The organism is Caballeronia sp. DA-9 (assembly GCF_051615025.1).
Taxonomy (GTDB): domain Bacteria; phylum Pseudomonadota; class Gammaproteobacteria; order Burkholderiales; family Burkholderiaceae; genus Caballeronia; species Caballeronia sordidicola.
Window position 1 is genome coordinate 173,015 of the sequence record NZ_CP195131.1, and the last position, 56,306, is coordinate 229,320.

Genomic DNA, 56,306 nt, shown 5'->3' on the forward strand with positions numbered 1-56,306 from the left:
TATGGAATGTCACGTGGTGACAGGTGAATTCGACTACTTCATGCTGATCCGCACGCGGGACAGCGAGAGCTTCAACAAGCTGCATGCCGAACAATTGCTTTATCTGCCGGGAGTACGGCAAGTGCGCAGTTTCATGGTGCTCAAGGAAATCTTGTCCACTACCAGCTTTCCCGTTTGAATTTGTTTGGTCTTAAGGCCAAGCTAAATGACATGGCCTCGCGGCACGATTAAAATGCCCTCGGCACATCAACCGCAAAAAGGATGCTTACGCATGACATCGGACACGACAAACACGCAATTCGACAACGCCTCGGTCATCAAGCGCGCGAATATTTACTTCGATGGGAAATGCGTATCGCATACCGTTCTGCTTGGCGACGGCACGCGCAAGACGCTAGGCGTTATTTTCCCCGCATCGCTGACATTCTCGACGCAAGCCGCCGAGCAGATCGATGTCAACGCCGGACGCTGCCGCGTGCGCAATCCGGGCGAGGACCAATGGCGCGACTACGGTCCGGGCGAATCGATCGCGGTGCCGGCAAATACGAGTTTCGATATCGAGGTGATCGAGACGCTGGATTACGTCTGCCATTATTTTTGAGTTTTTGGCGGAACGTGACCGTGGTTGGACGCGTCCGATCGTCAGGTAAAGGGATGCCTCTTACCCTAATCCACCAGCGCCCCGTCGTCATCGAAAAACGGATACGGTCCATCAAACCGCTCCACATACGCGTGATGTGAAACCAGCCCGACATCGGCGTTCCAGTAATGCAGTGCGAACGCGCCGGGCTCGAGCACGAACCGCGAGGGCGCGTCGGCGTGAAGGTCCAGCACGACCTGATGCGCGGTCGATGGCGCTATGGATGCAATCGTTGCGCCAAAACGCCGATGCACCGGCCGATGCACATGTCCGCACAGCACGCGCTCCACGTTCGGATGTCGTGATATCAACGTCGCAAGCTTCGCTGCGGCTTCGGCATCGAGCGCCATGTCGTCCATATGTCCAATACCGGTCGCAAACGGCGGATGATGCAGCGCCACGATAACCGGCCGGCCACGCGCCTTGTCCAACTGCCGTTCGAGCCATTGCAAGCGTGCGTCGCACAAGGTTCCCGGGCTTGCACGGGGAATCTGCGAATCGAGCGCGATGACCCGCAACTCGCCCAAGTCGAACGCGAATTGCACGAAGTCGGTACCTGTAGCCTCTTTCTGCAAATAATCGGTGTCGAAAACCTCGCGCAGCGCAGCCCGATCGTCGTGATTGCCGACCATCAAATACACCGGCATCGTCAGCGGCTTCAAACAGTCGGCCACATGCCGATACTCGTCCACCGTCCCGAAGTCGGTCAGGTCCCCGGTCACCAGAACTGCGTCGGGCCGCGGACTCATTGTGTTGAGACGCTCGACGCACTTGCGCAGGCAGGCAGCGGTATCGACCTTGCGATACGCCAGCGCGCCCGGAATCTTGATATGCAGATCGGAAATTTGAGCTAACAGCATGACAACATTCTCCTGATGTTTTAGTGCAGTGCGACCCAGCCCTCGTCGCGTACCGATATCCCCACCATGGTCCCCTGCGCCAGTTCCACTCGGCCGGGGACATCGACGATCAAGGCATCGGCGGCGGCATCCCTGATTTTCAGGCGCGTGCGTTCGCCCAGGAACACCGCCGACTCAACCGTGCCGCGTAATTGCGCGGACTCGGGATTGACGAGCTCAGCGTCTTCCGGCCTGAAGAAAACTTCTGCGCGCGCGCCATTCGGGACACGTAACTGCGCGACAAGTCCCTTTACGTCGATCGTGCCCCCGGGCGCGATCAACGCATCATCGCGGCATTCTGCCGCCACGCGATTCAACGTGCCGATAAACTGCGCGACCGCGCGCGTCGCCGGCCGATAATAAATTTCGCGCGGTGTACCGCATTGTTCGATCCGTCCCGCGCTCATCACCACGATACGATCAGCAAGCGCCATCGCCTCGGACTGATCGTGCGTGACATAAATGCTCGTCACGCGCAGCTCGCGCAACAGCGCGTTCATCTCGGCGCGCAAGGTTTCGCGCAGGCGTGCATCGAGCGCGGTCAAGGGTTCATCGAGCAACAATACGCGCGGTCTCGGCGCCAACGCGCGCGCGAGCGCAACGCGCTGACGTTGTCCGCCCGACAACTCGGTAATCGGCTTGTCGGCGTGCGCGGTGAGTTCTGTCATCGCCAGCAATTCGTCGACCCGGCTACGCGCCGCCGATGCATCCACCTTCTGAATCCGCAGACCATAACCCACGTTGCCGCGCACCGTGAGGTTGGGGAACAACGCGTAGTTCTGGAACACCATGCCAACCTGACGGCGTTCAATGGGCAGCGCGGTGACATCGTCCGCGCCAAAGCGGACGTGGCCGCCCGCATCGGGTTTTTCGAGCCCGGCGATCAGGCGCAAGGTAGTCGTCTTGCCACAACCGGATGGCCCGAGCAGAACGAGCGTTTCGCCGGGTTCTATCGACAGATCGACGGGTTCGAGCACGCGTTGTCCGCGGAATGTTTTCGCGCATCGGCTGAGGGTGACGGGAACGGCTTCGAGTCTCATCGCGCAGTCTTGACGGTTGGGGTTTGAACAGGCTCGGCTTCGGCAAGCGCGGGCGCACGCCGCAACGCACGCTTGCGCTTCGCCGCCGCGCGAGCACTTTGCGCACCGGCGGGATCGACGCCGAGCCACTGCATCGCGATCAGCAACGGCAGGGTCATCAACAGGAAAAGTATCGTGTACGCGCTGCCGATTTCAAGCCGCATGGACGCATATGCATCGGCGAGTCCCACGGGCAGAGTCTTCGTATCGGGCGTATGAAGCATCCACGTAAGATTGAATTCGCCGATAGACAACGTCAGCACAGCAAGCGCGCCGGCAACAATGCCGGGCCGCGCATTGGGCAACACAATGGTGAGAAAACGCTGCATGAAAGATGCGCCAAGACTCGCCGCGCCTTCTTCCATTGTGCGCAAATCCGTTCCGGCGCACACGGCTGCGACCGAGCGCACCATGAACGGCAGCGTGAATACAACATGTCCCGCCACAATGAACCACATGCTCGACCGGAAGGCGCTCCATCCGCCATACACGGACAGCAGCGCGAGCGCCGTGGCAAGTCCGGGCAACGCGATCGGCAAGACGAGCAGTTCTTCAATCCATCTCGCCGAGCGGCTGTTGCTGCGCGCAAGCGCATACGCAGCGGGCACGCCTGTCGCAAGCGTGATAGCGAGCGTGGCAAGCGCGATCTCTATGGATAACCACACAGAGCCCTGGTACATCGCCCATACCTGTCCGAGCCACTTGAGCGTGAGTCCGCTCGATACCCCGCGAAAGTAATTCACGGTCAGACCGGCCATGACCGACATCACAACCGGCACGACCATGAACGCAACGAGCGCGAGCGTGACAATGACTTGCCCGGCCACGAGCAAGCCGCGCGGCTTCATGAATTCAGGCATCGCGCGACCTCACGCCGTGGCCGCGACAGTCGCGCCCGTCAGGCTGCGCGCGACCGCGAGCACGGCCCACGTCACAAGGCCGAGCACGATGGACAAAGCCGCCGCCGTCGCCAGATTCGCGTTGAGGGTGAACTCGGTGTAGATGGTCATAGGCAAGACGTCGAGGTCGGTGGCGAGCGTGAACGCGGTGCCGAATGCGCCCATCGCGGTCGCGAAACATACGGCGCCCGCCGCGATCAACGCGGGCGTCAGCGCGGGCAGGACGACATCGGCGAAGATCCGCCAGGGCGACGCACCCAGCGAGCGCGCCGCCTCTTCCAGCGACGCGTCGAGCTTGGTTGCAGCCGCCATGACGGTCACGATCACGCGCGGTATCGAGAAATACAGGTAGCCGAGAAACAGGCCGCTGAGCGAATACGCGAACACCCAGCGGTCGCCCGTCAGCCGTGTCGAGATAGCGCCAATCAAACCCTGGCGCCCCGCGAGCATGATCACCATGAATCCCACCACCACGCCCGGGAACGCCAGCGGAAACGTCAGCAGCGCGACCAGCAAGCGCTTTGCCGGTACATCGCGGCGCGCGAGAAACAACCCCGCCACCGTCGATAATGCCAGCGTCACCGCTGTCACCGCCACCGACAACGCAATCGTCGCGGCGAGGCTATGCAGATATCGCGCATTGGTCAGGACCTCGCGATACGCGGTGAACGCATTCGGCACGGCGCTTGCCTGCAGCAGCGCCACCAGCGGCAGCAGCCAGAACGCGATGAATACTGCGAGCGCAGGTGCGAGCATTGCAATGCGCGCGCGCGTGGAGAAGGTGGAATCCTGCATGGCTGAAATGTCAGTGCATCACGCGAAGATATTCTTCGCCAAATGCGCTTTGCTTCGCGGCCATCTTCGCGAAATCCACGTCTTTCGCACGCGCATAGTCGGTAGCCGGCAGGAACTTCGCGGCAACGTCGGGAGGCAACGCGGCGCCGCGCACCGGACGCAGGAACGCGTTGGCCCAAAGACGTTGCCCTTCGTCGGACAGCACGAAATCAAGCACTTTCTCGCCATTCGCCTGATGCGGCGCGCCTTTCACAAGGCTCATCACATACGGCACGACAATCGTGCCCTCCTTCGGAATCACGAATTCCACGTTGGCGTGATCCTTGTATTTCGCACGATAAGCATCGAAGTCATAGTCGAGCAGGATCGGAATTTCGCCGGACATCACGCGTGCGTAGGCGGTCTGCTTCGGCACGATCGGCGCGTTCGCCTTCATCTTTGCGAACCAGTCGAGGCCGGGCTTGAAGTTGTCGAGCGTGCCGCCGAGCGCCTGGTTCACCGCGACCGCGCCCGCATAGCCCACGAACGCCGACGACGGATCGAGATAACCCACCATGCCCTTGTATTCGGGCTTCAGCAGATCGGCCCACGAACGCGGCACGGGCTTGCCATCAAGCGCGTCCTTGTTGACGAAAAAGCCCAGCGTGCCCGAGTGGATCGCGAACCAGTAACCGTTCGGATCCTTCATGCCTGCAGGGATATCGTTCCAGTGCGCGGGCTTGTACGGCTGCACGAGATCCTTGTCCTTCGCCTGGAACGCCGACGAAACGCCGAGATACACCACGTCTGCAATCGGGCTCTTCTGCTCGGCCATCATCTGCGCGATCGCCTGGCCCGAATTCTTGTTATCGAAGGGTACGCGAATGCCCGTTTGCTTCTGGATCGCTTCAATCTGGCTCGCCCAGTCCGCCCATTCCGGCGGGCAGTTGTAGCAGATCGCGGTGCCTTCGGCATGGGCCGCGCCGGCCGCGCAGAAGGTGGCCGTCGCTGCGAGCAGCGTGGCTAAGACTTGACGGATTTTCATGCAGGGTTCTCCGGTTCGAGAGCGGCCATCCGGGCCGCGGGTTCGATATATGACGCGATAGTCGCGCCGATTCGCACGCTATGAGGCAACTTGAAGGCAATGGGATCGAGCGCGTCATCCGGGTCGCCGGGCAAGCCCAGTTGCTTCGCAAGACGAAGCCATGCATGCCGGCCAATCTCCCGATTGGGCGTGGCGACGCTGGAAAGCGCGGTCGATAACCACTCGCCAAGCGGAATGCCGTCGAAGCCAAGCACGGAGATATCGCCAGGCACGGACAAGCCCGCGTGACGCAGACCGCGAATCACGATCATCGCGAGGCGGTCGTTGCTGCAAAAGAGCGCGGTCGGACGGCGCAACGGGTCGGAGAGATGCGCGAGCAGGCTCGGCGGCAACTCCTCGGCGTTGAAATCCATTTCGAGCGGCGCGTAGGGCGTGAGGCCGGCGTCGAGCATCGCGTTCTCATAACCGCGATACCGCAAGCGCGCGCGGTCGGATTCAGCAAACGATCCCGCCAGCATCAGCACGCGCTTGTGGCCGCGCTGCAGCAGCGCGAACACGCCATCGCGAGCAGCCCGCCGGTTATCCACCGATACCGCCGCGCGGCGCACCGTGTCGTTATGCGCGAGCACATACGGCAAGTGGATGCGGTCGAGTTCGTCGAGCAGCGGATTGGATTCCGCATCGGCCACGGTCGCGATCAGGCCGTCCACGCGTTGCTCGCGCAAGGTCTCGATGGCGCGGCGTTCACGCGCGCTGTCATAAGCGGTCGTCATCAGCATCAGCCGGTAATCGCTCGCGGACGCGGCTTCGTCGATACCTTGCAGCGACTCCGCGAACACCGGATTGGCGAGCGTGGGCACGATCACGCCAACGAGCCGCGTGCGCACGCCGCGAAGCTGCCGGCCGCGTGCGCTCGGCATGAAGTCGAGCGCTTCAATGGACTCGCGCACCTTCGCGAGCGTCTCGGCATTGAGCAGCTCCGGCGTGTTTAGCGCACGCGATACGGTGGCAATGGACACGCCGGAATGCGCGGCGACGTCCCTGATGGTTGCGTGCATGACCCGGTTGTCCGAAAAAATGAAAACGGTTACAGCGCCACGAATTATCGGAGCGCTGTGTGACGCCGCCATGACCATGCACTGCCAGCATGTCATCTTTTTGGAACCCGCCCTTACCAACTCTTTCTGCTTGTTATGTGGAAGTAACCATGACGAAAGCGGAGCGCCTTTTGGGGTTCATGTGCAGGTGTTCCAATGCGGACGGATCGAAAAATGGTCTTCAAGTCCGGACTCGTCCCCAAAGGCCACACGGCCACACGCTTTACACACAACAAACGACATCGGAGCTTCACACATGTTTCGTCGAGCCCTATTGGTTGGCGTACCCACTGCAGCAATGGCCATTGGCCTGTATGCGTGCGGTGGCGGCAACGACAGCAACCCCGACTCGTCACAGTCGATCCAGAACCGTCTCGCGACGGCCACACCGATCAAGCACGTCGTGGTGATCTACAACGAGAACGTTTCGTTCGATCATTACTTCGCGACCTACCCGAACGCAGCGAACCCGGCCGGCGAGCCGGCGTTCACGGCCGCGGCAGGCACGCCGGCGGTGAATGGCCTGAGCGGAGCGCTGCTGACGGCGAACCTTAACTTCACGAACACGGCGAACGGCACGGCTGCTGCGAACCCGTTCCGCCTCGACCGCACGCAAGCCGCGTCGGCCGACCAGAACCACGCTTATCGTGCAGAACAACAGGCCTATGACAACGGCGCAGCCGACCTCTTCCCGAAGTTCACGGGTAAGGGCACGGCAGGCGGCGCTGGCTCGTTCGGTACGGCTGGCCAGGTCATGGGTTACTACGACGGCAACACGGTCGGCGCCCTGTGGAACTATGCGCAGCACTTCGCGATGAGCGACAACGCCTACACGGACACGTACGGTCCGTCGACGCCGGGCGCGCTCGAAGTGGTGTCGGGCCAGACCAACGGCATGCAGATCGTCAAGGCGAGCCAGGGTCCGGTCAGCGCGACGAACACGGGCGGCTACTACGTCAACGACGGCCAGGGCGGCTTCACGATGATCAACGACGTCGACCCGGCGAACGACGTGTGTTCGAGCACGACCGACACGGCGTTGATGGCAGGCAAGAACATTGGCGACCTGCTGAACGCGGCGAACATCTCGTGGGGCGGTTTCATGGGCGGCTTCAACCTGGCCACCGTGAACAGCAACGGCACGACGTCCTGCAAGCGCAGCACGTTGTCGCCGGTAGTGGGTCAGGCAACGGCCGACTACGTGCCGCATCACAACTGGTTCCAGTACTACACGTCGACGGCCAACCCGACGCATGCGCGTCCGAGCTCCACGGCAGTTATCGGCTTGTCGCTCGAAGCCGATGGCAAGACGCCGGAACCGGCTAATCACCAGTACGACACCGACGACTTCTTTGCATCGGTCAAGGCTGGCAACTATCCGTCGGTGAGCTTCATCAAGGCTCCGGCGTTCCAGGACGGCCATGCCGGCTACTCGGATCCGCTCGACGAACAGGCGTTCACCTCGAAGGTCGTCAACTTCCTGCAGCAGCAGCCGGATTGGGCGAGCACCGCTGTGATCGTGGCGTGGGATGACTCGGACGGCTGGTACGACCATGCCTTCGCAACGCCGACGGCCGCTTCGTTCGACGCAAATGCAGACCAGGTGAACGGCGCCGGCAAGTGCGGCACGGGCACGGCTCCGCTGGGTGTGAAGGGCGCGCCGGTCAATGGCCGTTGCGGTCCGGGCACGCGTACGCCGTTCGTCGTGATCTCGCCGTGGGCGAAGGTGAACTACGTGGACCACACGCAGATCAGCCAGGCATCTGTCACGCGCTTCATCGAAGACAACTGGCTCAATGGCAATCGCCTGGGCGGCGGTTCGTTCGATGCAACGTCCGGCAGCATCATGGGCCTGTTCAACTTCAGCGGCGCGGGTAACAACCCGAAGGTGTTCATCGATCAGAACCTGGGTACGCCGGTGGCATCGGTTCCCACCATCTGATTTTTGCTTTCTTGCTTGGCGCCCGCGTCGCAGCCTGACGCGGGCTGATGTTTGAAGTCCGCTTTGTGCCTCGTCGCCGTCCCTTCAAGGGCGGCGACTTTTTCACTACTGCTTCCCGTATCCCCAGGTCCCATGTCGCATACCGCCACACCTTCCATGTCGCCGAATGCCGGGCAGAAACCACGCCTGCCGCGTCCGAAAATCGTCCTGCTCTGGTGCATCGCCACGGCGCTCGCCGCCGCGATCGCGTTTTGCGTTTGGGCCGTGCTATATCCGGCGACCGTGCCTGCGCGCGTGGGCGACATTGTGGAAGACCTGACGGGCGCGAACCCGAATCCCGTCCTGCTGAGCCGTCCGCCGGTCGCGCCGCTGAGCGCGGTGGCGTTGCTTGGCCAAAAGATTTTCTTCGATAAATCCCTGTCCGCATCGGGCACGCAATCATGCGCCTCGTGCCACAGTCCGGACCGCGCGTTCGGACCGCCCAACAACCTGTCGGTGCAACTGGGCGGACCGCATATGACGTTGCAGGGTTATCGTCCGCCGCCTTCGCTGATGTACCTGTATTTGCAGCCTAATTTCAGCATCGGGCCGGATGCCGGCGAAGCGGAAGCGCCGCCCGACTTTGCCGCCCTCGCCTCCCAAGCTGCCGGCACCGCCCGGGCGCAAAAGAACGCGGGCGTTGCGCCTGCCGCGCCCGCAATGGTCCCGCAAGGTGGTTTCTTCTGGGACGGCCGCGCCGACACGCTTCAGGCCCAAGCCTCGGGCCCGATGCTCAATCCTGTTGAAATGGCGAACACGAGTCTCGACGATGTCTCCGCCAAACTGCAGCGCACCGCTTACATGGGCGACTTCAAGCAGTTGTTCGGCCCGAACATTTTCAAGAGCACGGAGCTTGCGACCGCCGAAGCCATGTTCGCCGTCGCGCGCTATCAGATCGAGGAACAGGCGTTCCATCCGTATTCGAGCAAGTACGATTACTGGCTCGAGGGCAAGGCGCGCCTGACGCAAGCCGAGTTGCACGGCCTGCGTCTTTTCAACGATCCCGACAAGGCCAACTGCGCCGGCTGCCATTTGTCGAAACCGAGTTCCGACGGCACGCCGCCGATGTTCACGGACTACCAGTACGAAGCGCTGGGCGTACCCCGCAATACCAAACTCACGATCAACCAGGATCCCAAGTTCTTCGACATGGGTGTGTGCGGCCCCTTCCGCAGCGACATCAAGGACCAGACGCAATATTGCGGCATGTTCCTCACGCCTACGCTGCGCAACGCCGCCACGCGCCAGGTCTTCTTCCACAACGGCGTCTATCATTCGCTCGACGAAGTCATGTCGTTCTACAACGAGCGCAATACCGCGCCCGAAAAGTTCTATCCAAAGGGCGCCGACGGCAAGGTCAACAAATACGACGACCTGCCTGCGCAGTTCCACGCGAACGTCGACGTGGCCGACGCGCCCTTCGACCGCAAGCCTGGCGACAAGCCCGCGATGACGGACCAGGAAATGAAGGACATCATCGCGTTCCTGAAGACTCTGAATGACGGCTATCGCAAAGGCTCCTAGCCTGGGCGCTTGCCGAGCCTGATGCTGGTCGTGTCGGCGGTGAGGTAACCCACGGTGGCCCCGAAGCGGTCCTTGTAGTTGGCCCGCACGAGCGGGTCCAGCGTGGCCTTCACCTTGTCGTGGACCGGGCTTTCCCAGTCGCCGGCGTGCTGGAAGTTGGTCATGATGTAGGTCCATCCGTTGATTTCATCCACAGCATGAAGGCCGGTGGATTCCGCGCCGGCCGGACACGACAACACCCGCGACAAGGTCTTCGTATCCACGTTGTAGGCCCACAGGAAGTTGTTCACGTGCATGCTCGAATCTTCGCCAATGAAGAGCGTGCGCAGCTTTTCCGAGAACTTCAGGTTGTCCGGATTCGCGATCTTTGCGGCGCTCGCCGTGTTGCCGAGCGCATCGGGCGCGGCGAGGTCTTCGCCCACGAGCGCGGCAGGCGCTGCCATGTCGACCGGCACCCATTCGCTGTCGATAGCCGCGCCGCTCGTGTCCTTTTGCCCTGACTTCAGATTGAGCGCGTAGACCGCGCCCGCGTTGATTGCCGCATCCACGGCGACATCGGTCGATGCCGCATTGCCCTTCACCATCGACTTCTCGACGCGCGACATCGCCGTGTAGACGATCTTGTCGGCTGCGTTGACGGTCGTGCCTTCCAGTTTCGTGAAGCCAAGGCTTCCACCAATCAAGGCGGCATAACGATGCGTTTCCAGGTACGCGGCTGCCTTTTCCATGCCCGGCTTGATGCGGATCCAGTTGAACGTGCCGTTGTAGTTGATCTTGCTGAAGCTCGTATCGAGCGGATCCTTGGTCGCGACATCCATGATGTCCGACGCCTTCAGGCTCGAAGCCAGTGCCTGGATTTCGGCGCTGGCCGCGTGGCCAATCCTGATCCATGTCAGGTTCGCCGAACCCGCTCCCGCCGATGACGTCTGCGCCCACTTCGCCACATACAGCGTGCCGGACGCCAAATCCTCCGCCCGATCCGCAATGAACATGAACAAGCCGCCGTTGGTGGCGTCGTCGCCCATCATGACCGTGCGCTTGTCCGGCATGACCTGAACCAGTTCATGCGAGATGCGCCCGAGGCAATAGTGCTTCTTGATCGTGCCGGTGCCGTCGGGGTTCACCGTCACTTCCGGCAGGTGGCCGTAGTTGTACGGATTGGCCCGCGCCGCGTCGCCGTAAAGGCTCGTGCTGTAGGCCTTGAACTGCGCGTTGCTCGAAATGGTCGTTGCGTCCGGCTCGTACTCCTCGCTCGACAAATGCGTGTTCCATGGCGAAAGGCTCGCGCCGCACGTGATCCACAGTCCATTCACTTTCGACGTATCCACGTTGTGATACTTGACGAGCGTGAGCTTGCCCGTGGTCTGGTCCTGATCGAGCGTCAATACCGCGATTGGCGAGGGCAACTGTCCATACGCCGAGACCATGTTTTGATCGCGCGTTGCATATTCGAACTGGACGACCGCGAACACTGCCCGGCCCTTGATGCCGGCGACCGTCGGTTTATCCAGTGACAGCAGTGAGCTGCCGTCCGGGCAATCCGAATAGAACTGGCGCTCCTTGCCCGGCACCGACCGGTCGATGATCGGCTGATTGTTGATGTCGTAATAACCGCCGCTCACGATCGTGCCGCCGTTGCCGTTCGGGACCATGTCGCCGGTCACGAAGAATGGCTGGTACGCGAGCTTGTAGTCCTGCGTGCTGCCGTCGCTCATGGACACGGTGAGCGTGGACGCCACGGTGGTCGTCGCCATGGCGGCGGCGTTGGCAAGAGAAGGCGCGGCCATCGATGAAAACGCCGCCGATTTGAACGATGCAGGCGTGCCGGCGACGGCGTCGTCGCTGCCGCCGCATCCGGACAGCAGTGTCGACAGGGAGAAGGCGCCCAAGGGCAGCATGGGCGCGCCCGCCAGCAGCTTCAATGCTTTACGGCGCGACGGGTTGGCTTCGTTGGCTTGCTTGGGCTGCTCTTGCATTTCGTCTTCGTGTCCTGTTTTGTGGGTGGGCCGCGCCCGGTTTTTGAATTCACCGATACGCGATGAAGGCGAAGTGTAAGTTTCATTAATGAAAGCAATATGACAGCTAACAGCATCCAATTTGGAAGCGAATATATGAGGCGGCATCGGGTTTGCTAAATGCTTTAGGGAAAGGCAGACCGTTTCCTCCACCACCGCAGGCATCCCGTGACGACCGAGACAAAGCTGGATAAACCCCTCAGCGAACTCCTTCAAGGCACGCTGAAAAAACGCTTGAACGCTTCGTTGCGAGATGTCTTTGGTCTCGATGCACTGCGACCCGGCCAGGAGCAGGTCATACGCAGCGTCATGGACGGCCGCGACACGCTCGCCGTCATGCCAACGGGGGCCGGCAAGTCGCTGTGCTACCAGCTTCCGGCGTTGCAGCTTGGCGGCTTGACGCTCGTGGTGTCGCCGCTCATATCGCTGATGAAGGATCAATCGGACAAGCTGCGCGAATCCGGCATTGCGGCCGTTGCGCTGCACAGCGGGCTTTCGGCTGAGGAGGAACGGCAGGCGATTCGCGATATCGATTCAGGCGACAGCCGCTTCTTGTTCCTGACGCCCGAGCGGCTGGCGAAGGCCGATTTCGTCGAGATGCTCAACGAGCGCGACAAGGACGGCAAGCCCGAAGTCCAGTTGATCGTGATCGACGAGGCGCATTGCATATCGCAATGGGGCCATGACTTCCGTCCGGCTTTCGTGGAAATGCTGCAATCCATCAAGGCGCTCGGCAGGCCGCCCGTTCTGGCGCTTACGGCAACCGCCACGCCCGCGGTCGTCGCGGACATTCTGCGCGAACTCGATATGAAAGACGCGCAGGTCATCAACACCGGGGTGTATCGCGACAACCTGCGGTTCGCGGTCGAACAGTTGACCAATCCGCGAGAGAAACGAACGCGCTTGCTCGAACGGATCGCGGCGCTGGATGGCACGGGCATTGTCTATTGCTCGACGGTTGCGGAATGCAACGCGGTTCATGTGGAACTCGTGGAAGCGGGGATAGAAGCCGAGCGGTACAACGGCAGGATGTCCGCTTCGGAGCGCACGGCCGCGCAAGATGCGTTCATGGAAAACCGCTGCCGTGTGATGGTGGCGACCAATGCATTCGGCATGGGTATCGACAAGCCTGACATTCGTTTTGTCATTCATCATCAGATGCCGGGCAGCCTCGAAGCCTACTATCAGGAGGCGGGGCGAGCGGGACGCGACGGCGGCGAGGCGCACTGCATTCTGTTGTTCGAATTGAAGGACAAGCAGGTGCAGCAGTTCTTTCTGAGCGGCCGGTATCCGGGCGCCGAGACACTCGCGCGTTGTGCCGACGCCTTGCGCCGGCTCGCGCGTGAGAGCGAACGCAAGACCATCCATGCACCTGTGGACGCATTGCACGAAGCACTGCCGGACATTGGCGTGAACAAGCTGCGAACGATATTGTCGGTGCTGCAGGACATGCGGATACTGCGACGCACGAGCAAGGGCGCCGTGACCGTTCTGAGTGACGGCGTGCCGCATGACATGGAGGAGGCCGCTCAACGCTTTACCGCGATGGCGGCGCATGATCGCGAAGTGCTGGAGCGAATGATCGGTTACGCGCAAAGCGGCCAATGCAGATGGCGCATCCTGCTCGATTATTTTCACGCCCATCTCGATGCGGCGCGTTTGCATGGCTCGACATCCAGCATGCCCGATGAACTCGATGGCGGCGTCTGCTGCAAATGCGACAACTGTGTTTCACCGCCTACGGTCATGCCAAGCCCGCGCGAACTGCAGCAGCCTGCGTCAACACCCGGGCGCGCCGTCAAAACGTGGCATCCCGGCGATGCGGTTCAGGTGCGCAAGTACGGCGCCGGCAAAGTGGAACTCGTGAGCGGCGACCGCGTTGCCGTTTCATTTCCAGACGGCGAAACCAGGACATTCATTGCACGCTATGTAAAGGCCGCGCGTTCGTGAATGCGTTGTCTTTACCGACCCTCGAATCAAGGAGTTTTCATGAAACACGATCGTGAATCGACGCTTCATCCGGCAGACGTTTCGTATGAGGCGCTCAGGCTCGCGCCGCGTGAATGGGTGCCGAACAACAGCCGCTTGCCGGTGCTGATCTACCGGCGTGCGCTCGATCCATCGACGAAAGATCTCGGCAAGACCTTCGAGGCGCTGTTCACGCGCAACGAATGGCCGCCGCAGTGGCGCGACAGCATTTTCGATTACCACCATTTTCATTCCACGGCGCATGAAGCGCTCGCGGTGATATCGGGGAAAGGGAACGTGATTATCGGCGGTCCGGGCGGCGACGTGATCTCGTTCGAAGCCGGCGACGTGGTGCTGCTTCCAGCCGGAACGGGCCATTGTCTTCAATCGACGGAAGGACGCTTTCAAGTTGTCGGCGCGTACCCGGAAGGGCAGCAATGGGACATCCGGCGCGACGCTTTGTCGAAGGAAGAAATCGCTGCAATGGAAGCGTTGCCGTTTCCACGCAGCGACCCCGTATCGGGAAGCGAAGGTCCGTTACTCGTTCAATGGAAGTGACGCCTACTCCATGACGATCTGAACCTTGACGTCGGACGGATTGCCGCTCGCCGCTTCTTCGAAGGCCTTGATGCCGTCCGCGAATGCGAACGAGCGCGAGATGAACGGCTTCACATCAAGCCGGCCCGACGCGATCAACTGGATGGCGCGCGGGAACATGTTGGCGTAGCGGAACACCGATTCCAAACGCGCTTCCTTGATCTGCACGGCGACTATATCGATAGGAACCGGATGCTGCGGCATGCCTACCAGAACGATGCAGCCGCCCGGGCACAGCAGGTCGACAATGCCATCGAACGCCTTTTCGTTGCCGCTTGCTTCGAAGACAATGTTAGCGCCCCAGCCGCCGGTGAGTTCGGCGACGACGTCCTTGACCTTGCGATCGCGAATATTCACGGCGGTCACGCCCTGCACGCCGCCTATCAATTCAAGTTTCTCCGGCACGAGGTCGCACACGATCGCGCGGCTGCAACCGCCGGCAAGAGCCGCCAGCGCACACATCATTCCAATTGTGCCCGCGCCGAGAATAACGGCTACATCCCCCGGTTTTATCTTCGCCTTGGTCGCGGCCTGCATGCCGATAGCCAGGGGTTCGACGATGGCGCCCTCGCCAAAGCTCACGTTGTCGGGCAACTTGAACGTGAACGCCGCGGGATGCACCACGAACGGCGTGAGGCATCCATGAACCGGCGGCGTTGCCCAGAAGCGCACGCTCGGGTCGAGGTTATACATGCCCTCGCGCGAGGCGCGTGATTCCATATCGGGTACGCCCGGCTCCATGCAGACGCGATCACCCGCTTTCAGATGCGTGACTTCGTCGCCGATCTGGATCACCGTGCCCGCCGCTTCGTGCCCGAGCACCATGGGTTCGTTCACGACAAACGGTCCAATGCGGCCATGCTGATAATAGTGAATGTCGCTGCCGCAAATGCCGACCGTATTGATCTGGATGCGCACGTCGCGCGGCCCCACGGCTTGCGGCAACGTGAACGGACGCAAGCTGATGCGCCGCGCTTCTTCAAGAACCAGTGCTTCCATGATTGAAGCCCTCTGCAAAGGGGTAACGTGGATAAAAAACTTCAGCCGGCTTGAAAACCGCCGTCCAGTGCAAGGCTTACGCCATTGACCATGCTTGAATCGTCGCTGAGCAAATACGCGATCGTGCGCGCCGCTTCTTCGGGCTGTACGAATCGACGCAATGGAATACGGGCCAGCATGGAATTCGACCTGGCGGGTTCGCTCCAGACTTTTTCCGCCATAGGCGTGAGCGTGACAACCGGATTGACCGTGTTCACGCGGATGCCGTGCACGCCGAGTTCGACCGCCATCACGCGGCTCAGTGCATCGAGCGCGGCCTTCGATGCGCAATACGAAGCGTGCAAGGGTGTTCCGACTTGCGCCGCGATGCTCGACACATTCACAATCGCGCCGCCCTTCCCTCTGGCGATCATGCTGCGTGCGCATTCCTGGGCGACGACCATTGCGGCGCGAACGTTGACGGCCATGGTGCGATCGAACGATTCCGTGGTCGCGTCGAGGAAGGGCTCGAGATCGACAATGCCCGCGCAGTTCACGAGCAAATCCACCGGCTGCGCTTCGCGTGCCGCTTTCAATGCCACTGCCGCGTCTTCCAGATCGACTGCAACCGTCTTGCAATCGATCAGCGCGCTCAACGCATCCAGATCGGCTTGCGACCGGCTCAGCGCGACCACGTACGCGCCGCGCTCCGCCATCAGACGCGCGCTCGCGTAGCCAATGCCTTTGCCCGCGCCGGTGATCAGCACCGTCCTGCCTTCAAACTCGCGATTACGATCCACGTTCATGATCTTCTCAAGGTTCATCGCAGAGACGGCGCGCGGTCTCTTCGTCTGTCACCAGCACCGACGGATAACGCCCGCGCAACGCGGCGCGCGTGACCGCAAATTTTTTCGCGCCGCCGCTTACCAGCACCACGCGGCGGATCTTGCGCAGGTCTTCAAGCGTGATTGCAACCGTGCGGCGGTTCAGCGGATGATCGATAGCCTCGCCATCCGCGTCCATGAAGTGCCCGAGCATGTCGCCCACCGCGCCCGCTTTTTCAAGCGCGCGCACCTGTTCGGGATCGTTGACGCCATAGGTCACCACGAGCGATTCCGTCAGATCGCCGCAGGTCAGCAATGCCAGATCCGACTGGCGCGCGCGCTCATAGGTCTCGCGTACCGCGTCTTCCTGCAACAGCATGTCGCGCACTTTCTGGCTGCTCACGTAAATAGGCGCCGCGAACAGGAAACCGTCCGCCTGGCACAGGTTCGCGAAGTCCGAGACAATATCGAACGTGTTGATGCTCGGGCAATGCGACAGCCCGCCTTGCAGCGACACCGCCGATACCGGCCCGTAGGCGCGTTGCGGCAACGCGCGCAACACAGCGCGGATCGTGCGTCCCCAGCCAAGGCCGATGGCCTGCCCGGCCGCGATCTGACGCGCGAGATAGTTCGCGCCACCAATCCCGATCGCAGCCATGTTCGCTTCGTTATTGGCGCCGGTCGGAACCACGACCGCGGCTTCCAGGCCGAAGCGTTTGGTGAGCGCTTCTTCGAGCGCGACACACGGCGCGAGCCGGCTGTTGATGGTGATCTGCACCATGCCGGATTCGCGGCTCGCGGCGAGCAGCCGGTTCACGCGCACGCGATTGCTGCCAATGCGCTGCGCAATCTCCTGTTGCGTGAGGTTGCCGACGTAGTAGTGCCACGCCACGCGCGCCTGCAACTCCTCTTCGGTATCCACAGAGGGTTCGGCGAGCGCGGTGACGGCGGGCGGTGCGGACTTGTTCATGTGCGTGATGGGTTTCGATAAGGACGGCGCGATGGTAATCCACCCATGCTTGCACCGCCCTGCACGGCACCTTTCATTTCACCGCGCCCATGGTCAGCCCCTGCACGAGCCGGCCCGATACCGCCAGCGCGAAGACGACCATCGGCAGCACGATCAGCGTGCCGGTCGCCATGATTTCGCCCCACGGCAATTCGTATCCGCTCATGTAGCTCGTCGCTGCAACGGGAGAGGTGATGGCGTCGGTACGCGTGAGCACCAGCGCATACAGCAAGTCGTTCCATGAAAAGATGAATGCGAAGATCGCGGAGACCACAATGCCGGGCATGGCCAGCGGCAAGTTGATGCGCCAGAAAATGCGCCACGGCGAAGCACCGTCGAGACGCGCGGCTTCGTCGAGTTCGACCGGGATATTGCGGAACTGATCCGTGCAGATCCATACGACAATCGGCAGCGAGAATGTGAGGTAAAGCAGGATCAGCACGAGATGCGTATCGACAAGATCGAGCTTCGTTGCGATCAGGAAGAACGGCACCGCCAGCACGACAGGACTCACCATGCGGTTCGATATGAACCAGAACCAGAGGTCTTCCTTGCCGCGAAATTCGAAGCGAGCAAGCGCATACGCCGCGGGCGTGCCGAGCAGGATGGAGAGGAACGTCGCGCTGCTTGCGACAATCAACGAGTTCAGCAGACTCGCCGCGACATCATGCTCGAAGAGCGCGTCAGTGTAATGCGCGAGCGTCGGCGTGAAGACCCACACCGGCGGCACCGCGAGTGCGTCGGCCTGGCTCTTGAGGCTCGTCGTGACCATCCAGTAGAACGGAAACACGGACGTGAGGAACACGATCAGCAAGCCGATCACATGCCATACCGTTGCACGACGCCGTGCATTCCTGGCGCGTCGGGCGCGCGACGAAAGCGGCGCGATGGCTGCGGTGTCCGCCGTCGATGATGTGGATGTGCTCACACGGCCTCCCGATAAACAAAACGAATGTAGAGCCGCGACAACACGATCGTGAGGATCAGCAGCAGCACCGCCTGGGCGGACGCCATGCCTTGATCGAAGAGACGGAACGCGACGCGCTGGATATAGATGCTGATGAACTCGGTCGCGGTGCCGGGGCCGCCGCGTGTCATGGTGAACACTGCATCGAACATCTTGAGCATGTCGGCGGAACGCAGGATCAGGATGGCGGTGAGTCCCGGCAACAGATACGGCCGCTGCAAATGCCACAGGATCTTGCTCCACTTCGGCGTTTCCAGGCGCGCGGCTTCTTCCGCTTCTGTCGGCACCATGGCGAGACCGGCCAACAGGATCAGCGCGCAGAACGGCGTCCATTGCCAGATGTCCATGATCATCACGGAGACGAATGCGAGCGTTGGGTCAGCCAGCCAGTCGAGCGGCGCAATGCCGAAGAAGCTCAGCAAATAGTTGACCACGCCGAACTGCCGGTTGAAGATCAGGCGGCCGATCAGTCCAACGACCGCATACGTGGTCGCCATTGGAATCACGAGGCCGACGCGCGCCGCAACACGCAGCCACGGCAATGCCGTGCGATGCAGCATCAATGCAGCAAACAGGCCGAACGCAATCTCGATGGGCAAGGTCAGGCAGAGGAATAACACAGTGCGCCCGAGCGCGCCCCAGAACGATGGATCAGTAAGCGTGGCGACGTAGTTGCCCAGACCGACAAACGGTGTGCCGGAAGCCAGGTCCGCGAGCTTGTACTGATGAAACGAGTTGTAGACCGCGAGCAGCAGCGGATAGATGCCGATGATCGCCAGCGCAGCGACGGCAGGAAACAAGAACCAGAACGCGGGCGAACGCGGCACGAAGCGAAAACGCGCGCGCGGGGGCGGACGCGAGGATGGACGCGTTACGCCTGTCGCTGGTGGAACCGTGGTCTTGAGCATGAAGCGTCTCCGCGGGGTGGCCGGGTACAGCTTTAGTGAAGCAAGGCATCGCACCTGCGATACCTCGCTCGGTGCTTACTTGAGCAAAGGCTTCTTGCCGTCGTAGTAACCCGCCTTCTTCAATATGTCTTCCGTCTTCGTGCCAATGGTCTGCGCACCGTCCTTCACCGACACCTGGCCAAGCATGATCTTGCTGCCCCACTCGCCGATCACTTCGGACACAGCAGGCCATTCCGGGAAACGCGGCCGGTAGTCAGGCACCCCGCCTTGCCACGACTCCACCATGGGCTTAACGAACGGATACTTGCTCTGCACGTCCGCTTCCTTGTAGACCGCGGTGCGGCCGCTGACACCGCCCGCATCCAGATACGGTCTGGCCATTTCTTCGGACGTGATCCACTGGATGAACAACCACGAGGCCGCCTGCTTCTTCGCATTCGACTTCGCATTCACCGCGAGCGAAAATCCGCCAAGCGCGGGCTTGAGTCCGGCCGGACCTTTTGGCTCGGTTGTGATCGCAAGACAATTGCCGATCTTGGATTTGCTGGGATCGGTGAGGGTCGGGTAGAACGCGGACCATTCCGTGATCATTGCAACCTGCCCTTGCGCAAGCGCGTTCACGGCCTCCGCATGGTCATAGTCCACAATGCCCGGCGGCATGTACTTCATCAGCTTTTGCCGATACTCGAGGCCCGCCTGCGATTGCTGCGACATCAGGTTCGACTTGAACTTCGCATCGAGCAACGAGCCGCCGTTGGGCCACAGCATGCGCATGAAACTGTCTGCGGATTGCGTTTCGCCGCGCCGCGATTGCAGCGCGTACGCGAACTGGTTCTTGTCGGGCTTGGTCAGCTTCGGCGCGTAGACGTTGAGCAATTCGTCCCATGTCTTCGGCGGTTCGCTGAAACCCGCGTCCTTCAACATGCATTTGTTGTAGAACATCAGGCCCGAGTAGTTATCGAACGGAAGACCGTAAGTGGTCTTGTCCCACGTTCCGAACGAATCCAGAAGAATGGGAAAGAAGCCCGGCAGGTTCAGCTTGGGGTCCGCGAGCTTGGGGTTGTCCGTGAACGTCTTGATGGGCACGAGCCACTTGTTGCTCGCAAATTCGCCGATCCAGACCACGTCGACCAGCACCACGTCCTGGTCGCCGCCGCCCACGAAATTGAGCACCTGCTTTTCACGGGTGTTCTCGTAAGGGATAACCTCAGTGCGCACCTTGATGCCGGTTTCTTTCTCGAACTGGGGAATCAATTTCGATGCCGCCTTGTAACCTGGCCGGTCAAGAAAGATAGCCTTGATGGTCGTGCCGGAATAAGGCTCGGCAGCTTCCTTCAGCGTCCACGCCGACGCATTCGATACCGTTAGCAAGGATGCCGTAACGCCCAGCAGCGCGAACGCCGCCACCTGTGTGCATTGCTTCTTCATGCCTGTCTCCTGGGTAGTTCTTTTTAAAATGCCCAAAGCGCTCAAGGCCGGTTGAGCCGTTCAAGCGTGCTGAAGGTCCGACTTGTGCTGCGTTCCTGCCTACGGTCTTCACGCGGTTTCACCACCGTCGTTTCACTTGTAATTTCAGTTTTACAATTGTATATTTGGACGCGAACAGGTTGTCAAGAACAAATTCGACAAGCACCGCTTGCTGCGTTGCAAGGCAGGACCGCTGCAACGCGCGTAACATTGCTCGAGTCCAATCCTCGGTATCGGGCATCTGCAGGAGACACGCATGAGTGCAGTTCAATTGCATCAGATCCGCAAGGCGTTTGCCGGCATGGAGGTGCTGAAGAGCGTCGACATTGAAGTGACCGACCGCGAATTCATGGTGTTCGTCGGCCCTTCCGGGTGCGGCAAGTCCACATTGCTGCGCACCATTGCCGGCCTTGAACGCAGCGACTCGGGGCAAGTACTGATTGGCGGGGAAGACGTCACGGAGCTCGAACCGTCGCAACGCGGCGTGGCGATGGTGTTTCAGTCATACGCGTTGTATCCGCATATGTCGGTGTACGAAAACATTGCGTTCGGACTGCGGATGATCAAGCTGCCCGAAGCGCAGATCAAGGAGCGTGTGCAGCGCGCCGCGCAAATTCTTCAGATCGAGCAATTGCTCGACCGCAAGCCGCGCGCATTGTCGGGTGGCCAGCGCCAGCGGGTTGCAATCGGACGATCGATCGTGCGCGAACCCAAGGTGTTTCTTTTCGACGAACCCTTGTCCAATCTCGACGCCGCATTGCGCGTGCAGATGCGGCTTGAGTTGATCAAGCTGCATAAGCAGCTCAATGCAACCATGATCTACGTGACGCACGACCAGACCGAAGCCATGACCATGGCTGACCGGATTGTGGTGTTGAATCACGGTAAGGTCGAACAGGTCGGCTCACCGCTCGAGCTTTATAGATCGCCGGTGAACCGCTTCGTTGCCGGGTTTATCGGATCGCCGAAGATGAATTTCCTGCCCGCGAAGGTTCAGCGCGCCGACGCCATGGGGGTAACGATCGGGTTGCCCGGAGGCGCGTCTATTGCGTTGCCGTTCGCAGCAGATGGTGTAAAAGCCGACGACACGCTGAGCTTCGGGATTCGCCCGGAGCATCTGATGGAGACGCCCGCAAGCGGCGCGGAAGGGAAGCTGACGGGTACGGTAATGGTGGTCGAGCACCTTGGCGGGGAAACCTTGCTGCATGTGAACCTGGATGGAGACGTTCTGATCCAGGTGAAAGGCTCAGGAGAATCGACAGCGGCTGACGGGCACTCCATCGACGCAGGTTTCAACCTGCGCCACACGCATCTGTTCCGGGAAAATGGCGAAGCGCTGAAGCGGCTGCGGACGGTGACAGCAAACACGGCAACGGTTTGAGCAAGCGCTTGCGGGAATAAAAAAACGCGAGGCTCCGACCTGCCGGAAGCCTCGCGTTATGCCCTGCCTATATGCCGCTATCTATCGATCAGTTCCTGATCAAACTCAGATAGTTACCGCTCGGATACGCCGTGTTCAACCACGTCGACAGACGGTTCACCTGCGTCTTGTCGATGCCTTCGCCCAGCATCTGCGGAATCTGGTTCCACGTCCACGTCGGGAAGTTCTCCGTCGTGCCGCCCGATACCGTCCCGTGAACATAGCCAATCGCGCACAGGCTGCGCATGCTCCAGCCGCACGTCGTCTCGCCCGCCACCGCATTGGCCGCCCCCTCGCGCTGCCACGTGGTGATGTTGAAGCTCGTCGTGGTGTCCATCCAGTTCGACAGGAACGCGTTGACCACCGCCTGCTCCGTGGCCGGGCTCGTGCCCTTCCAGACGCCGTTCTGACCGCCGTTCCAGACATCGAGCGGGCTGCTGTCGCGAATGGTCCAGCCGCGCGTGACATCGGTTACGCCCACGCCGTTATCCATTTCCTGTGCGCCCTTGAGCACGTAGAGGAAGTTGCGGATCGGCTCCGGCCGCCCGCTGCTTTGCAGCAGGTTGTTGAGCAGGCCGTACGCGTATTGCCAGTCGGTCGGCAGGTGCACGTTGTGTGCGCCCGAACCCGGATTGAGCAGGATCTGCAGGTAGTACCACTGGTTGGCCTTCACGTAATGCGCCACCGCGCTGCCGAACATGCTGTTGTCGGCCGGAAAACCCTGGATGTGCGGCGACACGTTGAAGACGAAGCGCCAGTATCCGCACCAGCCGCGCTTTTCCGCCTTGGGCGCATTCTCCTTGGTGACCCACGCGGTCGGGCAGTTCGTTTCCAGCGAGAAATCCTGCGCAAGCTCCCACGACTTCATCAACTGCCACTGCGCGGTCCCGTACAGGTTCTTCTGCTGCGCAATCGTATAGCTGCCGCTCACGCCTTCGTTCGGTGGCGTGAACCGCTCGCCCAGTTCGCTGCCCCAGTAATAGAGGTCGTTGAAGATGTCGCCGGTCTTGCCTTGCGCGTAGCTCGTGCCGCCGTTGGCAAGCTGGGTGCGCATGTTGTAGGTGGATGAACCCGTGCCCTCGCCCGCGTAATCCTTGTTCAGGTTGCTGTTCGTGAAGTAATCGCCCCAGGCGTCTTTCGGGTGAATGCGCGGCACCCAGTGATTCCAGTCGGGTAACTGGAAGCCAATGGGAATTTCGCGCAGATTGATTTGCCCCTTGGTCGATATCGCCGCTTTATTGACGCCACTTGGGAATATCGTGGCGAGTGTATCGAGGTCATTTTCCGATACCGCATCAATACCCGCGCCACAGGTCCAGTCGCTCACCGGCGCGCTATCCAGGCCCGGGCCCGGCTGATAGGGCGGATTCCACGGACGGCATTTCGGTCCGGGCGTGGGATTGGTGCTCGCCAGGCTCCGGATATAGCTCGCGATCTGCAAGCCCTGATTCTGCGACAGGCCGTGATATTCGCTTCGAACGACAATCGAGTTATTCGAGTAATTGAACTTGAACAAGTCGTTTCCGCTCGCGCTGTGGCAGTCCATGCAATGCGCCTTGAGTTGCTTGCCCGAATTGATGGGCGAATCGATCAGCGTGGCGCTTTGCCATAACTTCTGACCGGCGGCAATATCGGCGGTGTTTGGAAGCGGCGCGCTCCATTTGGTCGGATCGTCTTGCGTGAAATTGCTGTCGGCAATCAGCGCATTGCCCGCTGCATCGAGCAGGTTGAATGACAGCACGCGATAACCCGAACTCACGCCATCGGTGGTATTGAAACGGAAATTGATGACATTGCTGCCGTTGATCGCGCCCGATATAGGCACGTTCAGCTTGATGGTGTCGTAGCCGCCGCCAATGCCGCCGTACAGTTTTGCGTTGCCCAGTACGGTCACGTTTGCGTTCGTGAGGTCGATCCATTTGCCGCCGTTGATCTGGATGGAGCCCTTGGCGTCGTAGGAGAGGTTGTTCACGCGCAGGGTCAGCGTGGTTGCCGACGCGCCGGCGGGGACCGGTAGCGTGGTGGTGACCACCACGCCGCTGCCCGCGCCCATGACTTCGAGCGGCATGACGATGGCGCCCGCGGTCGAAGTAGCCGGTGCTGTAGCGGCTGGCGGGGTAGTGGCCGGCGTCGTGGGCGTAGTCGTCGCCGGAGGGGTGGTCGATGCTGGAGGCGTGGTCGTTGCCGGAGGCCTGCGCCTGCGCGCAGCCGCCATCACGCTGCTGTCGTTGGCGGTCACCTCGCTGGCCGAATCAGGGGTTGCACTGGCTACCGCTGCTGCTGTGCTGCTCGTTCCTGCTGCGGTACTGGAACTGTCACCTCCGCCGCATGCGCTCAACACTGCGCCGGACGTGAGACAAATTAGGAATGTCTTATTGAGTTTTATCATTATTTATGATTAGCGGAAAAGATTGGAAACCTCACGAAAAAGTCGGTGAGGCTTGACGTCTTCAGAAGAAGCATGATTTCCGCGGAAACGAACACTTACATGCTACGAACAGCGGTGAGCGGGATTAACGTATACAAAACCACCGTTAATCAACCGCTCGACTCATTCATCAGATTAATTAGTACTGAAGGGCGCGACTTACTGACGTGGCCGTCTTAAGGCCAGCGAGTTTCGACATAGGCTCAATCTCCACATTCGAAGTGGTCGGGATTCAAATCGGACGTGATGCGAGACGCGCGGCAATCCACTGAACGAGCGACTCGAAATGGATATAACCTTGATACGCCGCTACACTATAAGTATTTGTTCAAACGATGAAAATATAATTCGATATTCGGTAAGAATCACTCGATCAAATTAATTCAAAAATCGTTGCATCTCATGCATGGATCAGACCGATCATTGCGCGCGATATCAAAATCCATGCAATTCGGCAACTTATATATGAACCATTGATGACGACAGGGATTTCTAATGCACAGTATCGCGTCTCAAATTCGGCGGATCTATATAAGCCTTTGCGGCGGAATTCTAAACGTATCGAAATGATTACTCGAACGCAAGAGTGTGACATTTTGTGAGATTTTCATTACGATCTCATTCTTCTGATTTAATAAAATTTAGGGTCATTACTAAATCGAACAAGAGGAAATTAGTATGGAGATTGGCGGAAAAGCCAGCTTCATGACTACTGAAGCCGTGCCAGAGCGACGTGCGACATTGATCTCCACTAGCTGCACGCCCCCATTAAAAACTCAAAACAAATACCTCAGACAATTCAGGCACACAAATTCCGCCCCGGCTTCAACGCATTCCCGATGTTTCCCTATGTTGTGCATTGCAAGCACTTTGCCGGTGCCTGAAAGCTTTTCGGATCCCACTTCGGTGCACATGCGCTGCATCGAAACGCGGCACAACACGCGACTTCCCATGGCATACTTCATGCATAGTGAATTAAATTCAAGTAACTTGAATATAATTCACTAACCCATCATGGCGGCGAGACCGCACGGGAGCATCATGCATAAGCCATTTCGTACGTTTGTCTTGTCGATGACCGGCGCGCTTGCGCTGTTTGCGTCGATTCCCGGGTTCGCGCAAGGCAATGACCTGCTTGCGCGCGTAAAGGCAAACAAGGAGATAACGGTCGGCACCGAGGCGCGTTATGCGCCGTTCGAATCCATCGAAAACGGCAAGATCGTGGGGTACGACGCGGACCTGCTGCAGTACGTATTGAAGTCGCTGCCTGACGTAAAGCTGAAGCAACTCGATCTCCCCTTCCAGGGTTTGCTGCCCGGCCTCGACGCCAAGCGCTTCGACATGGTGATCACCGCCGTCACCGTGAACAAGGATCGTGCGAGCCATTTCGCTTTCACGCTGCCAATCGCCGACGCCACCGCGGGCGTGCTCGTGCGTTCGAACGAAGCATCGATCAAATCGCCGAATGACCTGAACGGCAAGATCGTCGGCTCGCAGACGGGTTCGGCTCAATTGCAGGCACTCATGGCGCTCGATAAAAGCCTCAAGGCCGCGGGCGGTCCGGGCATCAAGCAGATCAAGCAATACGTCGCCTTCGACGAAGCGTATGCCGACCTTGCGGTCGGTCGTCTGGATGCGGTCGCGCAGTCGGTCGCAAACCTTGGACCTTTGCTGAAATCGCGTCCGGGTGTGTTCACCGTGCTGCCGCAGAGCATTGGACCCAAGAGCTACTTTGCATGGGTGGCGCGCAAGGACGCTGACAGCGCGGCATTGCTGAAGCTCGTTAGCGAGAGCATCGCTCGTGCGAACCAGGACGGCACCATGAAGACGCTGCAAATGAAGTGGTTCGGCACGACCATGGACGTACCGTCGGACGCGGTTCCCGAACCATCGATGTAATCAGTCTTCGCCGACATGAACCCACCCGATCTCCTCGCGCGCGGCGCAAGCTACTTGCCGCAACTGCTGGATGGCGCGATCACCACGCTGTGGCTTTCCGCTGTCGCGGTGGCGTGCGGTTTTTTCGCGGGCATCTTTATCTACATGATGTCGGCGAGCCAGAGCCGGACGCTTTCCGCAGCCGCGCGTGCTTACGTGAGCCTGTTTCGCGGCACGCCGGTGCTCGCGCAACTGCTCGTGTTCTATTACGTGCCGTCCGGTCTCGGCTGGGCAATTCCCGGCGTGGTCGCGGCGGCGATCGGGTTATCGATGAACACGGCCGCCTATCAGTCGCAGATTCTCGGCACAGGTTTCGCCGCCATTGCACGCGGGCAAATCGAGGCGGCGCAGACCTTCAATCTCACGCGGCGCCAGACGTTATGGCACATCGAGATTCCCCAGGTCGTCACGTTGACGCTGCCGGCGCTGGTCTCGGAGATGATCGATATCGTCAAGGCGTCGGCGGTGGTCTCGGTGATTTCGGTGACCGACCTGATGCGTGTCGGGCAGCAACTGTCCTCGGTCAGCTATCGGCCGCTCGAAGTCTATACGCTCGCGGCGTGCTTTTACCTGGCGATCACGTCATTGCTTTCCCTGGCCGGACGCGGGATCGAACGGCGCATGGCGCGGCGGGCATGAAACCATCATGAACAGCTTCCTCGCGCTCACTCCACGCTTTGCGGACGCCATCCTCGTCACGCTCGAAGTCAGCTTGCTGGCGGCCCTCATTGGCGCGCTGGGCGGCTTCGCCCTGAACGCGTTGCGCATACGGTATGCGCGCTGGCTCGGCCTGCCTTATCGCGTGTATGTGTGGCTCGTTCGCGGAACGCCCTATCTTTCGCAACTGGTGATCGTCTACTTCGGCTTGCCCGTCATCGGCATCACGATGACCGCCGTGCAGGCGACCATTGTGTCGCTCGCGGTGTATTCCGCCGCGTATTTCGCGGAGATTTTCCGCGCGGGCTGGGCCAGCATTCCGCGCGGCCACATGGAAGCGGCGCGCGCGTTCGGGATTGGCCGATGGCCGGCGTTTCGAAGCATCGAATTGCCTCAGGCCGTGGCCTTCGCCTTACCCTTGCTTGCGAACCAGACCATTCTCGTCATCAAGGAAAGCGCGGTTGCATCCATCATCACGGTGCCCGAACTGACAATGACCGCAAGCGATATTGTTTCGTCTACCTACACGTATATCGGCCCGTATGCGATGTTGATCATCTGCTACTGGCTCCTTACGCAATGTGTCGCCGTCAGTTTCAAGTGGGCGGCGGTGTTCATCGCATCTGCGCGAAAGACCTCATGAGCTCACTTCCCATTCTCGAACTTCGCGCCGTGGGTAAATCGTACGGCGCCAATCGTGTGCTCAAGGGCATCGACCTTAAAGTGCAGCGCGGCGAAATTGTCTCGCTGATTGGTCCCTCGGGTTCCGGCAAGACCACAGCGCTGCGCTGCATGAACTTCCTCGAAGCCTACGATGAAGGCGAGGTGTGGATCAAAGGCCAGTTGCTGGGTTATAGATCAGCGGGGCGCGCCGAACGTGACCGCGATAGTGAAAAGAGCATCGCGGAAGTGCGCCGGCCTGTCTCCATGGTCTTTCAGCAATTCAACCTGTGGCCGCACATGACGGTGCTCGGCAATGTGGCGGCGCCGCTGGTGTTGTCGAAGAAAGCGGGCAAGGCCGATGCCCGCAAACAGGCGCATGCGGCGCTCGAGCGCGTAGGCTTGGTGGAAAAGGCGAACGCGTATCCCGCGTCATTGAGCGGCGGACAGCAGCAGCGCGTGGGCATTGCCCGCGCGCTCGCGATAGAACCGGAAGTCATGCTGCTCGACGAACCTACCTCCGCGCTCGATCCCGAACTCGTGGAAGAAGTGCTTAGCGTGATCCGCTCGCTTGCGCACGACGGCATGACCATGGTGATGGTCACGCACGAGATGAGTTTTGCCGCCAAGATCTCGGATCACGTCGTGTTCATGGAAGCCGGAAAGATCGTTGAAGCAGGGCCGCCCGCGCAAATCTTCGGCAACACGCGCACGCCGCGCTTGCAACAGTTTCTCAAGCCATGGTTCGATCGCAGCCTGACACCAGTCGTGGGAGCCGAGTGATGCAGGACGACGCACTCAGCACAGCATCCAGCGTCAATGCAGCGCGTCTGCTTGATTCCATCCAGACGCTTGCGCGTTTCGGCGCGCGTGAGGACGGCGGCGTGGATCGGCCTGCGCTTTCTTCGATGGATATTGACGCGCGCCGCCACTTGATTGACCGTGCCCTTGCGCTTGGCTGCAGCGTGCGTACGGACGCGTGCGCGAACCTCTTCTTCCGTCGGGAGGGGCTGGAGAATCTGCCGCCGGTCATGACCGGCAGCCATATAGATACGCAACCCACCGGCGGAAAACTCGACGGCTGCTATGGCGTGCTCGCAGGCTTCGAATGCCTAGCCGCTTTGAACGATGCCAACATACGGACGCGCCGCCCGCTTGAAGTGGTTGCGTGGACCAACGAAGAAGGCACGCGTTTTCAACCCGGCGCGATGGGATCGAGTGCATTCACCGATCCCGTATTGATCGAACGCTACATGCAAGCAATGGACAGCGAAGGCACCACGCTTGCGGCTGCGCTCGCCGCGCATCGTGACGCGTTTCCTTCTCTTGCAACACGGCCCGTACAAGCGCAGGCGCATGCGTTTATGGAACTGCATATCGAGCAAGGACCGTTGCTCGAACTCGCCGATGTTCCTCTCGGCGTGGTCACGGGCATTCAGGGCGTGCGCTGGTACGCGGTGCACTGCAAGGGCGCGGCGGCGCATGCCGGCACCACGCCCATGCATGCCCGCCACGACGCCATGACGCTTGCGCTTGCGGTGCGCGCGGAGTTGTCGGCGCTTGCTCACGAGCTTGGGCGCGATGACACCCGCATCACGTTCGGCCGATGGACCGTGCTCCCGAACTCCATCAACACGATTGCATCGGACGTGACGTTCACCGTGGACTTCCGTCATCCGGACGCCTCTGTTCTTCATGCGTTCGACAAACAGCTGGACGCATGCGTAGAACGTCATGCGGTCTCGCGTGAAGTGCTGTTCGCCCATGCGCCGGTCGAATTCGCGCCCTCGATCATCCGGCGCGTGAAGGACGCATGCAACGCGCTAACAGCGCCTTCAATGAACATCACCTCTGGCGCGTTCCACGACGCCATGTATCTCGCGAAGCATTGTCCGAGCGCAATGCTCTTCGTCCCAAGTCGCGGCGGCATCAGCCATAACCCGGCGGAATCCACCGGCGACGATCACCTCGTTCTGGGTACGCGCGCGCTCGCGCACTGCCTGGTCCATCTCTGCAACGAAGCACCTTGAAACTTATACGACTGAAGGAGTCACCATGAGCACGCCGCACGTTGAACATCATCATGACAACAGCCACGAACTCGGCGAGAACGCCACGCTGCGCGAACCCATTTCCGCCGACGGCACGCCGGAGATCGGCAAGACCTATACGGTGCCAGCGCGCAACGGCCGCGCCGTTCGCGTGAAGGCGGGGCAGACGATCCGCATCATCAACACCCATGGCACGCAGGTCTGCGACACGTGGATCTTCAACGCGAATCACCTCGACGAATTCCTTTCGTTCGAGCACGCTCGCGCGTCGCTGGACAAGGTGATTCCGCAAGCCGGCGATCCGCTGATGACCAACCATCGGCGGCCGATTGCCGAACTCGTTGCCGATACGTCTCCAGGCGTTCACGATACGTTGATGGCGGCTTGCGATTTGTATCGATACAAGAATCTCGGCGTGCATGGGTATCACGACAACTGTGCCGACAACATGCGCATGGGGTTAAAAGCCATTGGCTTGCGCGCACGCGAAGTGCCGCAACCGTTCAACCTGTGGATGAACATTCCCATTAAGCCGGACTATTCCATCGAGTGGCTCGCGCCGGTATCGAAGGCAGGCGATCATGTGGACATCAAGGCGCTGATGGATTGTGTGGTGGTGATGTCGGCGTGTCCGCAGGATATTATTCCCATCAATGCGCTCAATCCGCTTGAAGTCGAATTCACGGTGCTGGCGTAGACCCTCCAACTTTTAGAAGAGCCTTCCGGTGGCCACGAAAATTCCCGCAGCACGCAAATCGGCCAACGCGCGCCAGAGCGCCGGCAAACCGGCAGAGGTGCAGCCCGATCCGGCTGCGGCGCTGGGCGTGCGTCTCAAGCACGCGCGCATGGTGAAGCAACTGACCCTGAAGGCGCTCGCGGAGCAGGCCGGCTGCTCGGAGAGCATGTTGTCCAAACTGGAAGGTGGTCATGCGCAGCCGTCGCTCGCAACGCTGCACAAGATTGCGCTGGCGTTGTCCACCAACGTGGGCGCGCTCGTGTCCGGGCCGGACATCAACACCTCGCCGGTGCAGCGTGCGAGCGAGCGCCCGACGACCGAGTTTCCATCGGCGGGAAAGCGGCTTTCTATCATGCTCGAGCGCGTGATCGTGCCGGCTGCCGGACAGTTGCTGCAAAGCGATATTCACGTGATCGAGCCGCTTGCAAGCAGCGACGAACAGATCAGCCACGCGGGCGAGGAACTTGGCTATGTGATCGAAGGCGAGTTCGAGCTGACACTTGGCGACGAATGTTATCTGCTGCATCCGGGCGACACATTCTATTTCCCCAGCACCGTGCCGCACAGTTACCGCAATCCGGGCGAGACGGTGACACGCGTGCTGTGGACCAATACACCGCCTACTTTCTGACGAGACCATCATGCCCGGCACTGATAGAAGCCAGATGGCGCTGCCGCGTTTCAGCGGCATTCCAACATTCATGCGTGTGCCGTATTGCACGAGTATCGATGAGCTCGATATCGTGCTGGCGGGCGTGCCCTTCGATGGCGGTGTCACGGCGCGTCCTGGTGCGCGCTTTGGTCCGCGCGAGATCCGCAACATGTCGAGCATGACGCGCGCCATCCATCATGTGACGCGTTTCAATCCCTTCGATGCATGCCGCGTCGGCGATATTGGCGATGTGCCTTTTACCGATCTCTTTCATCTCGAGCGTTCGCACGAAGACATCCGGCGCTTCTTCGAGCCCATTTTTGCGGCCGGCAAGATTGCGTTGAGTGCGGGCGGCGATCATTCGATTACTTATCCGATTTTCCAGGCGATGGCGCCGAAGGCGCCTATTGGCATGGTGCATATCGATGCTCATACCGATACGTGGGACAGTTTCAAGGGATCCAGATTCACGCATGGCGCGCCGTTTCGACGGGCGGTTGAAGCCGGTCTGCTTGACCCGAAGCGCACGATCCAGATTGGCATTCGCGGTGCGCAAAATTCGGATGAAGGATGGCGTTATTCGCTGGAAAGCGGCATGCGGGTGGTGTTTATTGAAGAGTTCGAGGCGCGCGGCGTGAGTGCGATCATTGAGGAAGCGCGCAAGGTCGTGGGGGATGGTCAAGCGTATCTTTCGCTTGATGTAGATGGGCTTGATCCGGTTTATACACCGGGGACGGGGACGCCGGAGATTGGTGGGCTGACAACGCGCGAGACGCAGGCGCTGCTGCGTGGGTTGGACGGTTTGAATTGGGTCGGAGGGGATGTGGTGGAAGTTTCACCACCGTACGATCCTAGCGGGAATACCGCACTTGTCGCCGCTACGCTTATGTATGAGATTCTTTGTTTGCTGGCGCGGCGGTTTGTTTGAGAGGGGTTTTCGTTTGCACTTGGGGGGCGGTGCGGACGGGGTCCTGCTTTTTAGCTCGTCGCGCGTTTTTTGTTCGTTGATATTTTTAGCGCTATTGGCCGCAGTGCTAAAAAGGACCAACGAACAGGGAACGCGCGAAGCCCTAAAAAGCAGGACCCCGCCCACGCCACCCCAGCCATATCAACCTGGCAAATCCTGCCCCTTCGTTTCAGGCGCAAACGGAATCACTGCCAAACCAATCAAAAACGCGACAGCAGTCAGTGCAATCGGCACGCCGAGCGTCTTCATGTGCAGTACCATCGCGCCGATGCCAAAATTCACAATAGCCCCAAAAAACCGTCCAATCGATGTACAGAACGCGAACGCCGTCGCTCTCACGCGGGTTTCAAACTGCTCCGGCAGCCACAAACTGAAAAGAGCAAAATTCCCGCCAAAAAACCCCAACACCACCAGCAAGGCAATAAACGGCACGAGCCCGTTCTCAAGATAAAAGGCCCAACCAAACGCCAGCACAATCGACACTGCCATCCCGATGAAATACACCGCAAGCGTAAGCCTACGCCCGATCTTCTCCGCCATCGGCGGCAACGCAAGACATCCAACAATCGTACCGATGGACAATAACCCCGTCGCAATCGACGCCATGCGCGCAGCTTCCGGCTTCGTCATGCCGGCCTTCGTCGCAAGCTGAATTACCGCCGAAGGCTCATACACCGCCCCTGCCCATAACCCAATAATCGCCACGGTCAGCAACACGGTCGCAACAATCGTCCGCTGCCGGTATTGCGCGGAAAAAATCGAACGCAACGAACTGGCCTGCTTGACTACCGTCGCCTCGACCTTCTGCCACTTGTCGGTTTCCTTCACGCGCAGCAACACGATGATCGACACAACGACCGGCACCACGCCGACCAGGAACATCGCGCGCCAGCCAAAGGTCGCGCCAATGGTGTAGTTCAGCGCCGCAGCAATAAAGAAGCCGGCGTAATAACCCGTCTGCAGATATCCGGCGCCCATCTTGCGCCGGTCTTCAGGCCAGGCCTCCGCCACATACGTACCCGCGAGCGCCCACTCTCCACCAATGCCCACGCCCGCCAGAAACCGGTAGATCCCCAGTTCCCAAACGCTATGCGAAGTCGCGGCAAGCCCGGTAAAAATCGCAAACGTGAAGATGGTCGCGGCCAGCACCTTGGTGCGCCCAAACCGGTCAGCGAGCGGCCCCCAAATGAACGACAAGCCCCATCCCACCAGAAACAGCGCAAACAGGATCGATCCAGCAAGGCCGACATTCGCAGGCGTGGCGGCATAGCCGGAACGAGGCAACAGTTCTGTCAGGGCCGGCGCCAACACCAGCGCGTAGATGAACGAGTCCATTCCGTCGAGCGTCCAGCCCGCCCACGCGCCCCAGAAACCCACGATCTGGGTCCGGTTCAGCGGCGTTCGCGTGCGCCGGGCGGCAGCGATCGATGGTTCCAGTGTGCGTGGCATGAATGTCTTCCTGGTTGAAAGCGACGCGCTCTAGTGCGTGGATCGGGCGTCTGCGGGTAAGCACCGGGTCTTGCATGAAGGCTTAAGGTGCGATTTCATATATAATATTTGAAATCGCGCGGATGACCACTCCGCACTTGTACCTAGCTTCGGTGAATAACGCGCATGAAAAATGAGTTGAGTCCGGCATTTCGCGAGGCGCAGTTCGAACCCCGTCAAAGCACGTCCCGTTACATTGCGGACGCGTTGCGTTCGGCGATCGTGGAAGGTACGTTGTTGCCGGGCGAGCCGCTGCGGCAGGACGCCATTGCCAGGCAGTTTTCAGTGAGCGCCATTCCCGTGCGCGAAGCGTTCCGGCAACTGGACAGCGAAGGCTGGGTCACCATCGAACAGAATCGGGGCGCATCGGTCAGCCTTCAATCGCCTGACGAGGCGCGCGAAATCTACGAGATTCGTGCATCGCTGGAAAGTCTGGCGATAGGCATCGCAATCGAGCGCCATACTGATGCAACGCTTGCCGAGGCGCGCGAACTGCTCGAAGCTGCTGCGAACGAACCTGATCCCGCGCTATATGTTGTGCGCAACGAGCAGTTTCATATGAGTCTGTATGCGCCCGCCGAACGCCCGCACCTGATGGAACTGATTGGCACCATGCACCGGAGGGGCGAGCGGTATCTGCGTCTCAAGTTCGGCATGCCCACGTTCAAGGGCCAGTCCGACGCCGAACACGAAGCCATTCTCCAGGCACTGCACGCTCGCGATACCGAAGCAGCACAGACACTGGTTGCACGTCATCTGCTCGCGACCGGCGAACTGGTTTATCGTTTCCTTCATGACGCGCAAAAGCAGGCACACGCCTCGCAGCCAAAGAAGCGCCGCCGCTCCTCCACTACAGCGAAGTCAGCGTAAGCGCCCGACTTCAAAAGACATACCCGAGGCCACCGCATGAATTCTTCCGAACACGCCGAAACCGCCCCAGCGCCGCGCCAATGGAACACGCGGGCGCTGGAGAAAGCGCGGCGACTGAAGGCAATCGAAGGCTGGCTCGATGGCGGCGTGCTGAAATCGGAACGCATTGTCGATGCACTGGAAACGCTGATTCAATCCAGCGACCGCGTCGCGCTGGAAGGCAACAATCAGAAGCAGGCGGATTTTCTTTCGCGTGCGTTCGCAAAGCTCGATCCGTCGCGCGTGCATGACGTGCATCTGTTGATATCGAGTATCAGCCGGCCGGAGCACCTGACGCTGTTCGAACGCGGGATCGCGCGCAAGGTGGACTTCTCGTTCGCCGGTCCACAGAGCCTGCGGGTCGCGCAATTGCTCGAGGACGGACAACTCGAAATTGGCGCGATTTATACGTACATCGAACTATATGCGCGTATGTTCATCGACCTGACGCCGCAGGTGGCGCTTGTATGCGCAGTGCAGGCCGACCGGCACGGCAATCTCTACACAGGTCCGAATACCGAAGACACGCCAACCATTGTAGAAGCGACGGCATTTCGTCATGGCATCGTGGTCGCGCAGGTGAACGAGATCGTCGATGAACTGCCGCGTGTCGACATCCCCGGCTCATGGGTCGATGTGGTCGTGCAGGCGGACCGGCCATTCGCGGTCGAGCCGTTGTTCACGCGCGATCCGCGTCATATCGGCGAATTGCAGATTCTCATGGCCATGATGACCCTGCGCGGCATTTACGAACGTTATGGCGTGCGGGCGTTGAATCACGGCATCGGTTTCGATACCGCCGCCATCGAACTGCTCCTGCCCACGTATGGCGCGGCGCACGGCCTCAAGGGCAAGATCTGCACGCACTGGGCGCTCAATCCGCATCCCACCTTGATTCCCGCCATCGAAAGCGGATGGGTGGAGAGCGTGCATTGCTTCGGCAGCGAAGTGGGAATGGAAGACTACATTGAAGCGCGATCCGACGTGTTCTTCACCGGACGCGATGGCAGCCTGCGCTCGAACCGCGTGCTGTGCCAGCTCGCCGGGCAATACGGCGTTGATCTGTTTATCGGCTCGACATTGCAGATGGACGCTGACGCGAATTCCTCGACGGTGACGCTCGGCCGTCTCGCCGGTTTTGGCGGCGCGCCAAACATGGGGCACGATCCGCGCGGACGCCGGCATTCGAGCGAAGCGTGGTTATCGTTGATGAAAAGCGACGGACCCAACAGCGCAATAAGCCGCGGCCATAAACTGGTCGTGCAGACCGCCGAGACGTTCAAGAAAGGCGGTGAGCCGACCATTGTCGACGCACTCGATGCCATCGCCGTCGGCAAGCAAAGCAACATGCCGATCGCGCCGGTGATGATCTACGGCGACGACGTGAGCCACGTGGTCACCGAGGAAGGGATCGCGTATCTGCACGCGGCAGAGGGCGTTGAGGAACGCCGTGCGGCGTTGCGGGCGGTGGCCGGCGTGACACCCATCGGCATGCGCGCCGACCCGGCCAAGACCGCGGAGTTGCGCCGGCGCGGCGTGGTGGCGTATCCGGAAGACCTCGGCATTCGGCGCGGCGAAGCGAAGCGCTCGCTGCTTGCGGCGCGCAGTATCGATGATCTGGTGGCGTGGTCCGGCGGCTTGTATCAGCCGCCCGCGAAATTTCGCGGCTGGTGAGCGCCATGCGCTGCGCTCAGGCTCTCATTGAAGACACCGTATGCGACCAGTCGGTGCTCGCCGACCTCGCAGTCAATGCGTTGATCGACGAAGCCTGCCTCACGCCAAAACCCGCGCTGGTGGATCGGCGTGGCAGCGGAGCGCATCGTGATCTCGACCTCAACACAATGCTGCGTTCCGCTCGTGCATTGCGGCCGACCTTTCTTGCACTGGCGCGTGCGTCGGTAAATACCGAACCGTCGCAACGATTGCGCGAGCAGCTTGCGCGTATCGGCCGCGAAGGCGAAGTCGCGATGCTGCGCGCAACAGGCGGCAGCAATGCGCATCGTGGCGCGATATGGATTGTCGGGCTGCTGGTTGCAGCAGCCGCGATGAACCCCGCCAGCGATCCGGAAACGCTGTGTTCGCAAGCCGCCGCAATCTCGCGCTTCGAGGATCGTTTTGCGCCTTCGTCCATTGCATCGACACATGGCGCTCGCGTCATTCAACGCTTTGGCGTTGCCGGTGCGCGAGGACAGGCGGCAGAAGGTTTTCCTCATGTGCTTCACGCCGGGTTGCCCGCCCTGCGCGATTCCCGCTCAAAAGGCGCCTCCGAAAACGACGCGCGGCTCGACGCGTTGGCGGCCATCATCGCCACGCTCGACGACACCTGTCTTCTGCATCGGGGCGGCCGCGTTGCTTTGGAAGCCGCGCAATCCGGCGCGCGCGAAGTATTGCAAGCAGGCGGCGCATCGCAACGTGAAGGCTACGCGGCGCTCCTGCGTCTCGACCGCAAGTTGCTGGAATTGAACGCGTCGCCCGGTGGCGCGGCGGACTTGCTCGCCGCGACGCTCTTTCTCGATACCCTTGCCTGCGTCGGCTGACGCTGAGAGATTCCGCCATGGAAAACCTGCGCTACGAATACCCCGCCACACGCCTCGTGCCGCAACGCGCGCATGTGGGTGTCGTTGGTTCGGGAGACCTGGAAATCCTGCTGTCGCCATCGGCAACGGATCGTGCGGAAGTCGTGATCCGCACGAGCGTCGACGGATATGAACATGTCTGGAAAAGTGTGCTCGACCGGTTTTTCTCACGATACGACGGCGCCGCCAAACTCGAATTGAACGACTTCGGCGCAACACCCGGCGTCGTGATGCTGCGGCTGGCCGAAGTAGTGGAAGCCAGCGAAGGAGTCACGCCATGAACGCTCACGACAGCTTTATTGCACGGCATAGTTTCATAGAACTGACGGCGCGCGAACGTGCTCGCGCGCTGCTCGATCCGGGCACGTCCCGCGAGTTACTCGGGCCGTTCGACCGGCTCGAGTCGCCATGGCTCGCGATGCAGAACGTAGTCTGCCAGTCCGACGACGGCGCGGTGATCGCGCGCGGAACGCTCGGCGGTGAACCTGCGGTCATTGCCGCGATCGAGCCTGCGTTTCAAGGCGGCAGCATTGGCGAAGTGTCGGGCGCGAAGATCGCGGCATCGCTTGAATTTGCATTGCGCGAGTTCGAAGCGGGCCGCGCGATACGCCCCGTGATCCTGTTCGAAACCGGTGGCGTGCGGCTGCAGGAAGCCAATCTCGGGCTCGCGGTGATCGCGGAGATCCAGGCGGCGATTGTCGCGTTGCGTCGCCATGTGCCGGTGGTCGGCGTGATCGGCGGGATGGTGGGATGCTTCGGCGGAATGTCGCTGGCCGCGGCCTTGTGCAGCTATCTCGTGATGACGCGCCAGGCGCGGCTTGGCATGAACGGACCGGAGGTGATCGAACAGGAAGCGGGCGTTGAAGAGCTCGATTCGCGTGACCGGAAGCTCATCTGGTCGATGATCGGCGGCGAGCAACGCGCGGCGGTCGGCCTTGTGGATACGCTCGTGGAAGACGATACGGATCAGGTCCGTGACGCGGTGCTGAGCGCATTCGAAAGTGGCCTGCCACAAAGTCACCGCACGGAACAAGTCGATAAACAACTCGAACGGCTTGCGCGCGTCGATCCATCGGCAATCGATCCCGCCGTGCTGCGCACGCTTTGGCAAGGAGACGCATGATGAGCGCCACACGCGGACAAATCTGGTTCAACGCGCTGACATCGCGTGAAGCTAACGACGATGGTCCGGTTCGCCGTGCCGACGCCGCGCTTGGCGATGCCACCGCGCGCTTTATCGCCATTGTTCCGGACCCGCACAACCGCTTCCCGCGCGCCACCGACAACGTGGTCGGACTGGAACAAGGCTGGCTGCTCGCGCGAGCGGTGCGCGAGGCAATGGACGCGGATCGCGAGGCAACGGTTAAGGGCCCAATCATTGCTATCGTCGATGTGAAAAGCCAGGCGTATGGCCGTCGCGAGGAGCTGCTTGGTGTCCATCTTGCGTGCGCGGCGGGCGTGGACGCCTATGCGAGCGCGCGGCTCGCCGGGCATCCGGTAATCGCGTTGATTGTCGGCCCCGCCATGTCGGGCGCGTTCCTCGCGCATGGTTATCAGGCGAACCGCATCGTCGCGCTGGACGCGAGCGGCATCAGCGTGCACGCAATGGGCAAGGAAGCGGCTGCGCGCGTCACACGCCGCAGCGTGGAGGGACTCGATGAACTCGGTGATCGCGTACTGCCGATGTCGTACAAGATGAGCGCGTATGCAAAGCTTGGGCTCTTGCATGAACTGATAGAAGGGATCAATGCCGATACCCCCACGCGCGAAGATGTGGCGCGCGTCCAGGCTTCGTTGATCGCGGCCGTGGACGATGCCCGCCGAGGTCCGAACGATCTCTCGTCACGCTTGCAATCGGCGGATGCAAAACGCATTCGTGCTGCGTCCATAGAAGTGCGCAAGCGCATGGCGGAGCAATGGGACGCGCCGTGAGCCCGCACGACTTGCTGCGGCTCGGACCAGACACGCCTGCTTTTGCGGATGCGCCTGCATGGGTTGCAGCTTCACTGGAACGCGCACCGTTCGTGGTGGTTCGTCGTGCGTACGATCTGGAGGGACGCATTGCAGTGGGAATTCGCGGTGCGGTGCGCAGCGAGCGTTTCGGTTCATGGATTGATCCGGTGCACGTTCGGGAAGTGCTCTCGCCTGAAGTCCTTCGCATGAAAAAGCCGTGCTCGACTCGCGCGGCGTTACCGGCGTTCCGCTTGCTCGGGACCATCATGCCTATTTGCGATTCCTTCGGATACGCGTGGGGACCCACGGGCAGCGTGGGCTTCGAACTGGCAAGCGGATGTCCGACGGTCACCGATACAAGCGATCTCGATCTTGTAATGCGCGCGCCTGAACCCTTAAGCCGTTCTATAGCAAAGAAGCTGTTCGATGCACTTTCGGCCACCGCTCTTGAACACAAAACACGCATCGACGTTCAGATCGAAACGTGCGAAGGCGCATTTTCTCTCGCTGAGTTTGCACGTTCCGGCGCACACGTCATGCTGCGATCAGCCGATGGCGTGAAGCTCGTCACCGATCCCTGGCAAGCGAGCCGCAGCACATGATCGCTTTCCTTTTTCCCGGCCAGGGCTCGCAGTTCGCGGGCTTCCTGCACACGCCCGGTGGAACTTCGCCGCATGCGCGGATTGCGTCGACTTTCGAAGAGGCATCGGACGTGTTGCATATGAACGTCCTTGACCTCGATAGCGCCGACGCATTGAGATCGACCATTGCCGTGCAGCTTGGTTTGTTTGTCGCCGGCGTTGCAACGGTGCGTGCGTTGCGCGATGAAGGCATCGCGCCGGATGCGGTCGCGGGGTTGTCGGTAGGCGCATACGGCGCAGCGGTTGCGGCGAACGCCATCAGTTTCGATGACGCTTTGAGGCTCCTGCACCTGCGCGCGCAATTAATGGAGCGCGCTTATCCGCAGGGCTATGGCATGCTTGCCATGTCGGGGCTTGGCGAGCGTGAAGTGGACGCCGTCATTGCCGGTACGCATGCGAAGGCTGCGTTCATCGCGAACCTCAACGCGCCACGGCAGATCGTGGTGGCCGGCGCCGATAACGACCTCGAACTGGTGCGCCAGGCTGCGCTTCGCGCAGGCGCGCGCAAAGCCGAGCGCCTGGCGGTAAGCGTGCCGTCGCACTGCGTGCTTCTCGACAGCGCAGCCCGCGAACTCACCGAAGCCGCAAGCAAGATCGCGTTCAATGCGCCGTCGATTCCGTACATCGGCAATCGCGGCGCGCGTCCGTTGCGGCAGGCCGAAGCGGTGCGCCTGGACCTCGCGACGAACCTGCGTTATCCCGTCCGGTGGCACGACTCCACCATCGTGCTGAGCGAACTCGGAATGCAGGTGTTCGTGGAAATGCCGCCGGGGCGCACGCTCACGCAACTCGCCGACGATGCCCTTCCGAATGTCGCGAAGGTCGCCGTGGAACAGACGTCGATCAGTTCGGCTGCGGCGCTGATCCGGGCACGCGCCGCCGGCTGATAACGGGCAATTCCAAACACGTCCGGCGACGCTGGAACGCGTTTTCCCGAATCATTTTTCATGCACCCGCTTGTTATAATCATTTCATTCGGCGAACATAATCTAACAACTCATGACTCGGTGCTGGCCGCGCGCCCTCACGTTCTCCCCAATGACCAAGAGCGAACGCCTCCGTATTCTTGCTGAAGCCTTGCGCGAACAAAGCGTCATGCGCCTTCGCGACGCCGCGACCTTGCTGGATGTATCGGAGATGACGGTGCGCCGCGACATTGCATCGAGTCCCGGGACCTTCACTTATCTTGGCGGTTATATCGTTCGCGCTTCGGACGTGCCCAATGGTTCGGGCTATACCATAGACGAAGAAAAGGATCACTTCGCGCAAGCCAAGGCGGACGCGTCGGCGGTTGCCGCGCGCTTGCTGGTGGACAGCGAGACCGTCTTCATCGACTGCGGCACGACGCTCACTACCTTGGCGCGGCTGATTCCCGCGGAAATGCATCTGACGGTCGTGTGTTATTCGCTGAATGTGGCCGAGATTCTGCGGCGCAAGCCGAACGTCCGGATGATCTTGCTGGGCGGCGTTTATGCGCCGTCATCGGATTCGTTTTCCAGCGATGAAAGCATCGAAACGCTCAAGCGGATGGGGATCAACAAGGCGTTCATATCGGCGGGCGGCGTGGACGAAACGCGCGGCGTGACGTGCTGGAATTTCCACGAGGTGGCGATCAAGCAGGCGGCAATGGAGAGTGCTGTTGAAAGACATCTTGTTGTCGACGCCAGCAAGCTGGGGAAGGTCAAGGCGCTGCGGTTCTCGCAACTGGAACAGTTCGATGCCGTGATTACGGAGACGGGGATGAGCTGGAGGAAGTGATGGTGAAATGGCCCATCCAGATGCAGGCCGTCACCATTCCGATAAGTACGTCACCGCACTTTGCTGTCCTCCATGCTGGCGTCAGCGCGCCGGCGAAGGCTGATTCGCTCTACGGTGCTCATATGCTCAACGCCCCACGCGCAAAGCGGCGCTAAAGCCGCAGCCAGAGACCGCCCAAAATCAGTGAGGGAATATTCCACCTTCGGCGGAATCTCCTTAAAGTCGATTCGCTCGATCACTTCGTCCATCTGCAGTTCTTTCAATTGCTGAATCAGCACCTTGTCGCTGACGCCGCCCACCGCACGCTTCAGTTCGCCATAGCGATGCACGCCATGGGCGAGATGAAACAGGATCAAGGGTTTCCATTTCGCGCCAAGCACCGCTAAAGCGGCGTCCAGCCCGCACGTAAAGCTCATCGTCGACATTTCTGATACTCCAGCCGAGGTACTTACCAAAAGATAAATACTGTTCAAATTGTTTGCTCAAGTCTACTCTTCCCTACTTGATTCCTCAGGAGGTGATTATGAGCAGGCTCGATGGAAAAATTGCCGTGGTGACGGGCGGCAATAGCGGCATTGGACTGGCGGCGGCTACGCGCTTCGCGGCGGAAGGTGCGAAGGTGGTTATCGTCGGCCGTCGAAAGGAGGCGCTGGATCAGGCGCTCAAGACAATCGGACAGGGTGCGACATCGATCCAGGGAGATATCTCCAGACTCGAGGACCTCGATCGCATCTTTGCCACGATCAAGTCGGAGCACGGCCGAATCGATGTCCTGTTCGCCAATGCGGGATTGGGCGACATGCAGCCCCTTGGGGCCATTACCGAGGCGTCGTTCGACCGGACCTTCGGCGTCAACGTGAAGGGGACGCTGTTCACGGTTCAGAAGGCGCTGCCGCTGATGACGGCGGGCGGGTCGATCATCCTCACCGGCTCGACCACCGGTTCAAAGGGCACGCCGGCTTTCAGCGTGTATAGCGCGACCAAGGCTGCCATTCGCAACCTTGCGCGAAGCTGGGCGCTGGATCTGAAGGGCACCGGCATCCGCGTGAACGTGCTGTCTCCCGGGGCAACCGCCACGCCGGGCTTGCTCGATGGTCTTGTTCCGCCGAGCGATCAGGAAGCGATGATTGCCGGTCTGACCGCGCAGACGCCGCTCGGACGCATCGGGAAGCCGGAAGAAACCGCCGCTGCCGCGCTGTTCCTCGCATCCGACGAAAGCAGCTTCATGACCGGAAGCGAGTTGTTTGTCGATGGCGGCATGGCTCAGGTTTAAGGAAGTTTGCAGCCGCGGCGCCGCGTCAGGCGCGCACCTTGTCGCCGCGCGGCGTCAAGAAAGCGAGCGCGGCCGCGACAACGAACAGCGCAGGCACATCGCCGAATAAATGGCCGAGATGGTGCGCCCCGTCCGCTTCGACGCCGAAGGATTGCACCGCCATGATCGTGCCGTGCACGACGTTCGACCACACCGTGAACCAGATCAGACTCAGATGCTTCATCGGATCACGCGACGCAATCAGCAGAAACACGCCGAGCGTCGCGTATATCCCCACGATCATCAGCGGATAGTCGGAATGGCCGCTGTGCCACGTCCAGCCGGACGGCCACAGGATCATTAACGGCCAGATCGCGAATACGGCGATCAGACCGACGACAATCAAGGCGATGCGCAAGGCAGCGAGTCGTTGTGTGTCGTTCATGACGGTCTCCTTGGGGCGGCGTGCCTGCCGCATACATTACACCTGTATGCGGCCGTTTTTTTCGGAGTACCCCGCGCCGCTTTTCCGTATCCGCCTGTTACTCGCCACTTTCTCCGCGCTCAAAAATTGGCGTGGACGTTGACGAACGCGCTCAACGATTCACCCTCGTACGCTCCCGCGGCATTCGCCGCCACGAAGTAACGCCGGTCCGTCAGATTGTGAACGTTGAGATCGATTCCCCATTTGGGCGCTTCATAGCCAATTGCAGCATTCGCGATCACATACGACGGAATGGAATTGACGTTCGTGATATCGCTATAGGTCTTGCTGACATAGTTGACACCCGCGCCGACATGGAATCCTGGCACGCCCGCGATGGAAAAATTGTACGTAGTCCACAAGTTCGCGATGTACGCCGGTGCGCCCTGAGGATGATTGCCGACCGACGTAATACCTTGCGGATTGTCCGTGATCTTCGCCTGTTGCGCCGTGAAATTGGCTATAACATGCCATTGCGACGTGAGGCTCGCGTCCAGAGAAGCTTCCGCGCCTTTCGTGCGTTGACTGTCGAAGACGACGCTTTCGATATTGTTTATGGTTGTCAGAGACGCCACGTTGTCGCGCTTTACGTCGAATAGCGCCGTGTTCAGGACGTACCTGTCATCGAGAAACGAAAACTTGATGCCTGCTTCGTATTGCAGCGCGGATTCCGGGGCGCCAATGCCATTTTGCGTATTCTCGGAGTTGAAGTTAGCGAGATGGCTCTTCGAGATGCCAAAGTACGGCGACATCCACGGCAGTACCTTGTACAGCACGCCGACGTTCCAGCTCACCGGCGCGTCGTTGCGCGTGTTGGTCATGCCGGCCACGAGCGGGTCTCCCTGCGTGTCGAACCGTCCAGGCACCGTGATGTTCGGCGTCAACGACGTGTCCCACCAATCCTTGCGTACGCCCGCGCGGATTTTCAGCTTGTCGGTGACGTCGATCTGATCGGTTGCATAAACGCTGTAGTAATTGGCGAGCAGATGATCGTTGTCGCACGAGTGCTTGGCGTCGCAGAGAAACGTCAGCCCGGCCAGCGAAGTCTCCGGTGGCACCGGGGCGAATGCATTCGGAATGTTCGGCAGATCCGCCGTGCTGCGTTCGGTATCGATGGTCTGGTGCTGATACTCGAAGCCCGTCAGCAACGTGTGCTTGACGCTGCCGGTCGCGAAGCGCCACACCGGCTCCAACTGATAGTCGATGCTGTTATCCGAATCATCCTGCTGGCGCAGTTGCCTGCCGACCACTTGATTGCCGCTCACCTTCGTACTCGTGCTGTCGCCGTTGCCCAGCACGTCGAGGCTGCGGTGCAAATACGAGAAGCGGTTGTTGATGGTCAGGAAGTCGTTGACCTTCCACTCGTCGGTAAGCGTCGGGCGAACGTAGTTGCCGCGAGCGAACGCAAACGGCGTCGAATATTTCGCGTCGCGCGATACGCCCGTAATGGGCGATCCATTGAAATAGATCAGGCCGTACGAGTCGGGCGTTTCGTGAATGTCTCGCGCATCGATTGAGAAATTGATCTTGTGATTGTCGAGCTTCCATTCGAACGCCGGGCGGATTTCCTCATCGCGGCTGGCCAGATCACGGAATCCATCGGAGCGCGATACCGTTGCGTCGACGCGATAGTTCAAGCCCGAAATTCCGGTCGGTCCCGTCACATAACCGCTACCGCCGATGGTGCCAAACGAACCCGACTGCACATTGCCGCCAAAATGGAAATCGGAGGACGGCGTGTAGTGGACGATATTGATCGTGCCTCCCGGGGGCCCGCTGCCGAACAGCGCCGAGCCGGGACCTTCCAGAACTTCGATGCGCTCCACGCCATTCAGCGAATGCGAGATGCCGCCCAGCAAGTCGCCGTCGGAGAACCCGTCGTTATAGATCTGCGCGTTCAGGCCGCGGACCAGGAAGTGATCGTAATAGCCCTTGGTATCCTGACCGCCGACGTTCACGCCGCTGGCATTGCTGACGCCTTGACGCAGCATGGTCGCGCCTTGCTCGGTCAGGAGCGCGCGCGGAATCACCTGCACGCTCGCGGGCAAGTCCTTGAGCGCGGTTCCCGTCTTGCTTACACCCGTGATCTGGCTGGGGTCGTTCACGTTATCGTTCTGAGCCAGCCCGGATGTTGCACGGACCTGTACGGGCGGCAATGTCGGCGCTTCAACCGCGTTGCCTGTCTTGTTGCCGGATGGCGGCGTCTCCTGAGCCGCTGCCGGATGGGCCAGCGTCAGTGCAACGAGTGACCCGGCCAAGCCCGCGCTTGCCTTTTTTCCGAACCTTCGGACATCGATTTTCTTCACGTTCCATTCTCCTGTTTTGCGTGGTGCCGGTTGTCATGTCGTATGCGAGCGCAGGGTTTGCAGTCCAAGGCTGATAAGGCCGTGCTCAGGCTTAATCTGTAAATGCAAATCGTTACGATTTATATTCAAAAAAAAGCCGAAATTAGCCCTTCTTATTCACGTTTGCACCGTTTCTTCGCGAAGTTCGATACAGAATTCAACGCGCCTTTCGGCTTCCCTGATATCGATGGACAAACGCGAAAGCGAACTCTGCCAGCCCCCTTTCAACGAACCGGTCACACATTTATTCCGGCGCGCTCAAGCGCATTCATTACGAGTTGTTACAAGCCTGCGAGCGCTACCCCGTTGCAAGGAGATCAATGGATTGTCATGAAGTTGTCGCGGCGTCTAACGGGGTGTTTGGCCCGGGAGCATAAAAATGCCCGCTTTCCCGTTCACAGGACGAAAACCGTGAACCCAGCCGTTACCCAGTTTCGCAAGGCATGGACTGCAAGAGTCGCTAAAAACGGGTGCCCGTCTCTCGCATCCTCAATCGCAAATACCGATGCAAGCACCAGTCCGATAAGAAATGTCATGCACATATACAGCGTGCTGTAGTTGTGGCCTGACGCAAAGAATGCGGCAGATACCACGATCGCCATTCCGGTGGGAAAACGGAGCTTTTCTAAAAGTCGAATGCAAGCCCATTGCGTTATTGCCGTCTCAAGCAGCGGCGCCAATAAGCAGCCAAGCAAAAGAATCCTGAGGAGATCGTTCTTTCCCCAGCCGGGGCCGCCGAACGGCGTTCCTGGATGAAAGACAGCAAAGGCTATCGTTGGAATGGCGGCAACATAGGTACACACGAACGCGAGCAGAACCAGCTTTACCGGGGGCAGTCCAGTCAACCACTTCACGGCTGTTTGGTATGTCGCGATGCGCATTGTTTTTCTTTGGACCAGGAGAACACGCCTCACCCACGCCCGGATGCCGACGCGAGATAGATGCGAACGAGTTCACGGATTTCCGTCAGGAGCATGGCTCGAATGGCGGGCTCTTCGTTCGCGGTATTGACCACGCCCTTGAGTGTGTGAAGCAGCACGACCGACATGAGCTTCGCCTTGGCCGGGCTCAAGCCGGGAATCGCCCGGCGCAGTATGTCCGCCACGCCCCCGCGCATCACTTCGCGAAACCGCGCGCGTTCGTCAGCGCTGGCCCCACGCGCATCTACCAGGGAATTTGCGAAGCTGCGCTGCGATTGCAGCACAAGCATGAAGTCGACAAACGCATCGGCCACGCTTTCAAGCGGCAACTCCGACACCTGCTGCGCCATCTCGGCAAGTCCATTCTTGACGTGAAGCGCGTAACGAAGCAGCAGCGCGTCGGCGAGCGACTCCTTTGACGGAAAGAATCGATAAAGCGAGCCGATCGCCGTCCCGGAGCGGGCAGCGATCTCGGTCATGGTCGCCGCGTCATAACCTTTCTCCGTGAACACCTGAACCCCAGCCTCCATGATCGCGGCAACGCGCAGGCGGCCCTTTTCTCCTTTGGGTTCGGATCCACGAGCGGCGTCTGAAATCTGTTTGGGCAAGTTCATCCTGGCTAACCGATATGCGAAGTTTTGAGAGCATTTCCTCTCATTTTACTACATCGCATGGAGCTTAATGCATTGGGGCCGAATTGGTTCTTTACAGTCATCGTTGACATATGCGAGGGCATCCTCTACTATTTTTGCGAGGATATCCTCGCAAAAAGTGATTGACCCGCCGCTTGCCCTCGCCGATCTCACACACACTCGCCAGTCATGACTCATGAAACGCTTCGCCGGTCTTCAGGATGGATCGAGGAATCAACGCCGGCCTTCCAGTGGGCCGCGCTCATCGTTCTCTCTGTCGGCTTTGGCGCCGTTCTCATCTGGCTTGGCGTGCCAGCGGCCATGTTGATCGGACCTCTGCTTGCCGGGATCGTCATTAGCGGCAACGGCGGAAAACTCCGGCTCACGCCGCGCGCTTTCGTCCCGGTCCAAGGGCTTATCGGCTGCATGATCGCCGGAATGCTGCCGTCGTCGACCGTAGGCGAATTCGGTGTTCACTGGCCCGTTTTTGCCGCCGGCGTTCTTTCCGTGATCGTGGCCAGCGGCGTGCTCGGTTGGCTGCTGGTCCGCATGCGCGTCCTTCCGGGCACTACCGCGTTATGGGGCGTCAGCCCGGGCGCGGCAACCATCATGACGCTAATGGCCGAGGCTTACGACGCGGACGCGCAACTGGTGGCCGTCATGCAATACCTGCGGGTCCTGATGGTGGCGGCGGTCGCCTCCGTCGTGGCCAAGGTAAGCGGCGTGGGGCCGCACCATGTCGCGCCAGCGATCATCTGGTTTCCCGCGCTCGCCTGGTTGCCGCTGACCAAGACGCTCGCCCTCGCGGTGCTTGGATCGCTTCTCGGACGGCGGCTGCGAATCCCCATGGGTCCGATGCTGGTCACGCTCGTTGCCGGCGTCGTCCTGGTGCGTCACGGCTGGCTCACGATTGAACTGCCGCACTGGTTGCTGGCCGTGGCCTATGCGTTCGTGGGCTGGAGGATTGGCTTGAGATTCACGCGTGCGCTTCTTGCGCACGCAGCGAGGGCGCTGCCCCGGATCATCGCGTGCTCGTTGGCCCTGATTGCAGTGTGCGGCGGGATTGGGGCAGCGCTCGTCGCCGTGGCCGGCGTTGACCCGCTGACCGCGTATCTGGCGACAAGTCCCGGAGGCGCGGATTCGGTCGCGATCATCGCGGCGTCGAGCAACGTGGATGTGCGCTTCGTGATGGCCATGCAGATGGCGCGCTTTGTGGCCGTGCTGGCCATCAGTCCTCTGGCCGCCCGATTCCTCGCGCGGCGCACTGCGGTGAAGGCAGATACCGCCGGACCCGAAGACACTCGAAGTTGTTGAACGCATCAGCGACGTTTTTATTTTCTACTACCATCGAGGTAATCACATGCAGCATGTTTGGGCGTTTTTCGTCGGGGCGCTTGTGTGCAATTGCGTCCCGCATCTGGCTTCCGGCTTGCAGGGACTTGCTTTCCCTACTCCGTTTGCCCGGCCAAGAGGCGTGGGTAATTCCCCGCCGCTCGTCAACGTAATCTGGGGATTCGCCAATCTCGCCATCGCCTTCCTGATCGCGGCGCACAACGCGAACTCGCTGGACATGGGCCCGGATGCCGCAGCGGGACTTGCCGGGGGACTCGCCATCGGGATCTACCTGTCGCTTCATTTTGGCAAGGTTCAGCGAAACCGGCGAGCGGACTGAAAGCAGTCAGCATCATCGGAAACGAGACGTCACTATTCCCCGGCGAGGAATAGTGAATGCGCAGCCGCTCCCCTATATTCCCGCTCTTCGCGCGGCCATAATTCCAGACAGCCAACCTCGTCCGTCCGGGAATCCATGCGCCTGCTTCATGTCGTCGCGTCGCCACGCGCCGAGCGTTCCGCTTCGCTCGATGTCGCTCAAAGCCTTATTGGGCATTGGCACGATCTTTATCCGCAAGGCGAGGTGGATACGCTCGATGTCTGGCGCACCGAGTTGCCGCCCTTCGACGGCCCGGCGCTGGGTGCGAAATATGCCGGCATCGAAGGCACGCCGTTGAGCGCCGAACAAGACCGCGCATGGCGGCAGATTGGACAACTTGCCGAACGCTTCCGACACGCCGATGTCATCGTCATCAGCACGCCGATGTGGAATTTCGGCATTCCGTACCGGCTCAAGCACCTGATCGACGCGGTATCGCAGAAGGACCTGCTGTTCACATTCGATGGAAAAAACCTCACCGGCCTGCTTGCCGGCAAACGGCTCATCGTGATTGCGGCGAGAGGCGCGCCGCTCGGCGGCGATTACCCCGAAGCGGACTTCGACCATCAGGTTGCGTATCTGCGGACCTGGGGCCGGATGGCAGGCATCACCCGCTTCGAGCCGATCACGGTGGAAGGGACGCTGCTCGGCCACCAAGCAGATCAACAGGGCCGTCGCGCCGCGCGCGCGAAGGCCGCCGAACTCATCGCGCAGCCCTGATACACCGGCCGCGGCTGCCAACCAAAGGAGAGATACATGATGGAAAAACGCACACTTGGAAAAAGCGGGCTCGAAGTATCGGCGCTCGGACTCGGCTGCATGGGAATGAGCTGGGCCTATGGCGCCGCGGGCGACAGGAAGGAAATGATCACGCTAATCCGCGATGCGGTCAGCCTTGGCGTCACATTCTTCGATACAGCCGAGGTCTACGGCCCCAAAGTCAACGAGGAACTGGTCGGCGAAGCGCTGGAACCCGTGCGCGACCAGGTCGTGATCGCGACCAAGTTCGGCTTCGAACTCGATCCGTCGGGCGGCCCGCTGCCCGTCGGCGTCAACAGCCGCCCCGAGCACATCAAGCAGGTAGCGGACGCAGCGCTCAAACGGCTGCGCACGGACCACATCGATCTTTTCTACCAGCATCGTGTCGATCCGAACGTGCCGATCGAAGACGTTGCGGGCGCAGTCGCCGATCTCGTCAAGGCGGGCAAGGTGAAGCACTTCGGGCTTTCCGAGGCGAGCGTGGCGACGATACGCCGGGCGCACGCGGTGCATCCGGTCGCGGCCGTGCAGACCGAATACTCCCTTTGGACCCGCGATCCGGAAGCGCAACTGCTTGGTGCGCTCGAGGAACTGGGTATCGGCTTTGTCGCGTACAGCCCGCTCGGCCGCGGCTTTCTGGCGGGTGCATTCAAGCGCGGTGAGGCGCTGGCATCGGACGATCTGCGCCGCCGCCATCCGCGCTTCCAGCCCGACGCGATGCAAAAGAACCTTTCGCTGGTCGAAAGCCTGACCGACATTGCCAACGGCAAAGGCATCACCCCAGGCCAGCTTGCGCTTGCATGGGTGCTCGCCCAGAAGCCGTGGATCACGGCAATTCCCGGCACACGCAAACGCGCGCGTCTTGAAGAGAACATCGCGTCGGCCAGCGTGAAGCTCACATCAGCCGACCGCGAGGCGATAGACGCCGCCATCGCGGCGCATGCGGTGCAAGGCAAGCGCTACGGCGACAACGAAATGTCGATGCTCAACCTATAACCGCCGCATGCATATGGCGCGCCCGAAGCCACGCGAGGCTTCGGGCGCGTCGCTCACCCATCCTGCGAAGAACGCTGCTCGATCACATCAGGCGATCGAATAGCCGCCGTCGGCGACCAGCGAATGTCCCGACACATAGCTCGAATCATCCGATGCCAGGAACGCCACGATAGTGGCCATCTCCTCCGCTGAACCCCAGCGCCCGGCCGGCGTGCCGGCGGCAAACGATTGCTGTGCTTCCACCGAAGGCCAGATGCCCCGATGATGAAAAGGCGTCTCGATCAGGCCTGGGCACAGCGCGTTCACGCGCACGCCGCGGCGAAACCATTCAATTGATGCAGTCTTCGTCATGCCGATCACCGCGTGCTTGCTCGCGATATACACCGACGCATTTTCGAAGCCGATCACGCCGCCCATCGACGCGTTATTGATGATGCTTCCCGAACCCTGCCTGAGCATGACCTCGGCTTCGTACTTCATTGCGTTCAGCACGCCGCGCACGTTGGGCTCGAAGACCATGTCAAAGCGTTCGGCATCCTGTTCCAGGAGCGGCGCGAACACGCCCTCGGTGCCCGCGTTGTTGAAGGCGACGTCGAGCCGTCCATAGGTCGACACCGCGAAGTCCACCATGTTCCTGAGATCCTCTTCCTTCGACACATCGACCGTGATGGCCGCGGCATCACCATGCGCGGCGGTTATTTCCTGAACTACCTGGTCAAGCTCATCGCGGCGACGGGCCGCGACCACCACCTTCGCGCCGCGCCGGGCCAGCTCCAGCGCGGTCGCGCGCCCAATACCGGAACTTGCCCCGCTGACGAGCGCTACCTTGCCTTCGAGCTGACGTTGTGTTGCCGTGACTGCGTTCATGCCTTCATCCCTCCTTGCTGTGACGTTGCCGCCGATTGACCAAGTGAGCGTGCGGTGTATCGATGAATGCGCCCCACGCTTGAAGGGAAGTATGGAGAGATAGAAGATGGATTTAAATGGAACAATCAGGCATTTAAAATTCCTAAAAGAGGAATTAATCGGCGTCGCTTGACCCTGAATCCTTACGCCATGAAAATCCGGACCGGGAACAATAAAGCCGGCCTCGTTCTTCTCCTCGGAATAATGGACACCTTCGACCGATGCTCAACCGACTTGAAATCCTGAAGATTTTCGCCGCTGCGTCAACGTCGCCAACATTTCGCGAGGCGGCGCGACGGCTTGGCGTTTCGCCTCAGGTCGTCACGCGCGCGGTGCGCGAACTGGAACAGTCATTGGGCGAGACGCTGTTTCACCGCAGTACCCGGAACATCCAGATCACCGCATTCGGCCAGTCGTTCGCGCTCAAGGCACAAGCGGCGCTGGGCGCGGTCAACGGTCTTTTCGACCCGAGCGCGGTCGGCTCGGACGAAGCGGCCGGCACGGTCAGGATCACCGCGCCAGGCGGACTGGGACGGCGCTACGTCCAGCCGCAACTCACCGACCTCATGACGCGCCATCCGGGTCTCGTGCTCGACCTGAGGCTGTCCGATACGCCGTCCGCCGTTGTCGACGAACAGATCGACATTGGCGTGCGGGCCGGCGTGATGGGCGACAACCGCTTTGTCGCTCGCGTGATTGGACCGTTGCCAATCTGGGTGGTCGGGTCTCCCGCGTTGATCGAGCGGATAGGTGAGCCGAAGAATTTGAAGGATCTGGAAGCCATGCCGGTCACGAGCCTGATCGATCGCACGAACGGCCGGCCCTGGCCATGGATTTTCCGGGGCGAGCGGCATTTCCTGCCGCAATCGCCCGCGTTCGTGACAGACGATACCGAGGTCGAAATCGAGGCAGCATGCGCGGGTATCGGCTTTAGCCAATGCACCGAATATCTGGTGAGGCCGTATGTGGAAAGCGGCCGATTGGTGCGAATACTGCGGCGCTTCGAGCCCGAGCCATGGAAGCTGCATGTGTACCGGCCGCAGCGCGGCCCCGTGCCGAAACGGATCCGGCTGGTGTTCGACGAACTGGTCCGAAAACTTCCGTACGCCACGCAGCGCGACTGACGTCGCGATTATCGCGGGCGCATGGCCAGCGTTGCCTTTACCTTGCCTTTCTTCCCAATGCAAACAACGTCCCGGCCACGAGAATAAATGCGCCGATAATCACCTTCTGCCAGGTGCTCGGCACGCCGACGAGAATCAGCACGCTATTAATGAGCGTAACGAGCACCACGCCGAGCAGCGTCCCGACAACGGTTCCCGTGCCACCCGTAATCCTCGCGCCGCCCAGAATCACGGCGGCAATGACATCGAGTTCAGTTCCGACGAGATCAAACGGATTCGCCAGCCGATTGGTTGATACATGCAGGATTCCGGCAATTCCCGCCAGCATTCCGGTGTAGCCGAACACGAACAAGTGAATCGCGCGCAGGTTGTACCCGAGCCGCTCGGCAATCGGCAAGCTTCCGCCCATTGCATAGACGCCGCGTCCCATCATTGTCCGATTCAGCAGCCACCATGTCACGACCGCTGCCACAAAGAGCGCAATCACCGACACCGGCAACACCGCCCGAAGTCCGTCGTTCGTGTGATAGAAAAACAGCGGCAGACGCCCGAAGCTATCCATGCTGTGCGGAATGTTCATGAAGAACTGCGTCCCCACGAACGTCAGCAGCAAACCGCGATACAAATACTGCGTGCCAATGGTCACGATCAACGAAGGCGCTTTCAGCCGATGCACGAGCACGCCATTGATCAGTCCCAGCAACACGCCGCCCAGCGCGCCACACAGCAGGATCAGCGCAAACGGCGCATCCGGCCACCATGCGAACACGGCCTTGGTGATGGAGTACATCGTGAAAGCGGCGATTGCGGTGAACGATACATCGATACCGCCCGACGCCAGCACCACCAGCGTCCCCAGCGCAAAAAGCGAGACCGTCGTACCGGAATGCAGCAAGTCGAAGACCGTCGCGAACTGGAAGAAGCGCGGATTGAGCGTGCCGACTACCAGGCACGTGACAATGATCAACCCAAGCGTGAACCACTCCGGGTTACGCACCAGACGCGCTGTAAAGCTCAACTGCCGCACTTGCGGCGCGACGTCGGCCAGCGGCGCCTTGACCTGCGATGTCTGAGCAACGCGATGAATTGACTCGCTCATGCTGCCTCTGAAAGTAGTGCGTGGTAAAGATCGGCCTCGGTCAACTGCTCCGCCCGGTATTCGTTCGAAACGCGGCCTTTCTTCATCATCAGGATTCGATCGGAATTCTGCAGCAGCTCGGGCAGGTCATCGCTGATCAGGATGATGCCAATGCCCTCTTGCGCGAGCCGCTGCATGATGCGGTAAATGATGTCCTTCGATCCCACGTCCACGCCAACGGTTGGCCCATGCAGGATCAGTACGCGCGGATCGATGGCGAGCCATCGGCCGATCAACACGCGCTGCTGGTTGCCGCCCGAAAGCGATTGCACGGGTTTGTCGACGTCCGGCGTCGCGATCTGCAAGTCCTTCACCGTGCGCTCGGCAAGCTCGCGCGCACGCTTCCTGTCCACTTGCCCGAAGCGGTCGCGCAAGCTCGATATCAACGCGGTGATGACGTTGTCGCGGATGGATTTATCGAGGAACAGGCCTTCGTTCAGGCGGTCTTCCGGCACGTAGCCAATGCGTTGCCACTTCGCGTCCGAAGGTGTTTTCAGCCTTACGACGGAACCGTCAAGCGTGACAGTGCCGCTATCCGCGGGCGCGACGCCGGCCAGCGCCCGCGCGAGTTCGTTGCGCCCCGAATCCAGCAAGCCGGTCACGCCGAGAATCTCTCCGCGATGCAGCGAGAACGTGACATCGGCGAACTGGCCCGAACGCGACAAGCCCTTGACGTCCAGCACGGTGTCGCGCCCATCTGCGACCCCGGCCTTCCGATACCGCTCGTTCGATAGCTGCTTGCCCGTCATCAACTCGCCGATCTGCGCCTTCGTATAATTTTCGATCGGACCTTGCGCCATCTTCTGGCCGTCGCGCAGCACGATCACTTCGCCGCCAATGGCGTAGCACTCGTCGAGCTTGTGGCTCACGAACAGCACCGCGACGCCATCGGCGCGCAGCTTCGCGAGCACTGCGATCAGGTTATCGACTTCCTTTTGCGTGAGCGATGTCGTGGGTTCATCCATGATCACGAACTTCGCTTCGCTCGCAATCGCGCGCGCGATCGCCACGAGTTGCCGCGTTGCCAGCGGCAATTGTTCTACCAGCGTCGCCTGAAAGTCGGCGTCGCCGGGAAGACCCACGGCTTCGAGCGCGCGTGCGGCCGTGCGTGCGAGCGCCCGGCGATCGAAAGTCCGCGCAAGCCGGCCGCCATGTTCAGCGAGTTCCGAAGTCAAACCCACGTTCTCCGCCACGCTCATGTTCGGCAGCAGCGAAAGATCCTGATACACGGTCTCGATACCCGCCGACAACGCTTCCAGCGGCGCCAGCCGCGCATGCCGCACGCCTTCGATCACAAGCTCGCCCTGATCGGGCGGCTGCGCGCCCGAGATGATCTTGATCAGCGTGCTCTTGCCGCAGCCGTTCTCGCCGAGCAGGTGATAGATCTGCCCACGCTCGAACGCGAGGCTCACGCCACGCAGCGCATAGACGCCGGTAAAGCGTTTATGGATATCGACGACTTCGAGAAGCGGGACTGTACTCATCATTGAACCTTCAACCCTTTCAAGCTTCTTGACGACAGCGCGCATGGTTCCTTTCGGGACGCCATGCACGCCTTGCATGCGGTCGGCTGCGATCAGAACGGGTACTGCTTGTAGTTGGTCTTGTCGACGTCGACCCAGCCGGTGCCGCGCACGATGATGCCCTTGCCCGGCCCCTTGCTCACCGTGACCTTGTTATAGCCAACGATACCCAGGTCCGAGCCGTTCGCAACCGTCTTGCCATCCACGAGCATCTTCGCGATCTTGTTCATTGCCTCGCCCGCGAGCTTCGGGTCCCAGAAGGCGATGCCGTTGATCGCGCCGCTTTCGAGGAACTTGCCCGCTTCCGTTGGCAGGCCGGTGCCATACACGCAGATCTTGCCGACCTTGCCCGCCTCTTCCACCGCGCGGCCAATGCCGATCACATCCAGCGACGACGACCCTTGAAAGCCCGTCAAATCCGGGTGCTTGCGCAGCACTTCCTTTGCAACCTGATACGCGCGTTCGCCGTCGTTATTGGTTTCGAGTTTCGGCTCGACCAGATCCATCTTCGGATACTTCTGCTTTGCATTGCCAATACCGCCGTCCGCCCATTGAACCTGCGAACGGCTGCCAAGCGAGCCAACGAGCACCGCCCACTTGCCTTGCGAACCCATGCACTTCGCGAGACGTTCGTTCAGACCCGCGCCGTACGCGGTGTTATCGAAGGCTTCGATATCGACCATGGTGTTCTTGGCGTTGTCCGCTTCATGCGTCACGACCTTGATGCCGCGATCCATCGCTTTCTTGAGCGCGGGTTCGAGCGTTGGCGGATCGTACGGAACCACCGCAATAGCGGTGACCTTCTTCGCAATCAGGTCTTCGATGATCTTCAGTTGCTGCGCCGCGTCCGCACGTCCCGGACCCGTTTGATACGCGTTCACGCCAGGATTGTCCTTGGCGAATTCCTTCACGCCGTCGTCCATGCGATTGAACCAGTTGATGCCCGTGACCTTCACCACCGTGACGATGGTTTCATTGGTCGCGGCTTGCGCGGCGGCAATGATGCCGCCA

55 protein-coding genes (2 of these 55 running past the window's edge) are annotated in these 56,306 nt (G+C 60.5%); 31 read left to right on the forward strand and 24 right to left on the reverse strand.

Translation table 11 applies throughout. From position 1 onward, the window contains the following. Together ACRWA7_RS00755 and ACRWA7_RS00760 are read left to right on the forward strand one after the other, a co-directional pair. Nucleotides 1-178: the 3' end of an Lrp/AsnC family transcriptional regulator gene (locus ACRWA7_RS00755; RefSeq protein ID WP_438390650.1), read on the forward strand. The gene continues 353 nt to the left of window position 1, outside the view; only the last 178 of its 531 coding nucleotides appear in the window; its start codon lies beyond the left edge, outside the window; its stop codon occupies nt 176-178. A gap of 93 nt (nt 179-271) precedes the next feature. Beyond that, nucleotides 272-601: a pyrimidine/purine nucleoside phosphorylase gene (locus ACRWA7_RS00760; protein WP_060858750.1), complete on the forward strand. Its 330-nt coding sequence runs from the start codon at nt 272-274 to the stop codon at nt 599-601. Nucleotides 602-666: 65 nt separating this feature from the next. Here the strand turns inward: ACRWA7_RS00760 and ACRWA7_RS00765 are convergent, their stop codons facing one another. Genes ACRWA7_RS00765 through ACRWA7_RS00790 form a run of 6 tightly spaced genes read right to left on the reverse strand, consistent with a single transcriptional unit; the run spans nt 667 to nt 6,394 of the window. After that, nucleotides 667-1,500, reverse strand: coding sequence for a phosphodiesterase (locus tag ACRWA7_RS00765; protein WP_438390651.1), 834 nt, complete (start codon nt 1,498-1,500; stop codon nt 667-669). Between the two features lie 20 nt (nt 1,501-1,520). Beyond that, on the reverse strand, nt 1,521-2,579 hold the full coding sequence (locus ACRWA7_RS00770; protein ID WP_438390652.1) for an ABC transporter ATP-binding protein: 1,059 nt from the start codon (nt 2,577-2,579) through the stop codon (nt 1,521-1,523). Next, on the reverse strand, nt 2,576-3,478 hold the full coding sequence (locus tag ACRWA7_RS00775; RefSeq protein WP_438390653.1) for an ABC transporter permease: 903 nt from the start codon (nt 3,476-3,478) through the stop codon (nt 2,576-2,578). The genes ACRWA7_RS00770 and ACRWA7_RS00775 overlap by 4 nt, the downstream gene beginning before the upstream one ends. 9 nt (nt 3,479-3,487) lie before the next feature. Next, nucleotides 3,488-4,312, reverse strand: a complete 825-nt coding sequence (locus ACRWA7_RS00780; protein ID WP_438390654.1) for an ABC transporter permease — start codon at nt 4,310-4,312, stop codon at nt 3,488-3,490. A 10-nt stretch (nt 4,313-4,322) separates the two neighbouring features. Next, entirely contained in the window at nt 4,323-5,336 is a 1,014-nt protein-coding gene (locus ACRWA7_RS00785; protein WP_438390655.1) for an ABC transporter substrate-binding protein, read from the reverse strand. Next, nucleotides 5,333-6,394 (reverse strand): substrate-binding domain-containing protein, encoded by a 1,062-nt coding sequence (locus ACRWA7_RS00790; protein ID WP_060858745.1) that lies wholly within the window; start codon nt 6,392-6,394, stop codon nt 5,333-5,335. Before ACRWA7_RS00790 ends, ACRWA7_RS00785 begins: the two co-directional genes overlap by 4 nt. Before the next feature lie 295 nt (nt 6,395-6,689). On the opposite strand from ACRWA7_RS00790, the gene ACRWA7_RS00795 reads away from it, so the two are divergent. Together ACRWA7_RS00795 and ACRWA7_RS00800 are read left to right on the forward strand one after the other, a co-directional pair. Then, nucleotides 6,690-8,375, forward strand: coding sequence for a phospholipase C (locus tag ACRWA7_RS00795; protein ID WP_438390656.1), 1,686 nt, complete (start codon nt 6,690-6,692; stop codon nt 8,373-8,375). Between the two features lie 132 nt (nt 8,376-8,507). After that, entirely contained in the window at nt 8,508-9,938 is a 1,431-nt protein-coding gene (locus tag ACRWA7_RS00800) for a cytochrome-c peroxidase (protein WP_438390657.1), read from the forward strand. Here the strand turns inward: ACRWA7_RS00800 and ACRWA7_RS00805 are convergent. After that, complete coding sequence (locus tag ACRWA7_RS00805) at nt 9,935-11,914, reverse strand: PhoX family protein (protein WP_438390658.1); 1,980 nt, start codon at nt 11,912-11,914, stop codon at nt 9,935-9,937. The two genes, ACRWA7_RS00800 and ACRWA7_RS00805, sit on opposite strands and share 4 nt — an antisense overlap. Nucleotides 11,915-12,121: 207 nt before the next feature. Here ACRWA7_RS00805 and ACRWA7_RS00810 point away from each other — a divergent pair, with 207 nt between their 5' ends. Continuing rightward, complete coding sequence (locus ACRWA7_RS00810; RefSeq protein ID WP_438390659.1) at nt 12,122-13,903, forward strand: RecQ family ATP-dependent DNA helicase; 1,782 nt, start codon at nt 12,122-12,124, stop codon at nt 13,901-13,903. 39 nt (nt 13,904-13,942) lie between these two features. Then, nucleotides 13,943-14,479: a cupin domain-containing protein gene (locus ACRWA7_RS00815; RefSeq protein WP_438390660.1), complete on the forward strand. Its 537-nt coding sequence runs from the start codon at nt 13,943-13,945 to the stop codon at nt 14,477-14,479. 3 nt (nt 14,480-14,482) lie between these two features. Here the strand turns inward: ACRWA7_RS00815 and ACRWA7_RS00820 are convergent, their stop codons facing one another. The 6 genes from ACRWA7_RS00820 to ACRWA7_RS00845 all read right to left on the reverse strand — a co-directional run bounded on the left by ACRWA7_RS00820 (nt 14,483) and on the right by ACRWA7_RS00845 (nt 20,632). Then, nucleotides 14,483-15,517: an NAD(P)-dependent alcohol dehydrogenase gene (locus ACRWA7_RS00820; RefSeq protein WP_438390661.1), complete on the reverse strand. Its 1,035-nt coding sequence runs from the start codon at nt 15,515-15,517 to the stop codon at nt 14,483-14,485. Nucleotides 15,518-15,558: 41 nt separating this feature from the next. Further along, the gene (locus ACRWA7_RS00825) at nt 15,559-16,302 is read right to left on the reverse strand and encodes an SDR family oxidoreductase (RefSeq protein WP_438390662.1); all 744 of its coding nucleotides are present in this window, start codon (nt 16,300-16,302) and stop codon (nt 15,559-15,561) included. Between the two features lie 7 nt (nt 16,303-16,309). Beyond that, nucleotides 16,310-17,290, reverse strand: coding sequence for a sugar-binding transcriptional regulator (locus ACRWA7_RS00830; RefSeq protein WP_438390663.1), 981 nt, complete (start codon nt 17,288-17,290; stop codon nt 16,310-16,312). 73 nt (nt 17,291-17,363) lie between these two features. Next, a complete protein-coding gene (locus ACRWA7_RS00835) occupies nt 17,364-18,257 on the reverse strand; it encodes a carbohydrate ABC transporter permease (RefSeq protein ID WP_438390664.1) in 894 nt (297 codons plus the stop codon). After that, nucleotides 18,254-19,204, reverse strand: a complete 951-nt coding sequence (locus ACRWA7_RS00840; RefSeq protein WP_082850669.1) for a carbohydrate ABC transporter permease — start codon at nt 19,202-19,204, stop codon at nt 18,254-18,256. The genes ACRWA7_RS00835 and ACRWA7_RS00840 overlap by 4 nt, the downstream gene beginning before the upstream one ends. 75 nt (nt 19,205-19,279) lie before the next feature. After that, nucleotides 19,280-20,632 (reverse strand): ABC transporter substrate-binding protein, encoded by a 1,353-nt coding sequence (locus ACRWA7_RS00845; RefSeq protein ID WP_438390665.1) that lies wholly within the window; start codon nt 20,630-20,632, stop codon nt 19,280-19,282. Nucleotides 20,633-20,927: 295 nt separating this feature from the next. Here ACRWA7_RS00845 and ACRWA7_RS00850 point away from each other — a divergent pair, with 295 nt between their 5' ends. Beyond that, a complete protein-coding gene (locus ACRWA7_RS00850) occupies nt 20,928-22,052 on the forward strand; it encodes an ABC transporter ATP-binding protein (RefSeq protein WP_438390666.1) in 1,125 nt (374 codons plus the stop codon). Between the two features lie 88 nt (nt 22,053-22,140). Here the strand turns inward: ACRWA7_RS00850 and ACRWA7_RS00855 are convergent, their stop codons facing one another. Next, nucleotides 22,141-24,159 carry a hypothetical protein gene (locus ACRWA7_RS00855; RefSeq protein ID WP_438390667.1) on the reverse strand — a complete coding sequence of 673 codons (2,019 nt, stop codon included), beginning with the start codon at nt 24,157-24,159 and terminating at the stop codon, nt 22,141-22,143. Between ACRWA7_RS00855 and ACRWA7_RS00860 the strand changes: the two genes are divergently transcribed. The 9 genes from ACRWA7_RS00860 (at nt 24,158) to speB (ending at nt 32,141) form a co-directional block, all read left to right on the forward strand. After that, a complete protein-coding gene (locus ACRWA7_RS00860) occupies nt 24,158-24,493 on the forward strand; it encodes a hypothetical protein (RefSeq protein WP_438390668.1) in 336 nt (111 codons plus the stop codon). The two genes, ACRWA7_RS00855 and ACRWA7_RS00860, sit on opposite strands and share 2 nt — an antisense overlap. A gap of 1,067 nt (nt 24,494-25,560) precedes the next feature. Beyond that, nucleotides 25,561-26,418, forward strand: a complete 858-nt coding sequence (locus ACRWA7_RS00865; RefSeq protein ID WP_438390669.1) for a transporter substrate-binding domain-containing protein — start codon at nt 25,561-25,563, stop codon at nt 26,416-26,418. Between the two features lie 15 nt (nt 26,419-26,433). Next, nucleotides 26,434-27,096: an amino acid ABC transporter permease gene (locus ACRWA7_RS00870; protein WP_060859114.1), complete on the forward strand. Its 663-nt coding sequence runs from the start codon at nt 26,434-26,436 to the stop codon at nt 27,094-27,096. A gap of 7 nt (nt 27,097-27,103) precedes the next feature. Beyond that, complete coding sequence (locus tag ACRWA7_RS00875; protein ID WP_438390670.1) at nt 27,104-27,757, forward strand: amino acid ABC transporter permease; 654 nt, start codon at nt 27,104-27,106, stop codon at nt 27,755-27,757. Further along, complete coding sequence (locus ACRWA7_RS00880; protein WP_438390671.1) at nt 27,754-28,557, forward strand: amino acid ABC transporter ATP-binding protein; 804 nt, start codon at nt 27,754-27,756, stop codon at nt 28,555-28,557. Before ACRWA7_RS00875 ends, ACRWA7_RS00880 begins: the two co-directional genes overlap by 4 nt. After that, nucleotides 28,557-29,804 (forward strand): M20 family metallo-hydrolase, encoded by a 1,248-nt coding sequence (locus ACRWA7_RS00885; protein ID WP_438390672.1) that lies wholly within the window; start codon nt 28,557-28,559, stop codon nt 29,802-29,804. Before ACRWA7_RS00880 ends, ACRWA7_RS00885 begins: the two co-directional genes overlap by 1 nt. Nucleotides 29,805-29,829: 25 nt before the next feature. After that, nucleotides 29,830-30,522, forward strand: a complete 693-nt coding sequence (locus tag ACRWA7_RS00890; protein ID WP_438390673.1) for a DUF1989 domain-containing protein — start codon at nt 29,830-29,832, stop codon at nt 30,520-30,522. 148 nt (nt 30,523-30,670) lie between these two features. After that, complete coding sequence (locus ACRWA7_RS00895; RefSeq protein ID WP_438391019.1) at nt 30,671-31,192, forward strand: helix-turn-helix domain-containing protein; 522 nt, start codon at nt 30,671-30,673, stop codon at nt 31,190-31,192. 10 nt (nt 31,193-31,202) lie between these two features. After that, on the forward strand, nt 31,203-32,141 hold the full coding sequence (gene speB / locus ACRWA7_RS00900) for an agmatinase (RefSeq protein WP_438390674.1): 939 nt from the start codon (nt 31,203-31,205) through the stop codon (nt 32,139-32,141). Between the two features lie 180 nt (nt 32,142-32,321). Here speB and ACRWA7_RS00905 read toward each other — a convergent pair whose 3' ends face one another. Further along, entirely contained in the window at nt 32,322-33,629 is a 1,308-nt protein-coding gene (locus ACRWA7_RS00905; protein WP_438390675.1) for an MFS transporter, read from the reverse strand. Nucleotides 33,630-33,794: 165 nt separating this feature from the next. On the opposite strand from ACRWA7_RS00905, the gene ACRWA7_RS00910 reads away from it, so the two are divergent. The 9 genes from ACRWA7_RS00910 (at nt 33,795) to ACRWA7_RS00950 (ending at nt 41,505) form a co-directional block, all read left to right on the forward strand. After that, nucleotides 33,795-34,538, forward strand: a complete 744-nt coding sequence (locus ACRWA7_RS00910; protein ID WP_060856543.1) for a GntR family transcriptional regulator — start codon at nt 33,795-33,797, stop codon at nt 34,536-34,538. A 36-nt stretch (nt 34,539-34,574) separates the two neighbouring features. Then, complete coding sequence (gene mdcA, locus ACRWA7_RS00915; protein ID WP_438390676.1) at nt 34,575-36,251, forward strand: malonate decarboxylase subunit alpha; 1,677 nt, start codon at nt 34,575-34,577, stop codon at nt 36,249-36,251. A 5-nt stretch (nt 36,252-36,256) separates the two neighbouring features. Continuing rightward, a complete protein-coding gene (locus ACRWA7_RS00920) occupies nt 36,257-37,114 on the forward strand; it encodes a triphosphoribosyl-dephospho-CoA synthase (protein WP_438390677.1) in 858 nt (285 codons plus the stop codon). Between the two features lie 17 nt (nt 37,115-37,131). Further along, nucleotides 37,132-37,434, forward strand: coding sequence for a malonate decarboxylase subunit delta (locus tag ACRWA7_RS00925; RefSeq protein WP_438390678.1), 303 nt, complete (start codon nt 37,132-37,134; stop codon nt 37,432-37,434). After that, nucleotides 37,431-38,276: a biotin-independent malonate decarboxylase subunit beta gene (locus ACRWA7_RS00930; protein WP_060856540.1), complete on the forward strand. Its 846-nt coding sequence runs from the start codon at nt 37,431-37,433 to the stop codon at nt 38,274-38,276. The genes ACRWA7_RS00925 and ACRWA7_RS00930 overlap by 4 nt, the downstream gene beginning before the upstream one ends. Beyond that, nucleotides 38,276-39,085: a biotin-independent malonate decarboxylase subunit gamma gene (gene mdcE / locus ACRWA7_RS00935; RefSeq protein ID WP_438390679.1), complete on the forward strand. Its 810-nt coding sequence runs from the start codon at nt 38,276-38,278 to the stop codon at nt 39,083-39,085. Before ACRWA7_RS00930 ends, mdcE begins: the two co-directional genes overlap by 1 nt. Next, complete coding sequence (locus ACRWA7_RS00940) at nt 39,082-39,708, forward strand: malonate decarboxylase holo-ACP synthase (RefSeq protein WP_438390680.1); 627 nt, start codon at nt 39,082-39,084, stop codon at nt 39,706-39,708. The genes mdcE and ACRWA7_RS00940 overlap by 4 nt, the downstream gene beginning before the upstream one ends. Continuing rightward, the gene (gene mdcH, locus ACRWA7_RS00945; RefSeq protein ID WP_438390681.1) at nt 39,705-40,634 is read left to right on the forward strand and encodes a malonate decarboxylase subunit epsilon; all 930 of its coding nucleotides are present in this window, start codon (nt 39,705-39,707) and stop codon (nt 40,632-40,634) included. The genes ACRWA7_RS00940 and mdcH overlap by 4 nt, the downstream gene beginning before the upstream one ends. Nucleotides 40,635-40,785: 151 nt before the next feature. Continuing rightward, nucleotides 40,786-41,505 carry a DeoR family transcriptional regulator gene (locus ACRWA7_RS00950; RefSeq protein WP_438390682.1) on the forward strand — a complete coding sequence of 240 codons (720 nt, stop codon included), beginning with the start codon at nt 40,786-40,788 and terminating at the stop codon, nt 41,503-41,505. A gap of 50 nt (nt 41,506-41,555) precedes the next feature. Here ACRWA7_RS00950 and ACRWA7_RS00955 read toward each other — a convergent pair whose 3' ends face one another. Beyond that, nucleotides 41,556-41,930, reverse strand: a complete 375-nt coding sequence (locus ACRWA7_RS00955) for a winged helix-turn-helix transcriptional regulator (RefSeq protein WP_060856535.1) — start codon at nt 41,928-41,930, stop codon at nt 41,556-41,558. A 98-nt stretch (nt 41,931-42,028) separates the two neighbouring features. On the opposite strand from ACRWA7_RS00955, the gene ACRWA7_RS00960 reads away from it, so the two are divergent. Further along, nucleotides 42,029-42,778, forward strand: coding sequence for an SDR family NAD(P)-dependent oxidoreductase (locus ACRWA7_RS00960; RefSeq protein ID WP_438390683.1), 750 nt, complete (start codon nt 42,029-42,031; stop codon nt 42,776-42,778). A gap of 25 nt (nt 42,779-42,803) precedes the next feature. Here ACRWA7_RS00960 and ACRWA7_RS00965 read toward each other — a convergent pair whose 3' ends face one another. From ACRWA7_RS00965 to ACRWA7_RS00980, 4 genes are all read right to left on the reverse strand, one after another. Continuing rightward, the gene (locus ACRWA7_RS00965; RefSeq protein ID WP_438390684.1) at nt 42,804-43,202 is read right to left on the reverse strand and encodes a DUF6632 domain-containing protein; all 399 of its coding nucleotides are present in this window, start codon (nt 43,200-43,202) and stop codon (nt 42,804-42,806) included. A 119-nt stretch (nt 43,203-43,321) separates the two neighbouring features. After that, nucleotides 43,322-45,547: a TonB-dependent receptor gene (locus tag ACRWA7_RS00970; protein ID WP_438390685.1), complete on the reverse strand. Its 2,226-nt coding sequence runs from the start codon at nt 45,545-45,547 to the stop codon at nt 43,322-43,324. Nucleotides 45,548-45,981: 434 nt separating this feature from the next. Then, nucleotides 45,982-46,467 (reverse strand): CPBP family glutamic-type intramembrane protease, encoded by a 486-nt coding sequence (locus tag ACRWA7_RS00975; protein ID WP_438390686.1) that lies wholly within the window; start codon nt 46,465-46,467, stop codon nt 45,982-45,984. A gap of 29 nt (nt 46,468-46,496) precedes the next feature. Beyond that, nucleotides 46,497-47,120 carry a TetR/AcrR family transcriptional regulator gene (locus ACRWA7_RS00980; RefSeq protein WP_060856531.1) on the reverse strand — a complete coding sequence of 208 codons (624 nt, stop codon included), beginning with the start codon at nt 47,118-47,120 and terminating at the stop codon, nt 46,497-46,499. A 207-nt stretch (nt 47,121-47,327) separates the two neighbouring features. Here ACRWA7_RS00980 and ACRWA7_RS00985 point away from each other — a divergent pair, with 207 nt between their 5' ends. From ACRWA7_RS00985 to ACRWA7_RS01000, 4 genes are all read left to right on the forward strand, one after another. Beyond that, entirely contained in the window at nt 47,328-48,452 is a 1,125-nt protein-coding gene (locus tag ACRWA7_RS00985; RefSeq protein WP_438390687.1) for an AbrB family transcriptional regulator, read from the forward strand. 46 nt (nt 48,453-48,498) lie between these two features. Beyond that, entirely contained in the window at nt 48,499-48,810 is a 312-nt protein-coding gene (locus ACRWA7_RS00990; protein WP_060856529.1) for a hypothetical protein, read from the forward strand. Nucleotides 48,811-48,945: 135 nt separating this feature from the next. Beyond that, entirely contained in the window at nt 48,946-49,569 is a 624-nt protein-coding gene (locus tag ACRWA7_RS00995) for an FMN-dependent NADH-azoreductase (protein WP_438390688.1), read from the forward strand. A gap of 39 nt (nt 49,570-49,608) precedes the next feature. Further along, on the forward strand, nt 49,609-50,604 hold the full coding sequence (locus ACRWA7_RS01000) for an aldo/keto reductase (protein ID WP_438391020.1): 996 nt from the start codon (nt 49,609-49,611) through the stop codon (nt 50,602-50,604). An 87-nt stretch (nt 50,605-50,691) separates the two neighbouring features. Here ACRWA7_RS01000 and ACRWA7_RS01005 read toward each other — a convergent pair whose 3' ends face one another. Beyond that, nucleotides 50,692-51,471 (reverse strand): SDR family NAD(P)-dependent oxidoreductase, encoded by a 780-nt coding sequence (locus tag ACRWA7_RS01005; RefSeq protein ID WP_438390689.1) that lies wholly within the window; start codon nt 51,469-51,471, stop codon nt 50,692-50,694. Between the two features lie 260 nt (nt 51,472-51,731). Here ACRWA7_RS01005 and ACRWA7_RS01010 point away from each other — a divergent pair, with 260 nt between their 5' ends. Further along, nucleotides 51,732-52,634: a LysR family transcriptional regulator gene (locus ACRWA7_RS01010; RefSeq protein ID WP_438390690.1), complete on the forward strand. Its 903-nt coding sequence runs from the start codon at nt 51,732-51,734 to the stop codon at nt 52,632-52,634. A gap of 37 nt (nt 52,635-52,671) precedes the next feature. Here ACRWA7_RS01010 and ACRWA7_RS01015 read toward each other — a convergent pair whose 3' ends face one another. The 3 genes from ACRWA7_RS01015 to ACRWA7_RS01025 all read right to left on the reverse strand — a co-directional run. Continuing rightward, on the reverse strand, nt 52,672-53,733 hold the full coding sequence (locus tag ACRWA7_RS01015) for an ABC transporter permease (RefSeq protein WP_060856525.1): 1,062 nt from the start codon (nt 53,731-53,733) through the stop codon (nt 52,672-52,674). Continuing rightward, on the reverse strand, nt 53,730-55,259 hold the full coding sequence (locus tag ACRWA7_RS01020; RefSeq protein ID WP_438390691.1) for a sugar ABC transporter ATP-binding protein: 1,530 nt from the start codon (nt 55,257-55,259) through the stop codon (nt 53,730-53,732). Before ACRWA7_RS01020 ends, ACRWA7_RS01015 begins: the two co-directional genes overlap by 4 nt. A gap of 89 nt (nt 55,260-55,348) precedes the next feature. After that, on the reverse strand, nt 55,349-56,306 hold the 3' portion of the coding sequence (locus ACRWA7_RS01025; protein WP_060856524.1) for an autoinducer 2 ABC transporter substrate-binding protein. Its footprint extends 47 nt past the window's final position; 958 of the gene's 1,005 nt are visible here — the last part of the coding sequence; its start codon lies off the right edge, out of view; its stop codon occupies nt 55,349-55,351.

Coding starts and splice junctions, on each gene's coding strand:
- ACRWA7_RS00760 (WP_060858750.1), top strand. CDS start 272: ATGACATCGGACACGACAAACACGCAATTCGACAACGCCTCGGTCATC.
- ACRWA7_RS00765 (WP_438390651.1), bottom strand. CDS start 1,500: ATGCTGTTAGCTCAAATTTCCGATCTGCATATCAAGATTCCGGGCGCG.
- ACRWA7_RS00770 (WP_438390652.1), bottom strand. CDS start 2,579: ATGAGACTCGAAGCCGTTCCCGTCACCCTCAGCCGATGCGCGAAAACA.
- ACRWA7_RS00775 (WP_438390653.1), bottom strand. CDS start 3,478: ATGCCTGAATTCATGAAGCCGCGCGGCTTGCTCGTGGCCGGGCAAGTC.
- ACRWA7_RS00780 (WP_438390654.1), bottom strand. CDS start 4,312: ATGCAGGATTCCACCTTCTCCACGCGCGCGCGCATTGCAATGCTCGCA.
- ACRWA7_RS00785 (WP_438390655.1), bottom strand. CDS start 5,336: ATGAAAATCCGTCAAGTCTTAGCCACGCTGCTCGCAGCGACGGCCACC.
- ACRWA7_RS00790 (WP_060858745.1), bottom strand. CDS start 6,394: ATGCACGCAACCATCAGGGACGTCGCCGCGCATTCCGGCGTGTCCATT.
- ACRWA7_RS00795 (WP_438390656.1), top strand. CDS start 6,690: ATGTTTCGTCGAGCCCTATTGGTTGGCGTACCCACTGCAGCAATGGCC.
- ACRWA7_RS00800 (WP_438390657.1), top strand. CDS start 8,508: ATGTCGCATACCGCCACACCTTCCATGTCGCCGAATGCCGGGCAGAAA.
- ACRWA7_RS00805 (WP_438390658.1), bottom strand. CDS start 11,914: ATGCAAGAGCAGCCCAAGCAAGCCAACGAAGCCAACCCGTCGCGCCGT.
- ACRWA7_RS00815 (WP_438390660.1), top strand. CDS start 13,943: ATGAAACACGATCGTGAATCGACGCTTCATCCGGCAGACGTTTCGTAT.
- ACRWA7_RS00820 (WP_438390661.1), bottom strand. CDS start 15,517: ATGGAAGCACTGGTTCTTGAAGAAGCGCGGCGCATCAGCTTGCGTCCG.
- ACRWA7_RS00825 (WP_438390662.1), bottom strand. CDS start 16,302: ATGAACGTGGATCGTAATCGCGAGTTTGAAGGCAGGACGGTGCTGATC.
- ACRWA7_RS00830 (WP_438390663.1), bottom strand. CDS start 17,290: ATGAACAAGTCCGCACCGCCCGCCGTCACCGCGCTCGCCGAACCCTCT.
- ACRWA7_RS00840 (WP_082850669.1), bottom strand. CDS start 19,204: ATGCTCAAGACCACGGTTCCACCAGCGACAGGCGTAACGCGTCCATCC.
- ACRWA7_RS00845 (WP_438390665.1), bottom strand. CDS start 20,632: ATGAAGAAGCAATGCACACAGGTGGCGGCGTTCGCGCTGCTGGGCGTT.
- ACRWA7_RS00850 (WP_438390666.1), top strand. CDS start 20,928: ATGAGTGCAGTTCAATTGCATCAGATCCGCAAGGCGTTTGCCGGCATG.
- ACRWA7_RS00860 (WP_438390668.1), top strand. CDS start 24,158: ATGACGATGGCGCCCGCGGTCGAAGTAGCCGGTGCTGTAGCGGCTGGC.
- ACRWA7_RS00855 (WP_438390667.1), bottom strand. CDS start 24,159: ATGCCGCTCGAAGTCATGGGCGCGGGCAGCGGCGTGGTGGTCACCACC.
- ACRWA7_RS00865 (WP_438390669.1), top strand. CDS start 25,561: ATGCATAAGCCATTTCGTACGTTTGTCTTGTCGATGACCGGCGCGCTT.
- ACRWA7_RS00870 (WP_060859114.1), top strand. CDS start 26,434: ATGAACCCACCCGATCTCCTCGCGCGCGGCGCAAGCTACTTGCCGCAA.
- ACRWA7_RS00875 (WP_438390670.1), top strand. CDS start 27,104: ATGAACAGCTTCCTCGCGCTCACTCCACGCTTTGCGGACGCCATCCTC.
- ACRWA7_RS00880 (WP_438390671.1), top strand. CDS start 27,754: ATGAGCTCACTTCCCATTCTCGAACTTCGCGCCGTGGGTAAATCGTAC.
- ACRWA7_RS00885 (WP_438390672.1), top strand. CDS start 28,557: ATGCAGGACGACGCACTCAGCACAGCATCCAGCGTCAATGCAGCGCGT.
- ACRWA7_RS00890 (WP_438390673.1), top strand. CDS start 29,830: ATGAGCACGCCGCACGTTGAACATCATCATGACAACAGCCACGAACTC.
- ACRWA7_RS00895 (WP_438391019.1), top strand. CDS start 30,671: ATGGTGAAGCAACTGACCCTGAAGGCGCTCGCGGAGCAGGCCGGCTGC.
- speB (WP_438390674.1), top strand. CDS start 31,203: ATGCCCGGCACTGATAGAAGCCAGATGGCGCTGCCGCGTTTCAGCGGC.
- ACRWA7_RS00905 (WP_438390675.1), bottom strand. CDS start 33,629: ATGCCACGCACACTGGAACCATCGATCGCTGCCGCCCGGCGCACGCGA.
- ACRWA7_RS00910 (WP_060856543.1), top strand. CDS start 33,795: ATGAAAAATGAGTTGAGTCCGGCATTTCGCGAGGCGCAGTTCGAACCC.
- mdcA (WP_438390676.1), top strand. CDS start 34,575: ATGAATTCTTCCGAACACGCCGAAACCGCCCCAGCGCCGCGCCAATGG.
- ACRWA7_RS00920 (WP_438390677.1), top strand. CDS start 36,257: ATGCGCTGCGCTCAGGCTCTCATTGAAGACACCGTATGCGACCAGTCG.
- ACRWA7_RS00925 (WP_438390678.1), top strand. CDS start 37,132: ATGGAAAACCTGCGCTACGAATACCCCGCCACACGCCTCGTGCCGCAA.
- ACRWA7_RS00930 (WP_060856540.1), top strand. CDS start 37,431: ATGAACGCTCACGACAGCTTTATTGCACGGCATAGTTTCATAGAACTG.
- mdcE (WP_438390679.1), top strand. CDS start 38,276: ATGAGCGCCACACGCGGACAAATCTGGTTCAACGCGCTGACATCGCGT.
- mdcH (WP_438390681.1), top strand. CDS start 39,705: ATGATCGCTTTCCTTTTTCCCGGCCAGGGCTCGCAGTTCGCGGGCTTC.
- ACRWA7_RS00950 (WP_438390682.1), top strand. CDS start 40,786: ATGACCAAGAGCGAACGCCTCCGTATTCTTGCTGAAGCCTTGCGCGAA.
- ACRWA7_RS00955 (WP_060856535.1), bottom strand. CDS start 41,930: ATGTCGACGATGAGCTTTACGTGCGGGCTGGACGCCGCTTTAGCGGTG.
- ACRWA7_RS00960 (WP_438390683.1), top strand. CDS start 42,029: ATGAGCAGGCTCGATGGAAAAATTGCCGTGGTGACGGGCGGCAATAGC.
- ACRWA7_RS00965 (WP_438390684.1), bottom strand. CDS start 43,202: ATGAACGACACACAACGACTCGCTGCCTTGCGCATCGCCTTGATTGTC.
- ACRWA7_RS00975 (WP_438390686.1), bottom strand. CDS start 46,467: ATGCGCATCGCGACATACCAAACAGCCGTGAAGTGGTTGACTGGACTG.
- ACRWA7_RS00980 (WP_060856531.1), bottom strand. CDS start 47,120: ATGAACTTGCCCAAACAGATTTCAGACGCCGCTCGTGGATCCGAACCC.
- ACRWA7_RS00985 (WP_438390687.1), top strand. CDS start 47,328: ATGACTCATGAAACGCTTCGCCGGTCTTCAGGATGGATCGAGGAATCA.
- ACRWA7_RS00990 (WP_060856529.1), top strand. CDS start 48,499: ATGCAGCATGTTTGGGCGTTTTTCGTCGGGGCGCTTGTGTGCAATTGC.
- ACRWA7_RS00995 (WP_438390688.1), top strand. CDS start 48,946: ATGCGCCTGCTTCATGTCGTCGCGTCGCCACGCGCCGAGCGTTCCGCT.
- ACRWA7_RS01000 (WP_438391020.1), top strand. CDS start 49,609: ATGGAAAAACGCACACTTGGAAAAAGCGGGCTCGAAGTATCGGCGCTC.
- ACRWA7_RS01005 (WP_438390689.1), bottom strand. CDS start 51,471: ATGAACGCAGTCACGGCAACACAACGTCAGCTCGAAGGCAAGGTAGCG.
- ACRWA7_RS01010 (WP_438390690.1), top strand. CDS start 51,732: ATGCTCAACCGACTTGAAATCCTGAAGATTTTCGCCGCTGCGTCAACG.
- ACRWA7_RS01015 (WP_060856525.1), bottom strand. CDS start 53,733: ATGAGCGAGTCAATTCATCGCGTTGCTCAGACATCGCAGGTCAAGGCG.
- ACRWA7_RS01020 (WP_438390691.1), bottom strand. CDS start 55,259: ATGATGAGTACAGTCCCGCTTCTCGAAGTCGTCGATATCCATAAACGC.